The organism is Capnocytophaga sp. ARDL2 (assembly GCF_041530365.1).
Lineage (GTDB): Bacteria > Bacteroidota > Bacteroidia > Flavobacteriales > Flavobacteriaceae > Flavobacterium.
The window spans coordinates 346029-403699 of record NZ_CP168034.1; the positions used below are offsets into that span (position 1 = coordinate 346029).

Here is a 57671-nt window from a genome sequence, read left to right on the forward strand (position 1 = left end):
GTCCATCGGGCGTTGCGAAAAACCTCATCAAATCGCTTAGCAAAAAACTACTATCCGTTGCATAAGGCAAAACCTCTTGATAATAATACAAATACGGATGTTCAACTTTGCCAAACGACATGCCCTTTGACAAATAATCTCGTTCTTTTTTTAGCGATTGATAAAACTCATCCTCTGGTTGATATTGCTTGAGTAACTCTTCCAAATAAGGCAATGTTTGTTTTTTTCGTGTACTCAACAATTGAAATTCATTAAACAATCGATTAGATGTATCTTTAAATTCAACTTTAGAAAATTCACCTGCCTCATTGTGAATAAATATTTCTATCGGCTGATTTTCCGAAATCATTCGCACATTTTTTTTCACCGTTGGAAAATACAATTTCATAGCCCCAATATATCGCTCAGGCACTTTTATTTCCCATTCATTTCCCTTTCTTTCTGCCGAAGTCAAAAACATTTCCTTACTCCCCTCAAAGGAATACACAAAAACCTTTTGTTCTTGCAACTTTGCGGTCGTTTTGATAGTAATATCAAACTGTGAATATCCTTGTTTCACAGCAAATAACACACAAAAAATCAATAGAATATTTTTCATAAAACAAAGTTAATAAAATAATTCTAATTTACAAAAGAATTTCTTGTAAACAACTGACAATCACAATAAAAAACTTTTTTATTCTATAAAAAAAGAGTTGATTTTATTCCTATCTTTGCAAAAAAGTAGTCATGCATTTTATCGATATAATTATTTGTTGTTTGTTGGGATACGCCATGTACAAAGGTTTTAAGAAAGGAGGAATTTCAGCAATTTTGACCTTTATCGCTTTGTTTTTAGGGATTTATGTTTCGGTAAAATTTTCGTTTTTCACTCAGACTTTATTGGAAAATCACACCGAATGGAAAAGAGAATATTTGCCTGTTTTTGCCTTTGCACTCACTTTTATCGGTACTATTTTATTGGTGTTTATCATTGAAAAAATTGCTGTAAAAACCCTGCGAACCCTACACATGGGCTGGCTCAACCGATTGATTGGTGCCACATTCGAAGGCTTGAAAATGGTTTTGCTACTTTCGGTACTTTTAAATTTGTTTGAAAAAATAAACCTCAATCATTTTCTGATTAGCAAAGAGCAGATTAATGCGTCTTTGTTTTATCAGCCCATTCAAGATTTAGCAATGGAAATTTCGCCTATTATCAAAGAATGGTATGAGGAATTTGTGAAAACGCTTTAAAAACAAACAATTTTATATTGTATATTGTATGGTTGTATTCTGTATTAGTTGAGTCATCTTTTTGAATAATGCTATTTTTCTCATTAATACAACCATTTACTTTTTACTAATTTCTAATTACTATATCTATGAAATTCAACTTTAAACAATTCAGCATATCACAAGAAAAAAGTGCTATGAAAGTGGGTACAGACGGTGTTTTATTAGGAGCATGGACACCCATCGACCATGATCCTTATAACATTTTAGACATTGGTGCAGGTACTGGACTGATTGCCTTGATGTTGGCTCAACGAAGTGAAGCCGCACAAATAGACGCTATCGAAGTCGAAGAAGCGGCGTATGAAGAATGTGTAAAAAACTTTGAACAAAGCCCTTGGAACGACCGTTTGTTCTGCTACCACGCCGACTTGGAAGAGTTTACCGACGAGTTTTTTGAAGAAGAAACCTACGATTTGATTGTTTCCAATCCGCCGTTTTTTTCGGAAAACTATTTTTCGGACGATGCTACAAGAAATTTGGCTCGATTTGAAGAAAGTTTACCTCACTACACCCTATTGACTTGTGCAGAAGCCCTGCTTTCAGAATCTGGTGTTTTAGCTTTGATTATCCCCTATAAAGAAGAAGAAAAATGGATTACTTACGCCCAAGAAATCGATTTATTCCCCTTTAAAATTACACGCGTAAAAGGAACGGAACAATCGGAAATCAAGCGAAGTCTATTGGCTTTTTCACGAGAAAATATAGACCCAATCATCGAAGAATTGATCATCGAAGAAAGCCGTCATCAATATACAGAACTCTACAAAAATTTGACAAAGGAATTTTATGTAAAGATGTAACTCATTTTTTTTTATTATCTTTACGCTTTGAATCAAAATTATTATCTTTAATGAAAAAAGTTTACTATTTATCTGCCGCTTTGGCAATGGCTTTAGCAAGCTGTAAAACGACACAGAAAACATCTTGTTGTGCAACTGCTTGCGAATCAAAAACTACTAAATTAGGAATTGCTGACAAAGAATTGCTGACAATGCCGTCGTATTTTGCAAGTAAAAAAACTGCTTTACCAGAAGAGCAATTGCAAAGATGGTCACACTTGGACTTACACAGAGATTCTGTACCAGGTATGTCTGTTGACCGTGCGTATGATGAATTGATCAAAGGTAAAAAAGGTTCAAAAGTTGTTGTTGCGGTAATCGACTCGGGTATCGATATTCACCACGAAGATTTGAACTACACTATCTGGACCAACAAAAAAGAAATTCCTGGAAATGGTATCGATGACGACAACAACGGATACATCGACGATGTACACGGATGGAATCCTTTGGGTGGTACTAACGAAGAAAACATGGAGTTTACTCGTATCTTGAAAAAAGGTGACGACGGAACTGCACAGTACCAACGTGCTGTAAAGAAAATGGAAGAGGAAAAAGCCAATTTGGTACCTTTGAGAATGAGTGCAAACCAATTTAGAAACTCTTACGAATTACTTGTAAAAGCTACAGGTAAAAAAGATTTTGTATTGGCTGACTTGGAAAAAGTAAACGCCTCTACAGACGAATTGAAAGAGGCTAAAACTCTTTTTGAACGTTTATTTAAAAATGGTAGAGACGTTTCTATCGTAGAAGCTATTGAAAAACAAGCTGATATGTATTCAAAATACTATCTAAACTTGGATTTCAACGGTAGAAAATCAAATGATAATGTTGAAGATATTAGAGATAAATATTACGGTGACGGTGATGTGTATGGAGAACCAGAACACGCATTGCACGGTACTCACGTAGCGGGTATTATTGCTCAAAAAAGAGGTAATGACAAAGGTGGTGATGGTGTCATCAATGACAATGTAGAAATCATGTCGTTGCGTGCGGTGCCAGACGGTGACGAATACGACAAAGACATCGCGTTGGCTATCCGCTATGCTGTGGACAACGGAGCAAAAGTAATCAACGGAAGTTTTGGTAAATATTTCGAAACTCATGCAGAATGGGTGTATGACGCTATCGAATATGCTGCAGTAAACGATGTATTGCTTGTAATGGCAGCAGGAAATGACGCTTTGGATTTGAACGGTGAAGAAACGATTGACCGCTTTCCAAACGACCGTAACATTCTAACAAAAATCAACATTGCTCCAAACTTTATATTGGTAGGTGCTTTGAACCCAAAATACGGAGAAGGAATGGTAGCCAACTTCTCAAACTTTGGTAATGTAGATGTGGACGTTTTTGCACCTGGTGTAAAAATCTATGCTACAGCTCCAGAGGGTGAATACAAATATTTGCAAGGTACCTCTATGGCATCGCCAAATGCTACAGGTGTTGCAGCAATGATTCGCTCGTACTATCCAACTTTAAAAGCTTGGGAAGTAAAAGAAATCATGAAAGAATCGGGTATCGCAATCGACGGTAAAGTAATCGTTTCTGGAGACAAAAACGACAAGAGAAACTTCAAAGACATCTCTACTTCTGGTACGATTGTAAACCTTTACAACGCATTGATTTTGGCTGAAAGAAGAGTAAACGCTAAAAAATAATCAACCTAATACAACAAAAGTTGTCTAAAAAGTGATACTTTTACTTTTGGACAACTTTTTTTATTTTTTTAAAATATGAAAAAAATCATCATCTTCTTCTCGTTGATTTCATCAATCACATGGGCTCAACACAACAACCCAAATCCAGGATATTGGCAACAACATGTTGATTATAAAATGGACATACAGATGAATGTAAAAAATTTTCAATATTCAGGTACACAAGAATTGATATATACAAACAATTCGCCTGATACATTGAAAAAAGTATTTTATCACCTGTATTTCAATGCGTTTCAACCTGGAAGCGAAATGGACGTGCGTCTTACCTCCATTGCCGACCCAGACAAACGTATGGTAAAATCGTTTAAAGGTGGCGATGGCGAACAGGTAAAAATCAGTAAAATTTCTCAATTGAAACCCAACGAAATTGGCTATATCAAAGTAAAAGAACTTACACAAGATGGCGAACAGGTAAAAACCAAAGTAGTAGGAACTATTTTGGAAGTTGATTTAGCAAAACCAATTTTGCCAAATTCAAAGACTACATTCAATATGACCTTTGATGGACAAGTACCTGTAATGGTGCGTCGTGCAGGAAGAAATTCTGCCGAAGGTGTTGCATTGTCTATGTCACAATGGTATCCAAAAATGGCGGAATTTGACTTTGAAGGATGGCATGCCGACCCGTATATTGGGCGTGAATTTCACGGAGTTTGGGGAAATTTTGATGTAAAAATTACCTTAGACAAAAACTATACAGTAGGTGCTACAGGATATTTACAAAACAAAAACGAAATCGGTCACGGATACCAAGATGCAGGAGTAAAAGTTTCGATTCCTAAAAAACAAAAAACTTTGACTTGGCATTTTGTCGCACCGAATGTACACGATTTTGCTTGGGGTGCTGACGATAATTTTATCCACGACAAACTTATGGGACCCAACGGAGTAGAATTGCACTTCTTATACAAAAGAGATCGAGAAATCGTAAAAAACTGGAAAGAATTACAGCCAGCAACTGTAAAATTGTTGGAATACTTTAACGAAACCATTGGTGAATACCCTTACAAACAATATTCGGTAATTCAAGGTGGTGACGGAGGAATGGAATATGCTATGTGCACCTTGATTACAGGAAAACGTTCATTGCCAAGTTTGGTAGGAGTAACTGCACACGAGTTGGCTCATAAATGGTTTCAACATCTATTGGCGACCAACGAAAGCAAACACGAATGGATGGACGAAGGTTTTACAACGTTTATTTCAGATTTTGCTGTAAAAACGGTATTGGAAAAAGATTTGCAAGAAGATGAAAACCCTTTTAGAAGCAACTATAACAGTTATTTTTACATGGTGAAAAAAGAACATCAAAATCCATTATCAACCCATGCAGATCGTTACGATGACAATATGAATTACGGCATTTCTGCCTATAGCAAAGGAGCGGTTTTCATCACGCAATTGGCGTATGTAATCGGTTGGGACAATACGATGAAAACGCTAAAACGCTTTTACCACGATTACAAATTTTCACACCCAACACCGAACGATTTCAAGCGTACAGCAGAAAGAGTTTCAGGAGCAATTTTAGATTGGTATTTAGTTGATTGGACACAAACTACAAATACAATAGACTATGCTATCAAAGAACTAAAACAAGAAGAAAACACAGCGAGCTTTACTTTGGAACGAATAGAAAAAATGCCTATGCCTATTGATTTGTACGTAGAATATGAGGACGGAAGCATGGAGTCATTTTACATACCAAATACATTGATGCGATGGGAAAAAGCCAACCCAACACCAGAAATTTCGAGAACCATTTTGAAAGGATGGGATTGGGCACACCCAACTTTTACACACACATTCAATACCAAAGGAAAAAAAATCAAACAATTGATTATCGACCCTTCAGAATTAATGGCAGATATTAATAAAAAAGACAATTCAAAGGCTTTGGAATAAAATAGACAACCAAAAAAACTGTTTAATCAACGATTAAGCAGTTTTTTTTGTTAAAAAAACCAAAGGCTTTTTCTTTTTTTAGAAAAAAATTTGCAGATTAAAATCAATACATTACCTTTGTGGATAACATTATTCAATGTAAAAAATAATAATATATGAAACATTTAAACAAAGTTTTATCTGCGGTATTGTTGATGTCAGGAATGACATCTCAAGCACAAAATGCAGATCAACCATGGTCAGTAACTGTGGGGATGAATGCTTTAGATGGTGCTCGCGTTAGTACTGCTAGCGATATTAGACACCAATTGGGGCAGTATTTTCAAACAGACAATTGGAGCATTTTGCCTTCAGTTTCTACTTTGAATGTATCACGTAGTGTTTACAAAAACTTTTCAGTAGGAGTTACAGGATCTGTAAACAGATTGGAAAGATTTGTAGATTACACAGGCGGAACTAGAACTTTAGTACCTACAAATTTGATGTACTACGGAGTTGACGGACAAATCAAGTACAGCTTTGGTACTTTGAAAGGATGGTTTGACCCATCTGTATTTGTTGGCGGAGGTTACACGTTCTTAGGAAAAGCATCGTCAGGTCACGTAGGTGGAGGATTAGGAGTTACTTTTTGGGTAACTGAAAACATCGGATTATCTGCTTCTTCTACTTACAAACACCAATTAGAAGACACTAGAGTATTGAACCTTGACGTACCTTCTCACTTACAACACATTGTAGGAGTTTCATTCCGTTTTGGAGGTAAAGATACTGACGGAGACGCAATCCTTGACAAATATGATGAGTGTCCAGAAGTAAAAGGATTGAAAGAATTTAACGGATGTCCTGATACTGACGGAGATGGAATTCCAGATCACAAAGACGAATGTCCATACTTCCCAGGTAAAGCTGAGTACAATGGATGTCCTGATACTGACGGAGACGGAGTGCCAGATCACCAAGACGAATGTCCAGAAGTTCCAGGTGTGGCTAAATTTAACGGATGTCCTGACACTGACAGAGACGGAGTGCCAGATCACCAAGACGAGTGTCCTACAGTAGCTGGAGAAGTAAAATTCAAAGGATGCCCTGACACAGACAAGGACGGAGTGCCTGATAGCGAAGACAAATGTCCTACTACTCCAGGTCCAAAAGAAAACCAAGGATGCCCTTGGCCAGATATGGATGGAGACGGAGTGCCAGATAAAGACGACGAATGTCCTTCAGTAGCTGGACCTGCTTCAAACAAAGGATGTCCTGAAGTAAAAGCTGAAACTATCAAAAAATTGAACGACTACGGAAAAGTAATCCTTTTCAACACAGGTAAATTTACTTTCCAACAAAGTTCGTACAAAGTATTGGATAGCATGGCTGAAATCATGAAAGAATTCCCTAACGCTAAATTTGCAATCGAAGGTCACACTGACAGCACTGGTTCTGATAAAATCAACCAACCATTGTCTGCAAACCGTGCAAATGCAGTAAAAGAATACTTGATTTCTAAAGGAATCTCTGCTAACCGTTTGACTTCAGAAGGTTTTGGTTCTTCAAAACCAGTTGACACAAACGCTACTGCAGCAGGACGTGCAAACAACAGACGTACTGAAGTAAGATTAGTAAAATAATCTCACACTATAACACAAAAAAGCAGCCTTATCGGCTGCTTTTTTTGTTTATACACTCTCTTTATCAATGCTTTTGTATATTTTCAAGTGAAAAATAAATTAAAAAATCTCAAATAATTTTTGCAATCAAAAATAATTACTTACATTTGCAATGTCTTATACAAAAGGCATCTTGTCCGAGTGGCTAGGAAGCGGTCTGCAAAACCGTCTACAGCGGTTCGAATCCGCTAGATGCCTCAAAAAAAGCAGTCATAAATGACTGCTTTTTTATTTAAACTCCGCCGGATCTATCGACTCGTTTGGAAATGGCAACGCCTTAATATCTTCTTTGGTTAAAACTTTCGTTTTAAACGTTTTTACTTGATGGATTACCTCAACCATCTCCAAAGGCGGAATCGTGGATTTACGAGCTCGCATATCTATCCAAACTCCTGTTGCTTCGGCTGTCGCACAATGCGTACCGTCTGGTAGATAAAACTTGTGAATAAATCGATAAATTCCTCCGTCATCTGATATCCCATCCAATTCCAAACTTACTATCACCTCCTGCCCCATATACATCTCTTTGAAAAACGAATATCGCTCATGCAAAATCACTGAACCTATCCCCCATTTGCTCAATTCTCGCATTCCAATTCGATGTTTATTCATAAACGCCATTCGCGTCTGTGCACAATAGGCTACGTAAGCCGTATTTGCCAAGTGCATGTTGGCATCTAAATCACTCCAACGCACTTCAAATTTGTGAAAAAATGTGTTCATTATTTATGTTTTTCTATGATTTCAAAAATATGGATATCTTCTAAAAGTGCAATTTATGTAGAAAAAATGTGAAATCAATACAATAGATACAAATTGCGTAGCAATTTGTACGGGCGAATTGCAATTGTTTCACCAGTCGCAAGCTCGTGTTACTCCTACTATTCACTCCAATCAAAACCTCCAATACAAATTGGCAAAATATGTGGTGCCATACGCATAAAAATACCTTGTACCAAATGTGGCTATTCCACTGGCGGTTGATTTGTTCATTTCTCGATAATTGGCGGCTCGGGATTGTTCAAAACCTCCTGTTTTGTACATTTTTCCAAATACATTATTGGCTGAAATGAATACGCCTACAAAATGCTTTTTGATACGCCACGATTTTCCGCCTTGCAAACTCAACGAAAACACCGATGGCAATTTTTCTTGTGCTAAAAAATGCTTGGCTTTGTCCAAATCTATTTCTGGGAAAGACATTCCTCCGCTATTAGGCTGTGCAAAAAACTGTTGTGTACGCAACAACGGAGCTATTTCTATATAGGAGTCGGCAAAATAATGTCCTTGTGCGACTACCCACCAAAAATTAGGGTCTCTGTATTCCACTCCCAACGAAAATGCCTTGTGTGGTGTATTTCCCAATTTGTAATTTTTTATCATTGCCTTGCCATAATCCACCAAAGGCTCTTTGCCTTCCAATACGCGACCGTCTATATGCAATTGTAAATCGGCATCGTCTGAATACCTCGAATCTGCCAATGAAGCTGCTCCATAAATTTTTACAGTACTGCTCAACGGATATTCTACTCCCAATTCTACACCTGCTGCCTCTTTGCTGATGTTTTGCAAACTCTCGGCTACAAAATATTGGTCTATTTCGTCCAAATCGATTCCATCGGCATAGAAAAAATTCAATCGTGTCGCATCTTTTGTATAATTGTAATAAGCGGTAATTCTCGCTTTCAAATTCAATGCTTTTACAATATAACTCACATCTCCTCCGTAAATTTTCTCAGACTGCATTTGTGGCAATACTCCGTGATAATTGCGAATATTGGGATACACATTGCGAATAGCAGGTGCTTTTCCGTAAAAAAATCCATTGGTTTCTACAAATTGATTACCTTTGATTTGATAAGATATTCCTGTTTTGATTCCGCCGTTTTTAAAGTTGATAGCTTCTCCTTTACCATACGAATCATTGGGAAATAATCCATTTTTGTAAAACCCTTCTCTTTGAAATTGATTGAAAACCACTTGAGTTCCCACAAAGGCATTCCATTTTTTCTTTTGAAAAAGAATATTGTTGAAAATTGTTACATCAGAAGCATGAATGGCGTAATGATAGCCATATTTTCCCCCTCGATGAATGGTTCGATTCGGCTGATTCAAATCGGAAATTCCATAATCTCCACTGTAAAATGAGAAAGGTTCAATCATCGGAGCATCGCCCAATAAATCTTCTATTCGTCGATAATTTTCCGAATACAGTTTGCGGTATCTTACCCCTGATTGAAAACTAAAATTTGAAGGCAATTGACCTGAATAATACACCGAAGCAAAGGCTGTTTTATCTTGATTGACATCGGCAGAAAGCACATACAACGCCTGATTGTTGATTTTATTGGCATGGTACAATTTGTTCCAGTTTATCTGTCCGTTTTGTAGGAAAAATATTCGAGCAATTGCCGCTCGTTGATGATTGGGCGTCCACTCGGGAATGTCTGAATAATTGTTGTGCAAATTCAAATAATAACTTGGCAAATTGCGGTAATAAGTTGGGTCAGGATTATTTACACCGCTGTAATCCAATCGTGAGTGAGCAATACTTCCCCATTGATAGCCCAAATGTGCTTCAAATTGTGAAGTTTGAGATATTTTCCATTCATAATTCAACGAAATCATAGGTTCGTCCACCGTACGATAACGAGAATTTCGCTTTTTTCCATTTTGCCAACCCCAAAACGAATTGTATTTTTCGCCCTTCAAATCGATGACTTCCTGTGTATTGACTGAGTTTTTCCCTCGTTTATTCATTGCCCAAGTAGCTGTAAGATAGAGGCTATGTTGGTCATTCCATTGTTTTTCTACAGAGGCAAACAAAGATTTGGCATCATAATCTGTACCTTCAAAATAGGCTTCGTCTGCTCTTCTGTACGACCCCGAAAGTACATAGCCCCAACCGTTTTTGTTGATCCCCGAATTGTGCGTAAACATCACTCGTGTATTGTAATTGGTATTACTCCCCATCACAGAAACACGCGTGCCACGAGCAATATTAGACACTTTGGGATTCAGTACCAAACTCCCCAAAGCTCCACCAAATCCATGAGCAAAGACACGAATACCGCTGTAAAACTCTTGACTACGCAACACATCGTTGAGTCCGCCCCAATTGGCATATTGCGGACGACCGTCTTGCAATTTATTGATTTGCAAACCATTGAAAATCACCACTCCGTGATTGTTTTCCAACATACGAAAGCGAAATCTCGCCTGACCCCAACCAAAAGAAGCCATTTGTTCAAAAATATCACGAGAAGATTGAAGCAACACCATCGACAATTCCGAATTATCACTCTCTTCGAGAAGTTCTTCGTCTGTAATTAAAATCCCTTGTTCAAAGGCGGTTTGCTGAGGTTTTTGAAGTATAATGGTATAAAAATCTTGAAGATTTTCTGGAGAATCGATGGTCAATTCTTCCAAAAAATAGGAATCTTTTTCAAATACAAAAGAAACAGGAAAGTCTATTGGGTCTATCCATTGAAAAAAACCCAAAGAATCGCTAAGCACATATTTATCAAATGCTTTTAGTGTTATTTTTACCTCCGAAAGATGATTTTGGGTATGAGCATCTATTATTTTTCCTTGAAATTCCTGTCCAAAAGTCATCTGTGTAAAAAACATCCATAGATAAACTAATTTTTTCATAACAGAAATTGATTTATAGTTCTTATTCTGCCCTAAAATTAAGAAAATATTTAAAAATAAAAAAAATAGAAACCAAAAGATTTATTTTCAGTTTCTATTTTTCTTTTTGTATATTTTAGATTTTAAATCATCCATAGTAATAAAAATATGTCTGTAACCTTTTTTAGTTAACTCTTTTATCAATTCTTTATCACCACTCAAAATTTTATGCCTATACTGTAAATAAAAAGCAATAATAAGGAGAGTCATCTGGATCAATATCATAAGTTATTTTTTCAGACTGAATTATATTTTCTTTTGAGATGCTTTCAGACAACAAAACGGTAAAGTCTTTCGTTAATTTTCAAATTCTTTTTGAATCTCTTGCTTATTTCTATTTAAATAGCCTTGTATTTCAGACAAATGCTCCTCTATTTCCTCCAAAAGATAATTGGGAACTAAAAACTGAATACTAGTATCCTTTAATAATTTAGCTACATTTCCTTTGGGAGAAATCAAAGCATTATATATAAAATTTGTATCTGTAATAACAATCATAACAGACCATAATTAAGCAATCTTGTTATAAAACCTTTCAGCAGCAGATTTTTTTGTTTTTTTGGACAATTTTTCAACAAATTATTTTTCTTCCAACGATAAATCACTTTCGAAAAAATCATTTTCTACACCTTCTTCCTTTTCATTCTTTACTTCTTTTACTATTACAAAATCAAAGGTTTTTAGATAATTTATCAAATTAGTCGCTATACTACTATTACTATTTATACTTACAACATATCACATAATTATATTATCTTTTTCAAAAATAGATTATTTTTTTAAACACAACTATATGATTCATAGAAATTTCACAATAAATGATGTTTCATTTACAATAAACTAAAAATACAAAAAGCAAATTTTAGGATAAAATAGTACCTTTGTTTATCTGAAAAATAAAATCAATATGTTTAAAAAGAAAAATATACTCTACACCCTTGTATTGTTTTGCCTGTTTGCGTTGTTTTCGGTAAAATGTGGCTTTTCTCAACAGAAAAACTACTTGGTTCACACGGTGGCTTTTTACAATTTGGAAAACCTATTTGATATCATAGACGACCCTAAAAAGTTTGACGATGAGTTTACTCCAAATGGTGCAAAAAGCTGGGACAAACATCGCTACGAGCAAAAACTGAAAAACTTGAGCAAAGTACTTTCGGAAATCGGTTACGACCAAACCAAACAGCCTCCGACAGTCATTGGTGTATGTGAGATTGAAAATCAGCAGGTATTGCAAGACCTTGTAAATCAACCACTACTAAAACCCTACAACTACGGAATTGTTCATTACGATTCACCTGACAACCGAGGAATTGATGTGGCATTGCTGTACAGAAAAGACTATTTTACTCCAACAAATACTCAACGAAGACCGTTATTGCTTTTTGAAAACGATAAAAAATCTCCAAATGGTAAAAAACGAGTGTTTACACGCGATCAGTTGGTGGTAAGTGGAAAATTGGAAAACGAAGACATTCATTTTGTGGTGAGCCACTGGCCGTCGAGAGGTGGAGGCGAAAAAAAAAGCGAGTTTAAACGAAAGGCAGCAGCCAATCTCAACCGCAATATTATAGACTCGCTAAGTAATCGACACAAAGAAGCAAAAGTCATCACTATGGGAGATTTTAACGATACTCCTTCCAACTATTCGGTTGACAAAATACTGAATATCAGCAATGATAAAAACGACGTTTCCGATCATCAATTGTACAACGTCTTAGCTCATTTTTACAAAAAAGGCGAAGGAACCATAGCATATCGTGACACTTGGATGATTTTTGACCATTTGATCATCACTCCTGCCCTACTCAATAACGAGTACAATTCGTATAAATTGTGGAAATCGGGGATTTTTAGACCGAGTTACCTCATCGAAAGCAAAGGAAAATACAAAGGTTATCCCTTGAGAAATAAAAATGATGGTACACCAGGATACAGCGACCACTTTCCTGTATACCTGTATTTGATAAAAGAAAAGAGAAAGTAAAAAAGAGGCTGTCCGATTTGGACAACCTCTTTTTTATAATTATTTACTCAACTCTGTAAAATATTTGTAAAACAATGGAATGGTTTCGATACCTTTAAAGTAATTGAACAATCCATAATGCTCATTTGGTGAGTGAATTGCATCCGAATCCAATCCGAATCCCATCATGATGGTTTTTGATTTTAATTCTTTTTCAAACAAAGCTACAATTGGAATAGAACCTCCCGAACGCACTGGAATTGGAGCTACACCAAACGAGTCGTTGTAGGCTTTTGCAGCTGCTTGGTATCCGATAGAGTCGATAGGAGTAACATATCCTTGTCCTCCGTGATGAGGTTTTACTTCTACCTTTACCGATTTTGGAGCAATGCTTTCAAAGTGTTTTTTAAACAATTCTGTGATTTCTTCCCAATCTTGATTTGGCACCAAACGCATCGAAATTTTTGCGAATGCCTTTGAAGGAATTACTGTTTTTGCTCCTTCGCCTGTATATCCTCCCCAGATTCCGTTTACATCCAATGTTGGACGGATAGAGTTTCTTTCGTTGGTCGTATAACCTGCTTCTCCGTGTACATCGTCGATGTCTAAAGCTCTTTTGTATTCTTCCAAAGAAAAGGGTCTTTTGCCCATTTCCTCTCTTTCTTCTTTTGACAATTCTTCTACTTTGTCATAAAAACCTGGAATGGTAATACGGTTGTTTTCGTCGTGCAAAGAAGAAATCATTTTCGTCAAAATATTAATCGGATTTGCCACTGCACCACCGTACAATCCTGAGTGTAAATCGCGGTTTGGACCTGTAACTTCCACTTCTACATAGCTCAAACCTCTCAATCCTGTAGTAATTGATGGTTGTGTATTTGAAATCATACCTGTATCTGAAATCAAAATCACATCGTTTTTCAATTTTTCATGATTTCTTTCTACAAACCAAGCCAAAGAAGGCGAACCTACTTCTTCCTCACCCTCAATCATAAATTTCACATTACAAGGCAATGTATTGGTTTTCATCATCAATTCCAATGCTTTTACGTGCATAAAAAACTGACCTTTGTCATCACAAGCACCACGAGCAAAAATAGCTCCTTCTGGGTGAATATCTGTTTTTTTGATTACAGGTTCAAACGGAGGCGAATCCCATAATTCGATTGGGTCGGCTGGTTGCACATCATAATGTCCATATACCAAAACCGTTGGCAATTCAAGGTTGATGATTTTTTCACCATACACGATAGGATAGCCTGGTGTTTCGCATAATTCTACTTTATCGCATCCTGCTTCTTCAAGGAAAAATTTCACTTTATCTGCCGTGTTTAATACATCTTGAGAAAAAGCACTGTCTGCACTAACAGAAGGAATTTTCAACAAGTCAATCAATTCATTTACAAAACGATCTTTGTTTTCGTTGATGTAATTTTTTATAATTTCCATATTAATTATGTTTACTAAAAAAAGATATTTTCAACAAATATAAATGAAAATTCTCAAATTTCTCTTGTAGAATAAAAATTTCTTTCTATCTTTGCACTGTCTTAATACCACTCGCGGGTGTGGTGAAATTGGTAGACACGCCAGACTTAGGATCTGGTGCCGCAAGGTGTGTAGGTTCGAGTCCTATCACCCGCACAAGAAAGAATCAGCGAAAGTTGGTTCTTTTTTTGTTTTTATTCTGCAAAATATAATAAAAAAACTTTTAAATTATAAAACAACAATTTGTCAGATCATCATCAACTAAAAAGTGATTTTCAACTTAATTATTTTTCACTTTTTCATTCTTTTTAACATGAAAAAATAATTTATGGCACGCAAATTGAAATAAAGCAAACAAACAATTAAAATTTAATGGGTTATGAGAAATTATGGTATAGCAATTTTAGCAGGATTATTCCTTTTAGGAGGAGATGCACAGGCACAGAGAAAAGGAAGAGGAAGTACAACAACTGTAATAGCTCAGAATTACGATGTGTCAGACAACTTGGATTTACAAGCTGTTGCATCAATTTTTGGTGAATCAAATGATTTGGAAGACTTCGAAAGAAGATTGAACAACCCAGAATATCAGATATCAAATTTAGACTTGAACAAAGATGGCTATGTAGATTATTTGAGAGTAATCGAAGTGCCAGATGATGACAATCGTATCATCGTAGTTCAAGCGGTATTAGGAAAAGACTTATTTCAGGATGTAGCAACCATCGAGTTGGAAAGAAGAGTAAACCAACAAAGAAATACAGTGGTAAACGTTCAGATTGTAGGAAATCCTTACTTGTACGGACACAACTATATTTATGAACCTATTTATTACCACAGACCTGTATTTTTTGACTACTTCTGGATGTCGACGTATAGACCGTATTGCTCTCCTTGGCATTGGGGACACTACCCTTCGTATTACTACTATTGGGCACCTATGCCAGTGTATAGATACGTACACCACATTCGTCCAATCGTAAATGTGAGAAACGAATACCGCTATGTAGAAACAAGAAGAATTTCGAGTGCAAATCGTTCTATTTCAAACGTAAGTGGTAGAGCTTATGAAACGTATAACCCAAACAGATCGTTTACTCAAAGAAATAGTAATGTGAGCAACAGACACACGCTAGACCAAACGAGAAGTATATCTACAGTTTCAAGAGAAACTGCTATCGGAGATGGTCGTAACGTTACTAACGATAGAGATATTGCAAACAGTAATGACAGAGGAATAACTACTATTGAAAGAGGTGTTGCAAACACTACTGGAAGAGGTACTGTAAACAGCACAAGAGAAGTTTCTAACGACAGAGCAACAACTTTTGACAGAAGTTATGGTCATGACAGAAGTATTTCTACCAACAGAGCAGTAAACACAAACTCAAGACAATCTATCTCTGTAAATGATCGTTTTGAAAGAGGTACTGTAAACACTTCGGACAGAGCAGTAACCACAAACAACGCTCGTATCGAAAGAGATAGCAGATTCAATACTTCTACTCGGTCTACAAACGAAAGTTCATCGAGAAATACTACGATTATTCCTAGAAATAACACTACTATTTCGAGAAGTGTAAACAACTCAGTAAACAGCAATTATAACACCAACAGAGGTTATAATACCAGCTCATCAAGAGGTAGTTACAACACTTCAAACAGTAGCATGAGCAGAGGAATGTCTTCCGGAATGTCGAGAAGTAGCGGTATGTCATCTGGAATGTCAAGAAGCGGAGGAAGCATATCTTCAGGAGGACGCTCAGTATCATCAGGAGGAAGATAATTTAAACTATAAAACTACTCGATTTAAAACCACCTTTTTTAGGGTGGTTTTTTCATATTATACATTTTTTTAACATAATATTTGTTGTATATAAATTAGGGATTACGAATTTGTTTTCCTATTTTTGCAATATGCAAAAGTGGATTACACATTTCTTAATCGTTTTATTCGTAGGGTTTCTTTCAACTCCTACCGCTTTTGCTATGACAGATAAAGAAATAGAAAACTACATTCTTGCCGAAGAAGAAGAGGAAAGCCACAACTCCAAAAACGGTGAAATCAACGAAAACGAAGTTTTTGCCGATTTTTCCAAAAGTGTAAAGCCTCTCTTTTCTGCCGAACAAATCTTTCATTTACACACCACTACTCACACACTTTCTGATGATTTGGTAGTGCGTATTCCGTCTCCACCTCCGGAGTTTTCTTAGTTTATTTTTTTCATTTCTATTTGGAAAGAACACTTGTTTACATACATTATTAAAGTAGTGTAGGATATTTATATTAGTAAATTTACAGAAAATATGTATGTATAAACATTAATTGAAATTACACTTTATTTCAACAAAATTATTGTACTTTTTATTGAAGGTTGAACTTGTAATTTAAAGTTTTTCTTTTTGATATATTCTAATATTTTGTTGAATAATCAATTTATAATCAGCTAAATATTATGCTTATGAAAAATCTAATCAAATTATTGACATTTGTAGGAGGTGCATCTATTTTTATGGCTTGTTCGAGTAGCGGTGGAAGCGATTCGGATGACTCAAGTGCTTTCTATATCCGCTATAAAATAGACGGTGAACAAAAAGAATTTAGAAACAGTTCGGTAGCAGCAAATTATAAGTATATACGCTCTTTAGAACGCCACATTTTACTTGATGTTGGCGGAAAACTTACTCCTACTTTGGACACAAAAGAAAGCATCACCATCGACTTGTATGTACCAGAAACATCCAATACCAACTTAGTAGCTGGCACCTATTCTACAGGAAATTCGAGCAGTTATTACTTTGATGTAAAGTATTTTAAAGAAACTGGATACATCTACGAAGATGAATTTACAGTAACCTTTACACAAATTGATAAAAAAGTTGCTAAAGGTACATTTTCAGGTACTTTAGAAAATGGACAGGTAATTACAGACGGGGAGTTTTATACAAAAGTACATTATAGCAAAGTCGAATAATCATAAAAAATTTCAACTAAAATTAATCATAAACATTAAAAATGAATTTTTCAAACTTTACAAAAGAAATCAAGCCTAATTTTGCATCAGGGCTTGTGGTATTCTTAATTGCGTTGCCTTTGTGTTTAGGTATCGCCGTTGCATCAGGTGCACCGCCATTGGCAGGTCTTATATCAGGTATCGTAGGTGGTATCGTAGTAGGAGCATTGAGTAATTCTCATATTTCTGTTTCAGGACCTGCGGCAGGATTGACAGCTATAGTATTGGCAGCAATCAATGATTTAGGAACTTTTGAATTATTCCTTTGTGCAGGAATTATTGCAGGAATTATACAAATAGCCTTGGGAATTTTCCGTGCTGGTAGTATTTCCAACTATTTTCCGACGAGTGTCATCGAAGGAATGTTGGCGGGTATTGGGATTATCATTGTATTGAAACAAATTCCCAATGCCATCGGTTTTGATGCAGATTTTCACAACAACGAAAGTTTATTTGACAACGGATACAGCTGGGATGCCATCTCGAGTTATCTAAACAATATGGCAAATTCTATCCATTACGGTGCTATTATTGTAACTTTGGTTTCTTTGGCTATCTTGTTGCTATGGGAAAACATTCCTTCCTTGAAAAAACTGAAAATGCTACCAGGTGCATTGGTTGCTGTTACAGTAGGTATCTTGTTGAACCAACTCGTTTTTGCAGGAACTTCTCTACATATCACAAGCGAACACTTGGTAAAATTGGAAATTCCTAAAACATTAGACGAATTCAAATTTCCAGAATTATCAGGATTTTTAAATCCTAAAGTTTGGGTTGTAGGAGCTACCATTGCCGTAGTTGCATCGATTGAAACTTTGTTGTGTATCGAGGCAGCAGACCGTTTGGATACGCGTCGTAGAATTACAGATACCAATTTGGAATTGAGAGCTCAAGGAGTAGGAAATTTGATTAGTTCGTTTATCGGTGGATTGCCTATGACTTCGGTAGTAGTGCGTTCGTCTGCCAATGCCAATGCAGGTGCTACCTCAAAAATGTCGGCTATCATCCACGGAATATTGTTACTCATCTGTGTATTGGTGATTCCGATGGTATTAACAATGATTCCGATGGCTACTTTGGCAGCAGTATTATTATTGGTAGGATATAAATTGGCAAAACCGGCTACGATTATGCACTTTTGGCATAAGGGAAAATACCAATTCATCCCATTCATTGCTACTGTCATTGCCGTAGTTGCAACAGACTTGTTGAAAGGTGTGGGAATCGGTTTGGTGATTTCTATTTATTTCATTTTGCAAGGAAATATGAAGAGAGCCTACTATTTCAGCAAGGAAGAATTGGAAAATGCAGATGAAATTTCATTGAAATTGGCAGAAGAAGTATCGTTTTTAAACAAAGCAGCTATCAAAAAGACACTGAAAAACATCAAAGAAAATTCAAAAGTAACGATAGATGCAAGAAGCACTTCGTATATCGCAACCGATGTATTGGAATTGATACAAGATTTTGCAAACATCCGAGCAAGAGAAGCCAATATCGAAGTAGAATTGTTAGGGTTTAAAACCTCATATAGAGACTACGAATCCGACCAACATTCGCATATCATTATCGAGCATAGAAGGTCGATTTAATGCCCCTAGCCCCCGAAGGGGAAACTATATGGAGGCAAATTTCTATAAAAATAATTTATTAACTATCCTTTTCATCTCCTCCCCCTTGGGTGAGGTTGGGAGGGGCTAAAATTACAATATCATGTCACATTCGTACAAACAAATTTTTGAAAACAACAAACAGTGGATTGAAAAGAAATTAGGGGAAGATTCTAATTTTTTTGACAAATTAGCAGAGGGACAATCTCCAGAATATTTATACATCGGTTGTTCGGATTCTCGTGCTACGGCAGAAGAATTGATGGGTTTAAAACCAGGTGAAGTATTCGTACACAGAAACATTGCCAATGTAGTAAATACTTTGGATATGAGTTCTACGGCGGTAATCGAGTATGCAGTAAGCCACTTGAAAGTAAAACACATCATTGTATGCGGACATTATGGTTGTGGTGGTGTAAAAGCAGCTATGACACCGCAAGATTTAGGATTGTTGAACCCATGGTTGCGAAACATTCGCGATGTGTATAGATTGCACAAAGAAGAATTGGATGCTATCCAAGACGAAAAAGCAAGATACAACCGTTTGATTGAATTAAATGTACAAGAGCAATGTATCAATGTAGTGAAAATGGCATGTGTACAGGAGCGTTACATTCAGGAACACTACCCTATCGTTCACGGATGGGTATTTGACCTAAAAACAGGAAAGTTGATCGACTTGGAAATCGATTTCGAGAAAATCCTAAATGACATCCAAAAAATCTACGATCTAACCAACACAAAATGGGGTATGGGAAAAAGTCAAAATAAAAATTTGAAATAATTTTTTATAAAAAAGGTAATTCAACACGAATTGCCTTTTTTGTTTATGAAGTCATCTTGACTTTTTTCTCACGCTTTCCCTTCTAAAATGAGGGGTAGTCGCATCCCAATAATGTATAGGGACAAGGTGTTTCTCAAGCAGATAATCACGGATTTTTTGAAATGATTTAAAAATACTGCACTTAAAAAACGATTAAACCTACGGTTTAAAGCAGATTACCACAGATTTTGTTTTTTTGATAAATCAAAAAAAATCAGCGAAAATCAAATCAACAGAAAAAATTATAAAAATCTATCTTCATCAGCGTGAAATAAAACTAAAATTTAAAAGTCGAGATAACTTCTAAAAAAAAAAACAAAATTATGAAATAGGGTTAAGAATGATTAACCCCTGCAAAAACATTTATCCAAAAATAAATAATAAGAATAAAAATATTTAACCCCTACATTTTTTTATATTTTTGCAAAAAATAGACAGAAAATGCTTCAATCAAAATTTAAATTTATCACAATAGCAGTTGTAACGATTGCGATAGTACTTACGCTTTTGAGAGAACTCGTGGGATTAGACATTTCAGAAACTACGATGTTTGCTACGCGATGGGCGATCGCAGCTGTATTAATTATTCACGCTTTTCTAAAGAAAAACCTTACCACTTGGATATTGGTTTGTATGCTTTTAGGTGTTTTTGTTGGAATTGATTATCCCAACGCAGCGATGGCATTGCAACCTTTGAGTAAAGGATTTATCAAATTGGTAAAAACCATTGTGGCACCGATTATCTTCGGAACATTGGTTTACGGTATCGCAGGACATAGCGACCTAAAACAAGTGGGACGCATGGCATGGAAATCTATGTCTTACTTCATCACCGCTACTACGATAGCCATTTTTATCGGATTGGCTGTCATCAATGTTACCAAAGCAGGTGAAGGTATCGATATTCAAAACATGCCGCAGGAAGAATTGCCAACTACAAAAAAAACATCTTCTGCCTTAGAACACCTGCCTGAACATGTACACGGATTGTACAAAGCTGCAAATTTTCTTTACGATTTATTTCCAGAAAACATCGTAAAATCTATGTACGAAAACCAAGTGCTACAAGTGGTGGTATTTTCGGTTTTGTTTGGTGTAGGTTTGGCGATGGTAGAAGAGAAAAAACGCAAACCGATGGTAGAGTTTACCGAGAGTTTGTCTGAGGTAATGTTTAAATTTACCAATCTCATCATGTACTTTGCACCGATTGGCGTAGGAGCTGCCATGGCATACACCGTAGGACATTTGGGAGTAGATATTTTAAAGAATTTATTCATGCTATTGGGGTCGCTTTACATAGCGTTGATTGTCTTTATGTTGGTGGTTTTTGTACCCGTAATGGTATTTTTAAAAATCCCTATCAAACAATTCCTAAAAGCCATCAAAGAGCCAGTTTCTATCGCCTTTGCAACGACGAGTTCGGATGCCGCTTTGCCAAAAGCGATGAGCAATATGGAAAAATTTGGCGTACCGAGAAAAATCGTTTCGTTTGTGATTCCAACGGGCTATAGCTTCAACCTTGATGGGACTTCGCTTTATCTTTCATTGGCGTCGATTTTCGTAGCACAAGCCGCCGGAATGAACCTTTCGATAGGCGAACAAATGGCAATTGCTTTTACACTAATGGTTACATCAAAAGGAGTAGCCGCTGTACCGAGAGCCTCGCTGATTGTATTGATTGCCACAGCAGAACAGTTTGGATTGCCCGTATTTATAATCGCAGCCATTTTGGGAATCGACGAATTGATGGACATGGCAAGAACCTCAGTAAATGTGATTGGAAACTGTTTAGCAACCGTAGTAGTAGCCAAATGGGAAAACGAATTTGACGACAAAGCTCCTTATAGTTTTGATCAAGCAATAGAAGAATAATTTACTTATATTCACTATGAAACAACCTGTTATCTTTTTACCACATAGACACAATAGTTGTTCACAACGAAGAAATTGATAATATTTTTAGAAATCAGAGACACTTCGCTTTCAAAGAAAACATAACCTGTAGTGTGTAAATTTGACAGCGTAGAATATGTAATTTCACATAAATTTTATACACTGAATAAAAAATGAAAAAAGACATAGAAATTCCAAAAAGTGAACATGTATATTTAGCCGCTATACAAGAGTGGAACGACGATTTTCAAGAAAACAATTGGTATGTATATCTCATCAACGGCAACAACCAACCCTTAGAAATGGTCATTGCAGTATCGAGAGCCTACGGGACAATTGATGGAGAGCAACGCAAAACAGGAACTTTCCGTCATGCGTTTACAGAAGTAAAACCCAACGAAGCTATCAAGATAGAATTGTTGGACAAGCAGATTTTGATCTTGAACAACGAGTTTAAAGTAACTTACTTTCTCAATGATAAAATGCATGAGAAAAACTTTGTATTCAAAACCAATTCTATCAACGAAAAAGCACAGTCAGATCTTCCTGTTATAGACAAAAGAGGTGTATTGTTGAAGTAATAACCCACACAAAATGAACAAAAAAGTAGTACTACAAGATTTAGGGCGAAAAGACTATAAGGAAACTTGGGATTTTCAAGAAAAATTGTTTCAAGAAATCGTAACTATCAAGTCAAACAACCGAAAAGAGGGAGCAGAACAGCAGATTACGCCCAACCACTTTTTGTTTGTAGAGCATCCACATGTTTACACTTTGGGAAAAAGCGGTGATATTTCCAATCTATTGCTTTCGGAAGATCAATTACAAGCCAAAGGAGCAACTTTTTACAAAATCAATCGTGGTGGGGACATTACGTATCACGGGCAAGGACAGATTGTGGGTTATCCGATTTTGGATTTAGAAAATTTCTTTACAGACATACACAAATACTTGCGCTTGTTGGAAGAAACCATCATCCGCACCATAGCCGAATACGGACTAAAAGGTGAACGCAGCGAGGGAGAAACAGGCGTTTGGCTGGATGTAGGGACACCATTTGCCAGAAAAATATGTGCTATGGGAGTGAGAGCTTCGCGTTGGGTAACGATGCACGGATTTGCCTTGAATGTAAACAGCGATTTGGGGTATTTTGACAATATCATCCCTTGTGGTATTCGCGGAAAAGCAGTTGCCTCGCTCAATGTAGAATTGGGTGTGGAAAAAGTAGATGAAAACGAAGTAAAAGATAAAATTATTCGCCATTTTTCAGAATTATTTGAAACGGAAATAAAAATCATAGACTCGCTTTATTGAGCGAGTCTATGATTCATTTCTTTTTTTTAAAAAATTTATAAATTAAAAAAATAAAAAGTAATAATAGAAGGACTTGTGTTATCTGCCATAAAATAAGTGTTACATTCATAATTTATTCTTTTTAAATTAACAATTTCATCTTTTGTAACAGAAGAAGATCTGCTTAATAATTCATTTGAAACCTCTTGACTTGTTTCTACATCTGTTCTATCACAACTTAAAACTGCAAGTAATGATAGTGAAAAAAATAATTTTTTTCATACTTTCTACTTCTTTTTAAAATGATTAAACTACGAGACAAAATTTTTAAAAAAAACTTTTATTAAAAAAAACATAAATTTAACAATTTTCTAAATTAAAATAAAACCCGTTGTGCATTATGAAATAAACAAAAAAAGTTGTTTATTTAACTGAAAATCAGTATATTTAGTTCGCTAAAACAAATCAAAAATGAACAACTTAGGACAAATCGAAGATTCAATAAAGTTAAATATACGAAAGAATTTTAGAGGTTTTAAAAAAGTTTTTACCTTATCAAAGGAGAAAGCCAAAAATGAGTGATTTAGAACTTGTGAATTTGAATTTAACTGCTGAATATTTAAGTATTGATAGTGAAATGTAACTGTTTAGAAAACTGCCTAATTCATTGAAAACCAAAATAGAAAGGAGTGTTTACAACAAAAGAAAACGAAATCTTTTTTATCATATAAATCAGATTAGGGAAAAACTTTACTTATTTAAGAAAAAGAGGAAAAAAATCGAAACATTATTTTGACTTCGTCAAATCTTCAATTTCGCAGTTATGTGATCAATTTATGATTAAAAGGAATTATGCAAAATCATTCAACGGTTTTAAAACACGAATTATCAGTAAAATAACTGCTTTAACCTTAATTCAATACATTAACAAATTTGTATTAAAAAAGGAAATAAATAAAAGCAAGTATAATTTAAAATGCACAACGGGCATTAATAATTAAATTTGTAAACAATGAATTTAAACAAATTAAATATTACTGAGTTGAATGTTCAGGAGGTATTAGAGGTAGAAGGTGGTAGAAAATTTTTAAAAGAAATTGCTATCTTTGTTCTTGAAAAATGTCTTGAAAACGTTCACTTATTTGCTAGTCCAAACAACGAAAGATTTGTATTAGGACATGCCGGAGGCGGAAGACCATAAATTTTTTTAAATGGCTGTTTAGATAACTAAATAGCCGTTTTTTACTATTATGAAGAAAATATTTGATTTACTGGATGTATATTTACCTAAAAACAACATTCTAAGATTTACTGCTATATTTATTTTCATCACTTTAGTTTCAATAGGAACAAGTTATTTTTTGGATGCTATTTTTACGGGAAGTGTTGTAGAAATAAGAAACATCAACGAAGAAAAAAATATATTCGTATTGTTTTTAGGATTGATAGTATTTGCTCCTTTTTTTGAAACTCTAATATTTCATTGGATACCAGTTTTTCTGTATTCTTACTATAAAATAAATTCAAAATACGATTTATTGTTCATTTTTGTTTGTTCTATAATTTTTGGTATTTTACACGGAGTTAATATTGTAAATATTTTATCTGCGGTAATTGTAGGCTTTTTATATCTATTATTTACAATGTATTATGAGTATAAAGGTAAAAATTACTTTTTTGTTATTGCATTTTTGCATCTTTTCAATAATTTATTAGCTTTTCTATACTATATTTTGTAAATGTGAATCTATGAAACTAAAAATCTACCCACTCCTCCTCTTCTTTTTGTTCATAGCCATTGGAGTTTTATTCATCGTAGAAGTACCTGTTTCCGTTTCTTCTCGTGGGGTGATAAGGTCTCAATCCGAGAATACGCCAATCGTTTCGGCGGTGAGTGGTAGGGTGGTTTTCAACAAGTTGCAGAAAAACAACCAAGCCATACAGAAAGGAGATACTTTGCTCATCGTTACTACCGAGCAATTGGACACTCAAAAAAGCCTTACCCATAGCCAAAGTGTAGATTTTCAAGCTCAATTATCAGACCTTTCTAAATTGGTCAATGGTAATTACTCGGGTTTGCAAACGGGACTTTATCAACGAGAGGTTTCTGCGATGCAGGAGAGAATCGCACAGGTGCAGTCGCAGTTGGCATAGTTGTTTCATTCTCTACCAGTTTTTCACAAACTCACATAGTTAAAATTTAGTTAAATACATTTTTTTTTTTTTTACATAAAAAAAATTTAATATAGATTTGCACCCAAGAAGAACAAAAGTGCACAAAATATTTTTCTTATGAGTACAAAAAATAAAAATTAATAATTAAATTTGTAAACAATGAATTTAAACAAATTGAATGTTACTGAGTTGAATGCTCAGGAAATGAAAACAACCGACGGAGGAATCTTGCCTGTCATAGCTGTTGCTGTTGCAGTAGTTTATGTAGCAAGTACTGTTCATGGATTAGCCAATGGGAAGAAATTCAATGGACAGCCATAATACTCTACTAAACGGTTAGTTTAAAAAAAACACTTCTTTTTTCGAAGTGTTTTCTTTATTTTTTGAAATATGTACAAAAAAGATTTTATAAAAAGAAATATCGATGCTTTTTTAGAAGCGTTAACTATAAGAATTACGGGAGTGGAAATAGAGGATAAAGAAACTGTTTTATCTGATATGGCAAAGAAATATTTTGGAAAAGAATTGTGTTTTTTTACCGAGACATCGGCTGATCTTTTAATAAACGAATACAGTTGTGAAGATTTAGAATTAATAGTAGCACTATTAGAAAATTCTTCAAATCAAAATACTCAAAAATGTATTGATCTATTGGAGTATATCAATAAAAATCACACCGTTTATTCTTTTGAAAGAGAAATGAAATTGTCTAAATTGAAAAATTACATTTAAATATGAATAACAAAAATATAGCTATTTTATTAATAGCATCTAAAACGTTAGACTTAATCTCAACATACTTAGTTGACAAAACTCTTTCAACAGAAACGAGCATTTGGGTAAGTCGTTTTAATTTTGGTTGGAGTGGTTTTATATTAGTGAATATTATTTTTGTATTGTTTTTAGTTTTTTTTCTACAAAAAGTAAACAAAAATACTAAAGTTGTTGAAGAACTAGAAAAAAATAAAACCTTTAATAGTTTTAAAGAATATTTTAATTATATTCTGTTGGAAAGTAATACCAATAAAAGCTTTATTTATAAATTGTTATTTCAAAAAATTAGACTGTCTATTTTTACATATTTTTTTATTTATGCTCTTTCATATTCCATAATAACAATGAGTTTTATTGTGTCCTTAAGTAATTTTATGATTTATTTTGATATTTACGATTTATCTCATCTTGAAGATGACTTCTTAGGTCTTTTGTTGTTTATAATGAATATTTTTTGTCTTATTTATTTTTTTACAAAGCATATTTACAGACGGTATTTAAGATTTAATTAATGATTTTGATTTGAAAAACACAGTATATAAAATCCTCCTCTTCTTTTTGTTCATAGCCATTGGAGTTTTATTCATCGTAGAGGTTCCTGTTTCCGTTTCTTCTCGTGGGGTGATAAGGTCTCAATCCGAGAATACGCCAATCGTTTCGGCGGTGAGTGGTAGGGTGGTTTTCAACAAGTTGCAGAAAAACAACCAAGCCATACAGAAAGGAGATACTTTGCTCATCGTTACTACCGAGCAATTGGACACTCAAAAAAGCCTTACCCATAGCCAAAGTGCAGATTTTCAAGCTCAATTATCAGACCTTTCAAAATTGGTCAATGGCAATTACTCGGGTTTGCAAACGGGACTTCATCAACGAGAGGTTTCTGCGATGCGGGAGAGAATCGCACAGGTGCAGTCGCAGTTGGCATAGTTGTTTCATTCTCTACCAGTTTTTCACAAACTCACATAGTTAAAATTTAGTTAAATACATTTTTTTTTTTACATAAAAAAAAATTAATATAGATTTGCACCCAAGAAAAACAAAAGTGCACAAAATATTTTTCTTATGAGTAGAAAAAATAAAAATTAATAATTAAATTTGTAAACAATGAATTTAAACAAATTGAATGTTACTGAGTTGAATGCTCAGGAAATGAAAAACGTTGAAGGTGGTGCTATTCCTCTAATTGTTTGGGTAGCTGCTGCGTTTTTTGCTGGAACTTTTACAGCACGATAAAAAACAAAAGTTCTTGGTTTAAAAACCAAGAACTTTTTACATATTATCATACACTAATGAAGATATTATCAACTTTACTAACCGTAAGATTTCGCAAACTCTTGAATAAAAACGATAAAACAGCCGTAGTTTTATTGTTACTATTCTATTTTGCAATAGCATTTGGGGTTTTTCATCAATTTGAAGAATTAGGGAGTTGGTTTTATTTATTGTTTGTAGATGTTTTGGTGTATCATTTTAAAAGACAGGATGATAGATTATTGAAAATTCATAAAAATTATAAGAAAATTATTTTTATTGAATATCTTATTTACTCTTTTCCTTTTTTGTTGATTTTGCTTATAAAACAACATTTTTTGGCATTAGGAATATTGATGATTGCATTTTGGATTTTGCCTTATTTACCTAAAATTCAAATGAAAACAATCAAATTGCCATTTGAAAGATTTGACCCTTTTTGGCATATTATTTTTAGAAAATATCATCTATTTTTTATTTACATCGCACTTTTGATTTTGAGCGGTATTGCTATTCATCTTTCAAATCAAAATTTACTGGTTGTTTTGTTTGGTAGTGTTGTGATTATTTGTTGTTTACCAGGGTTTGAAAGAGAAAATATTTTGGAAATAAAAATATCTCATTATTCAAGTTTTGAATTTCTAAACAAAAAAATGAAAACCACATTTGTAAATAGTTTGTATTTACAATTTCCATTTCTTTTGTTATTGACAATCAATGATTTTTATTGGCTGAATCTGTTTTTATTTCTTCTTTTCATGAGTATTCCTTTATTGAATATCTTGTTGAAATACAGTAATTTTCAACATCCTATTAAACAACAATTGCTTTTTATATTTGGTATTTTCGGATTTGGGATTATTTATCTAATGATTCCATATTTATATAAATCATCAATTCGTCAAATTAATACAATCAAAAATGCTTGAGGTTCAAATCACAGAAAAAAAATACGGCAACCAATTGGTTTTAGAAAATTTAAACCTAACCATTACAACGAACGGAATTTATGGTATTGTAGGAAAAAATGGGGAGGGAAAAACTACCTTGTTTCATTCGATATTGGGGATTGAAAAACACAAAGGAAAAAGCACTTTAAAGCAACAGAATATCAATTTGCAAAAGGCTGCGTATTGTCCTGCTGAACCTTTTATTTATGAAGAACTTACAGCATCTGAATTTTATGATTTTTACGCAGAATTGTTAAATATCAGTTATTTAAATTCAAAAAATATATTGTTTGATATTCCGAAAAATCAGCAAATAAAATATTTTTCAACAGGAATGAAAAAAAAAGCTTATTTGAATGCTATTTTTCAAAAAGAATATTCGTTGTATGTTTTAGACGAACCTTTCAATGGATTAGACATTGAATCCAACTATCAGTTAATGAATTATTTAAAAGAAATTTCAAAACAAACAATTATTCTCATTTCATCACATATTATTGATGTATTGTACAAGCATTGCGAAAAAATATACTTGCTTCAAAACAAAACATTACAGGAATTTTCTTCTGAAAATTATGAGTTAATTGAAGCAAAATTAGTTAATAATGAAAAACACAGTATATAAAATCCTCCTCTTCTTTTTGTTCATAGCCATTGGAGTTTTATTCATCGTAGAGGTTCCTGTTTCCGTTTCTTCTCGTGGGGTGATAAGGTCTCAATCTGAGAATACACCAATCGTTTCGGCGGTGAGTGGTAGGGTGGTTTTCAACAAGTTGCAAAAAAACAACCAAGCCATACAGAAAGGAGATACTTTGCTCATCGTTACTACCGAGCAATTGGACACTCAAAAAAGCCTTACCCATAGCCAAAGTGCAGATTTTCAAGCTCAATTATCAGACCTTTCTAAATTGGTCAATGGCAATTACTCGGGTTTACAAACGGATCTTTATCAACGAGAGGTTTCTGCGATGCGGGAGAGAATCGCACAGGTGCAGTCGCAGTTGGCATAGTTGTTTCATTCTCTACCAGTTTTTCACAAACTCACATAGTTAAAATTTAGTTAAATACATTTTTTTTTTTTTTACATAAAAAAAATTTAATATAGATTTGCACCCAAGAAAAACAAAAGTGCACAAAATATTTTTCTTATGAGTACAAAAAATAAAAATTAATAATTAAATTTGTAAACAATGAATTTAAACAAATTGAATGTTACTGAGTTGAATGCTCAGGAGGTATTAGAGGTAGAAGGTGGTAATAAATACAAGAAAGCTTGGAAATTAATAGAAAAAGGCCTTACCCTTATAGGTGTTGCAGATGCTGTTGAAAGATTTGTAGACGGCTGGAACTCGGAAAGTTGTGGTTGTAATAAATAATGTAAAGTTTTGAATAAAAAAAAGTATATACTATTATACATAATTTCGATAATCACTGTATTTTTTTTTGAATTTATTGAAAGGTGTTATAATATAGAATATCCAAAAAATGAAATAGTAGAATATAAGGAATCTATCTTATTGTTAATATTAACTGGGGTAATTTTAGCTCCAATAGTAGAAGAAATAATGTTTAGGCATCCTTTTGTTAAGAGTAAATTTTCATACATTTCATTAATTATAGGTTCGCTTTTAATTCTATTAATGAGTTCGCATTGGATGTTTTGGATATTGTATCTATTAACTAATATCACTACTTTTTATTTGTATTATTATAAAAAGTATAGTAAAATACCGTATTTTATACTTTTAATTTATTCAATTTTATTTATTTTTTTACATACAGAAAATTATAAAATGGATGAAATATTAAAAATGCCTTTCTATAATATATTGTTACTATTTTCTTCACAAATAACATTGACAATTATTTTAGGATACATTAGAATAAAATCCAAAAGACTTTATCCTACAATATTATTTCACTCAATTTATAATTTAACTATCGTATTATTATCAATATTAGATTTGTAAATTATCATGAAACAAAAAATAAATTTAAAGGAATTAAACTTAGAAGAATTAAAACTAATCGAAGGAGGTGATTGGATTTATGATTTAGGTGCTGCTACAAAAAGAGCTATTTGTAAAATTGGTGTAGCGATTGTTAAATCTACATATAATAAAGATTTAACTTTAGGGCATGTAGGAGGTGGAAGACCATAAAAATAAAATGAGGTTGTCAAATGGCAACCTCATAATTTTATCATTAAACAATGAAACTAAAAATTTACCAACTTCTTCTCTTATTTTTGTTCATAGCCATTGGAGTTTTATTCATCGTAGAGGTTCCTGTTTCCGTTTCTTCTCGTGGGGTGATAAGGTCTCAATCCGAGAATACGCCAATCGTTTCGGCGGTGAGTGGTAGGGTGGTTTTCAACAAGTTGGAGAAAAACAACCAAGCCATACAGAAAGGAGATACTTTGCTCATCGTTACTACCGAGCAATTGGACACTCAAAAAAGCCTTACCCATAGCCAAAGTGCAGATTTTCAAGCTCAATTATCAGACCTTTCTAAATTGGTCAATGGTAATTACTCGGGTTTGCAAACGGGTCTTTATCAACGAGAGGTTTCTGCGATGCAGGAGAGAATCGCACAGGTGCAGTCGCAGTTGGCATTGGCAACCAAAGATTTGGAAAGAGCTACTACGCTTTACCATCAAGGGGTGATTGCTAAGGCAGAATACGATAAATATTTCCACGACCACCAAGGGCTGAGCCGGCAAGTGGCAAGCATCCGCGAACAACAAGTAGCTCAGTGGCAAACGCAAAAAAGAGAAACAGAAAGACAACTCAGAGCTTTAGGCTCGGAAATTCAAAAAATCAATCAAGAACAAAAAAATTATGTGGTTACTGCTCATTCGTCTGGTCATTTGGTTGGCTTCACAGGTATAAAAGAGGGTAGTTTTGTAGCTCAAGGTCAAGCTGTTGGAGAGATTTCTCCCAAAGAAAATCTATTGGCAGAATGTTTGGTTTTGCCCAAAGATATTGGTTTTGTAAAGTTAGGTCAAGAGGTTAAATTTCAGATAGATACCTACAACTATAATCAATGGGGATTGCTGGACGGTAAAGTCTCTGAAATAGACCAAAATATTACCAGCAATCAGCAAACTGGTGAAGCGTATTTTCGGGTACTTTGCAAAATGAACAGCGATTTCCTCCAACTCAAAAATGGTTATAAAGGTCAGATTGGCAAAGGGATGACGCTCACCGCAAGATTTCACCTTACAGACCGTACACTTTGGCAACTTCTTTTTGATAAAATCGATGATTGGATGAACCCTAATTTAATGAGTAATGAGCAATGAGTAATTTCTAATTAATCAAGCTTGTTTTTCGTGGTTTTGGTAATTGATACCAAGAGTTTTATCAGTTCAATACAATCTGCGGATAAGGAATTGTACTCAGAGGTTTTTAGAAAATCGGTTTCGTGAAGAATTTCCAACCAATATTGTGTTTCATTGGTTTCTTTTAGAGCAATATACATTTTATTTAGAAAGTCTTTTTTGCTTTGTGCAAATTCACTTTCACGAACCAAAGCACCAATAGCTGTACCGCTACGCACCAATTGTTTTGATAAGATGAATTCTTTTTTATCAGAAGTTAAAAACTTGTAAGCATTCACAATTCTAATTGCAAACGATTTAGATTTCGTATGTACTACATCGTTTTTCATAATTAGAAATTAGTAGCTAGTAATTAGTAATTGATTTATACAAAAATAATGAATCTTCATTAAAAAACACTTCTAATTACTCATTTCTAATTCCTCATTAAATAAAGTTTCTAATTCCTAATTTTTCATTTCTAATTAAATAAAAATGTTAGTAAAACAGCACGACATCAAAGACTGCGGAGCGGCGTGTTTGGCTTCCGTAGGGGCGTACTATGGACTGAAAATGCCGATTGCCAAAATCCGACAAATCTGCCATACCGACACTCGTGGGACGAATGTCTTGGGGATGATACAAGGTTTGGAAGCTATGGGGTTCAATGCCAAAGGCGTAAAAGGTGGATTAGATGCCTTACCAGATATTCCACTTCCTGCTATTGCTCATATTGTAGTCAATGGGCAATTACACCATTTTGTAGTCATTTATAAAGTGGGGAAAGGCAAAATCCAAGTGATGGATCCCGCTTATGGCAAAATGGAAGACTATACTCTTGAAAAATTTGCCGAAGTATGGACAGGTGTTTTGATTCTCTTAGAACCCAACGAATATTTTGAGCAAAAAGACGACAAAACTTCCATTTATTCTCGTTTTTGGAATTTGGTTCAACCGCACAAAAGCATATTGTTTCAGGCACTTTTGGGGGCGGTGATTTATACCGTTTTGGGACTTTCCACCTCTATTTACATCGAAAAAATTACCGATTATGTCCTCATAGACGGCAACCGAAGATTGCTCAACTTGCTGAGTATCGGAATGATAGTAATTTTGCTATTCCAAGTTTTTATCGGAGTGGTAAAATCTGTTTTGATGCTTCAAACAGGGCAGAAAATGGACAAACACTTGATTTTAGGCTATTACAAACATCTTTTGAAATTACCGCAACGATTTTTTGACACAATGAAAGTGGGAGAAATTATTTCTCGTGTCAATGATGCGGTAAAAATCCGTGCGTTTATCAATGATGTGGCGATTCAGATATTTGTGAATGTGTTCATTGTGTTGTTTTCCTTTGCCTTGATGTTTACCTATTATTGGAAACTCGCCCTCATTGTGGCATTGGTGATTCCGTTTTACTTTTTGGTGTATTGGCTTACGAACAAGCTCAACAAAAAGGTAGAAAGACAACTGATGGAAGAAAGTGCAGAGTTAGAATCTCATTTGGTAGAATCGCTCAATTCGGTACGAACGATAAAGCAATTTGGCGTAGAAACTTTTGCCAATAACAAGACGGATAATCAATTTACCCAACTTCTCAAAACCATTTACAAATCGGTTCTGAACTCACTTTTTTCGGGCAACTCATCCGAATTTTTATCGAGGATTTTTACTATCGTCTTACTTTGGGCAGGTGCTGGTTATGTGATAGATAGAGAAATTACCGCAGGAGAGTTATTGTCTTTTTACGCTTTGATTGGCTATTTCACAGGTCCCGTTTCGGAATTGATAGGAATGAACAAAACCGTTCAAAATGCCCTTATTGCCGCCGATAGGTTGTTTGAAATTATGGATTTGGAAAGAGAGGAAACCACTGATAAAATGGAACTTACCCCTGAAACCATAGGGAACATAGAGTTCAAAGATGTAGATTTTAGTTACGGTTCCAGAGTAGATGTTTTTCAAGGGTTTAATTGCTTGATAGAGAAAGGAAAAACCACCGCCATAGTAGGCGAAAGTGGTAGCGGAAAGACCACTTTGGCATCATTGATTCAGAATTTATATCCATTGAAAAAGGGTAAAATCACGATTGGAGATTACGACATCAATTATATTTCCAATTATTCGCTTCGCACGATGGTTTCCGTAGTGCCACAGCAGATAGATTTGTTTTCTGGCAATGTGATAGAAAACATCGCTTTGGGCGAAGATGTTCCTGATATGCAACGCATTATAACTATTGTCAAAAACTTAGGAATTTTGGAATTTATAGAAAAATTACCCAATGGTTTTCAGACCTATTTAGGTGAAAATGGTTCGCAACTTTCGGGTGGACAAAAACAACGCATTGCCATTGCCCGTGCTTTGTACAAAAATCCCGAAATCTTGATTTTAGATGAGGCAACTTCTTCCTTAGACACCGAATCTGAACAGGTGATTCAAGCAACTTTAAACGAATTTAAAGCCCAAGGCAAAACGATGATTGTCATTGCCCACAGGCTCAGCACCATTGCCCACGCCGATACCATTTTGGTAATGAAAAACGGCGAAGTGATAGAACGAGGCTCTCACTCCGAGTTGCTTTCTTTTGACTCTTCCTATAAAAAAATGTGGGAGAAGCAGAGTGGTTCGTTATCTTAAACTAACTAATGATGAGAAAAATTACATTCATTACTATTCTATTGACTAGTTTTTTATTAAATGCTCAAAAAAAGTGGACATTAGAAGAAGCGGTCGAATATGCTATGAAAAACAATTTGCAGATAGTTTATAATCAACAGTTATATGAATATGAATATAAAAACGTGCAGATTGCTAAAAACGATTATTTGCCTGTGGTTTCTTCAAACTTTAACAATGTGTTGAGGCTTGGACAGACGCAAGGTTTTCAAGGGGGAATCGGAAGAAACGATAATTACAGTAACGAATTGAGTGTGTCGGCAAATTTGCTTATTTACAACGGTGGAAGACTGAAAAAGAATGTTGAAAAAAAACAATTGGATGTAGAAATTACTAAACAAACGATTGAAATTGTAAAAAATGATATACACCTACAAATTCTACAACAATTTCTTTCTATTAACCTCAATAAAGAATTGTTGAAAATCCGTCAAAGTGCGTTGGAAAATGCAGAAAAAATCTTGGAAAGAGCCAAAATTACCACAACTGTAGGGACAACATCACGAACGGTTTTAGCCGAAGCCGAAGCTACTGTTTCTTCCGAAAAACAAAAACTGAAACAAGCAGAAATTGACATAAAAAGAAGTCTTTTTAAATTAGCACAAATACTTCAATTGAAAGATTATCAGTATTTTGATATTGAAGAAGAAGTGTTAGAAGAAAAAATAATTCCTTATTCATTAAATCAAACCATAGAAATAGCTCTTGCCAATCATCCCACAATAAAGTCAGCGGAATTTAAGATAAAATCAGCGGGAAAACAAACCGAAATTGTAGAAACCGCCTATCTTCCAATGATAAATTTCAATGCAGGTGTAGGATCGTTTTATTACAATTCATTGGTAACAAATATCACTGGGATTGATGCGATGGGAAATTACATCAAAGAAGCTACAATGTTTACTCAATTCAAAAATAACTTTTTTCAACAAATGGGCGTATCAGTTAGCATTCCCATTTTCAACAAAGGAAACACAAAAGTTCAAGTGGCACAATCCAAAATAAACGAAGACATTGTCAAACAAAATTTAGCCATAAAAAAACAAGAATTGATAGAAAATATTCAAAAGGTATATTTTGATATGGAGAGCCACTTTCAAACAATGATGAGTGCAATAGAAACAGAAAAAAGCACAGCATTAGCTTTGGACTTTGCAGAAAAAAGTTATGAAGCAGGAAAAAGCAGTATTTACGATTTGAATATCGCAAGAAACAATTTTATAACAGCGAAAAGTTCTGTGGTTCAAGCCCAACACAACTATATTTTCAATTTGAAAATTTTAGAGGTCTATATGAGAGGGGAAGATTTATAAAGTAATCTTTCCTTGTTTTTTTAGTAAAAATCACTACTAATCAAAACAGCAACCAGAATAAAACATTTCAACTGGAAGATATTTTTTTGAGTTTTTATAAAATATCACTAAAAATTCCACTAAAAAAATGTATTTTCGCAGGGCAATAAAACAAATACACAATGAGCAAGAAATTTACTGAATATAAAGGTCTTGACCTTACGGCTGTAGCCAGTGATATGCTACAGTTTTGGAAAGACAACGAAGTATTTGAAAAATCTGTACAAACTCGTGAAGGAAACACACCTTTTGTGTTTTTCGAAGGGACCCTCCTTCTGCCAACGGACAGCCTGGTATTCACCATGTTATGGCAAGAGCTATCAAAGATATTTTTTGTAGATACAAAACCCAAAAAGGTTTTCAGGTAAAGCGTAAAGCAGGTTGGGACACCCACGGTTTGCCTGTAGAATTGGGTACAGAAAAAGAATTGGGCATCACCAAAGAAGACATCGGAAATAAAATCTCTGTAGCAGAATACAACGAGGCGTGTAAACGCACCGTAATGAGATATACCGACCTTTGGAACGACCTTACCGAAAAAATGGGTTACTGGGTAGATATGGAAGATCCGTACATCACTTACAAACCCAAATATATGGAAACCGTTTGGTGGCTTTTGAAACAAATCTACGACAAAGGTTTGTTGTACAAAGGATATACGATTCAACCGTATTCACCAAAAGCAGGTACAGGATTGTCTTCGCATGAGGTAAATCAACCGGGGTCGTATCGTGATGTTACAGACACTACGATTGTGGCTCAGTTCAAATGCCTCCTCCCAACCTCCTCCCAAGGAGGAGGAGCAAATCCTCGTTACGATTACAAAGGAAAAGAACCTAAATTTTTCGAGTTATACAACTCCCTCTCCTTTGGAGAGGGGTGGGGTGAGGATATTCACATCATGGCTTGGACTACAACTCCTTGGACATTGCCAAGTAACACAGCCTTGACTGTTGGTCCAAAAATCGATTATGCATTGGTAAAAACCTACAATCAATATACACATTTACCTATCAATGTAATCATTGGTAAGCCATTGGTAGGGAAACAATTTGCAGGAAAATTCTTTGAAGTTTCAACAGAGGAAGAATTGGCAAATTACACTCCTGGAGACAAAAAAATCCCTTACCAAATCGTTGCAGAATGCAAAGGAAGCGACTTGGTTGGAATCCGTTACGAGCAGTTGTTGCCTTACGCCTTGCCATTTGAAAACGCTGAAAATGCCTTCCAAGTAATCCCTGGTGATTTCGTTACTACCGAAGATGGTACAGGTATCGTACACACTGCCCCTACTTTTGGTGCAGATGATGCTAAAGTAGCCAAAGACGCTGGTGTACCGCCAATGTTGGTATTGGACGATGCAGGAAATGCCGTTCCATTGGTAGATTTACAAGGAAGATTTGTAAAACAAATGGGCGACTTGGCTGGAAAATATGTAAAAAATGAATATTACAACGACGGTGAAGCTCCTGAAAAATCGGTAGATGTGGAAATTGCCATCAAATTGAAAGAAGCCAATCAAGCCTTTAAAGTTGAAAAATATGCTCACAGTTACCCACATTGTTGGCGTACAGACAAACCAATTTTGTACTATCCATTAGACTCTTGGTTTGTAAAAGTTACGGAAGTAAAAGACCAAATGTTTGACCTAAACGAAGAAATCAACTGGAAGCCAAAAGCTACAGGAGAAGGTCGTTTTGGAAACTGGTTGAAAAACGCCAACGATTGGAATTTATCTCGTTCTCGTTATTGGGGTATTCCATTGCCAATTTGGAGAACAGAAGACAAAACCGAAGAAATCATCATCGGTTCGGTAGAGCAATTGATTGAAGAAATCAACAAAACCGTAGCCGCTGGTATTCAGGCCGACAATCCTTTTGCAGGATTTGAAATCGGCAATATGAGCGAGGAAAACTACAACAAAATAGACCTACACAAAAATGTGGTGGACAATATCGTATTGGTTTCTCCTTCTGGAAAACCTATGAAGAGAGAAAGCGATTTGATTGATGTGTGGTTTGACTCTGGGGCAATGCCGTATGCACAATGGCACTATCCGTTTGAAAATAAAGAATATATTGACAATCACACTTCGTATCCTGCGGATTTCATTGCCGAGGGAGTAGATCAAACGCGTGGTTGGTTCTATACTTTACACGCTATCGCTACATTGGTATTTGGTCAAAAAGCCTATAAAAATGTGGTTTCAAATGGTTTGGTATTGGACAAAAACGGACAAAAAATGTCTAAGCGTTTAGGAAATGCTATCGACCCATTCAAAACTTTGGAGGAACATGGACCTGATGCAACGCGTTGGTACATGATTTCCAATGCCAATCCTTGGGACAACCTCAAGTTTGATTTGGACGGAATTACCGAAGTACGCCGTAAGTTTTTCGGAACTTTGTACAACACCTATTCGTTCTTTGCATTGTATGCCAATATAGACAATTTCACCTACAGCGAAAACGAAATTCCTGTAGAAAAACGCCCAGAAATCGACCGTTGGATTCTTTCTGAATTGAATACCTTGATTCAAAAAGTTGATGAGGCATATTCAGATTACGAACCAACCAAAGCAGCTCGTGAAATTTCGGATTTTGTACAAGAAAACTTGTCAAACTGGTATGTGCGTTTGTGCCGTCGTCGTTTCTGGAAAGGCGAATATGCAGAAGACAAAATCGCTGCGTATCAAACGCTTTATACTTGTTTGGAAACCGTAGCCAAATTGTCAGCACCAATCGCTCCGTTCTACATGGATAGGCTGTACAAAGATTTGACACAAGCTACTGAAAAAGAATCATTTGAATCTGTACATTTGGCAAATTTCCCTACGAGCAATGCTGCGTTAATCGACAAAGAATTGGAATCTCGTATGCAAAAAGCACAGACGATATCTTCATTGGTGCTTTCGTTGCGTAAAAAAGAAATGATCAAGGTGCGTCAGCCATTGTCTAAAGTGATGATTCCTGTATTGGACGAGAAACAAAAAGCAGAAATCGAAGCTGTTTCAGATTTGATTAAAGCCGAAGTAAATGTAAAAGAAATTCAATTGTTGGACGATGCATCTGGAATTTTGGTAAAACAAATCAAACCAAATTTCAAAGCCTTAGGTCCACGATTTGGAAAAGATATGGGAGTGGTTTCAAAAGAAATTCAACAATTTACTCAAGAGCAAATCAATACTTTGGAGAAAAATGAAACTATTTCTTTAAACCTTGCCGACAAAACTGTAGATTTGACCATCAACGATGTAGAAATCACCTCACAAGACATCGAAGGTTGGTTGGTAGCCAATTCAAACGGAATCACTGTAGCCTTGGATATCACCTTGACAGAGGAATTAATCAACGAGGGAATTGCCAGAGAATTGGTAAATCGCATCCAAAACATTCGTAAAGATTCAGGGTTTGAAGTAACAGATAAAATTTCTGTACAATTGTTGAAAAACGAGGTAATAGAGAAAGCCGTAACAGCCAACAAAGCGTATATTTCGACAGAAACTTTAGCTGAAAACATTGAATTTGTTGAAAATTTACAAAACGGTACAGAAGTTGAAATAAATGAAATTCAAACCTCAATCGAAATAAAGAAATAGTTATGGAACAAAAAGACATACAACTGCGTTACTCTGATGCAGACTTGGCAGAATTCAAAGAATTGATTTTAGCCAAAATCGAAAAAGCACAAAACGATTTAGAATTAATCAAAAGTGCGTATATGAATGATTTAAACAACGGAACAGATGATACAGCTCCAATGTTTAAAGCCTTTGAAGAAGGAAGTGCTACATTGTCAAAAGAAGCAAATTCACAATTGGCAATCAGACAAGAACGATTCATTCGCGATTTGAAAAATGCTTTGATTCGTATCGAAAACAAAACTTACGGAGTTTGTAGAGTAACAGGAAAACTCATCGACAAAGAGCGTTTAAAAGCTCGTACCACATGCAACGATGAGTATGGAAGCAAAACTGAAACAATAATTTAGTAATTAGTAAAAAATCAGTCGGAAATACGACTGATTTTTTGAATTTACCACACTTAAAAGCAAACAATATGAACAAGTACCTCATTGTAGGTTTGGGAAACATTGGAGCAGAATATGTCAACACTCGTCATAATATTGGATTTAAAGCTGTTGATTATTTAGCCAACGAAGCCAATCAAAGTTTTCAAACAGCAAAATTGGGTGATATTGCAGAAATTAGAGTTAAAAACAAAATCCTTTTGTTGCTAAAACCCAATACATACATGAATCTTTCAGGAAAAGCGGTAAAATATTGGATGGAAAAAGAAAATATCACTCCAGATAGAATATTAGTCATCACTGACGATCTAAACCTCCCATTTGGCACAATTCGTATGAAAGGTAAAGGATCAGACGGCGGACACAATGGATTGAAAAATATTCAAGCTCTTTTGGAAACCACTCAATATCCACGATTGAGATTTGGTATTTCCGACGATTTTGCCAAAGGAAAACAAGTAGATTACGTATTAGGCGATTGGTCTTCAGAAGAAATCAATCAATTAAAAGAACGCTTGCAACTAACAGCTGAGGCTGTAAAAGAATTTGCTTTAGCAGGATTAAACAACGCAATGAACAAATACAACGGAAAATAAAAATGAAAACAATTTTTGGTATTTTATTAACAGCTACAACTTTGATGAGCTGCTCTATATTAAAAAAAGAAACTATCAAAGGTGACGTTTCTACAAATTGGGTAGGACAAACAGTTACCGTACAATCGCAATGTCCTGAAGAAGGCGTTTGCACTGCAGAAAGAAAAGACGCTTCAAAGCTCACTGTACACACAGTGCCGAGTATTTATACAATTATTGAAGACAGTGAAGACACTTTGGTGATTTTATACGAATACAGTCGTAAAACGACCGCTGAAGAGCAAATAAGAGACAATTTTTACAGAGAAGAAATCCAATTTGAAATCCCTAAAAAAGATTTTAAGAAAACTTATAAAGACGAACAATTGTCAGAAGTAAAATTGGTTTACGGAAAGCATTGTTACTGCAAAGGTGAAGCAGGAATGTACCTCATCAACAAAGGTACATTAGAAGTAAAAAACAACGGCAACAAAACCGAAGTAAAGCTCCAATTTACAGCACCTGTTTCAAGTAGTAAAATAGAAAATATTCGATTTGTAGTTGAAGGGTAAACTTCAAATTATAAATAACACCATTAAAAAACCTCGAGGTTCGATAATAATATGAACCTCGAGGTTTTTAATTAAAGTTTAATCGTTTTAGTATTAATAGCGTCCTTTCAACTCATCCCTCTTTCTTTCAACAATCTATGATATTCTTCCAGAATAGCATTCCAAACGACTTCTTGTTCAAATCGGTTTACAATCGGTTTACGACAATTGGCTTTTAATCGATTGTAAAGCTCAGTGTTTTGAGCCAAATGACACATGCTTTCTTCTAATTTTTTTATATCTTTGGGTGGAATAATCAAACCGTTGAAATTGTGTGTGATGATTTCATTACAACCTATAACATCAGATACAACCGAAGGCAATTCCATTGCTCCTGCTTGGATAACCGCATTGGGCATTCCTTCTCTATAACTTGGCAAAACCAACGCATTGGCAATCGCAAAAAACGGACGCACATCCTCCTGAAATCCTACTTCTTTTATATGCGGATTTTCGTTAATCAACTTTATCGTATTTGGATGTAATGGGTCTAAATCTGATTCTTTTCCGCCGACAATCAGTAATTTGAGATTGTTGGTTGGTGTTCCGATAGCTACTATCGGAAGGTGATTGGTGAGATTTGTAAACGCTTGAACCAACTCGTTAATTCCTTTGTCCCCAACGACTCTCCCTACAAAAATAAAAATAAAATCACTTTCGGAAATTTCCCATTGACTTCTCAATTCATTTTTTTGTTTTTCGGTTATTTGAGTAGGGCAGAAATAACTCGTGTTTATTCCGTTTACATTGCCATTTGCCAATACTTTTAGCGGTTTTGAAGTAATATTGTGAGTGATCATTTCTCTTTTGATTCCTTCGCCTTCGGGATAGACATTGGTAGCCGCCCAGCACAAGACTTTGTCCATCGTGATGATGATTTTTCTCTTCAAAGGTTTTTTGGCGTGAAACATCAATCCTGCAAAAGTATGCATACGAATAGGTACACCTGCCATTTTACCTGCCAACATAGAAAGTAAACCTGCTTTGGCAGTCATCGAATGTACGATGGTAGGTTTTTCTTTTCTGAAAACACAATACATTTTCCACAGTGAAATCAAATCCTTAAACGGACGAATATGTCGTTCCATATCCACAGCAATCGTGCGGATTCCCTCGGCATTTGCCACATCGATCAGGTCTTGATGATTGGAAGCAACACCAACCACTTCAAAGCCTTTTTCTCTCATAAAACGATGCTGACCTCTAAGCAATATTTTCAATGCTTGAGGGATAGTAGTCGTGCGAATGAGTTTGATGGGTTTCATGATATTTTTTTGATTTGCAAAGGTATGATTTTTTGCAATTAGCACCTATCGACTTTGGAATTAAACACAAAACCAAAGTAAATTATTTATTAAGAATCATTGAGGAATTAAAATTTCCCTGTCAAATCGACAGATATTTTTGCATGGAATATATTTTGATTATCTTTGGCAAAGTAAAACTAAAAAAATAAAAGAGTATGGGATTTTTATTGATGGGTATTATGATGCTTGCCAGCTGGTATGTGGGTCATATGCTAAAAAAGAAATTTGAAAAGTATTCAAAAACATATTTGAGCAACGGAATGAGTGGGGCAGAGGTAGCTACCAAAATGCTTCACGACCACGGAATCTATGATGTAAAAGTAATTTCTACACCAGGTAGATTGACCGACCACTACAACCCGATGGACAAAACGGTAAACCTGAGCGAAGCTGTTTACAACGAAAGAAATGCGGCGGCGGCGGCGGTTGCAGCTCATGAGGTAGGACACGCAGTACAACATGCAACTGCCTACAAATGGTTGACGATGCGTTCAAAATTAGTACCTGTGGTAAGTATTGCATCCAATTTGGTTTCTTGGGTGTTGCTTGCAGGAATTTTTATGTTGCAAACTTTTCCTCAATTATTGTTGATTGGTATTGGATTGTTTGCAATGACTACTTTGTTTTCAATCATCACTTTGCCAGTAGAATACGATGCGAGTAACCGAGCATTGAAATGGTTACAAGCTAAAAACATAGTAAATCAGCAGGAATATGCTGGTGCAAAAGACGCCTTGACATGGGCTGCAAGAACTTATTTGGTTGCTGCTCTATCTTCAATAGCCACTTTGCTTTATTATGTAATGATTTATATGGGTAGAAGAGATTAATTTATAAACCTAAACCGCTTTTAACGAGCGGTTTTTTTATTGATAAAATATGATACGATTTGCAAAACCAGAAGATGCTGAAGAAGTAGCTCCGTTGATGTTTCAAGCAATGGAAGACATTGTTTATAAAATCATTGGAAAAAACAATAAAAATGAGGGAATCTTGTTTTTGAAACAATTGTTTGAAAGCGAAAACAATCAATACTCCTATCAAAATGCTATAGTGTATGTTGAAAACGAAAAAATATTGGGTTCGATTGTATTTTATGACGGAGGAAAATTAATTTCATTGCGAAAACCTGTTTTAGATTTGGCTGAACAAAGATTTGGGAATAAAGTACAAATGGAAGACGAAACTCAAACAGGCGAAACCTATATCGATACGCTAAGTGTTGCTCCTCAGACGCAAGGAAAAGGTATTGGCACAAAACTTTTGCATTACCTCATCAATTATGTACAACAACATCAGTTACCTAAGCTGACATTACTCGTTGATACCACCAATCCCAATGCTAAGAAATTGTATTCCCGTTTGGGTTTTGTTGAAGTAGGAGAGCAAACCTTAGCAGGTGGAACATACTTGCAAATGGTTTATAGGAAATAATCAAAGGTTGTTTATTGGCAATTGCTTGATAAAGAAAATCAATAAGTTTCCAAACCTTTTAGTTGTTCGTTTTTATCCAGATGAATGATGGATTTTTGTTGCGTAGAATTAATAGAATCTTCTAGTTTTTGCAACACACCATTCATTTCTTTTAAAACAGAAAAATCCGTATCTCAGCTAAAAATAACTCGTTTAACATGAAATAAATACTTTTTGCCTTAATGATGGTGCAACCTTTTTTGTCTGTTGCTCAATCTGAAAAATATCATACAGATATATTAAAAGCATTTACAATTGACAAATTGGAAAACTTTACACAATCTGTAAATATGATTTTTCCAATGTGTTTTTAGAAACTCGCAAAGACAAAACTTATAGAATTATTGGAGATGATTACCAACGATTGTTTATAGAATTTACCGAAGTAAAAAAAGATGCTAAAGCAGCAAATGCATATCTTGTAACAGGAAAAACGACGGTAAAAAAGGTTGTGTGTGATTTTTCAGAAAAAATTACCATCAAAAAAGTGCAAACCATCGTAGGAAATAATTTCGGAATTGACGATGAGTGGAAAGACGAAGGTATCAAATCGCAAGGAATTATCGAGGCTGATTATGAGTTTTTTGAAGATAAAAACCAATTGCATTCAGGTGTTTTGACAGGGCAAATGCAGGCGATTTTTCTAATCAACGAATACAACAAAGCAGAGGTAAACGACATCAATTATTTTGCTGATTCGTTTTTTAATAATGCGTATGTAGGAAAGTGGAAAAATATGATGCTACAGAAGAAAAAATCTGCAATTGGGGAAATTACCGAGTTCTAAGTGTTGAATGTACTTTTGATAGAGGAACTGCAGAGCTAAATGTGGCTCCTCAATATAAAGCTTTTGGTTGGTAGTTGAAAAACAACTACGACTGTAAATGATTTACAGTCGTAGTTGTTTTTATTAAACTTTCAAATCCTTATAAATGTCTTTTACAGCCAATACGGCATTGTCAAAAGCTGTTTTTTCATCCTCTGTTAGAGGAATATCAACTATAGATTCAATACCGTTTTTTCCTATGATTACTGGCACACCTACACATACATTAAAGGTGTTGTATTCACCCTCAAGTAGTGTAGAGCATGGATAGATTTTCTTGAGGTCGCAAGCAATTGCGTGAACGATACTCGCAACTGCGGCTCCAGGTGCATACCATGCCGAAGTACCTAATAGCTTTGTCAGAGTGGCTCCACCTACTTTTGTTTCTTTAATCACATATTCTTGCTGCTCGTTGGTCAAAAAATGAGAAACAGGTACACCATTTCTTGTTGCTTTTGAAATCAAAGGTACCATCCCTGTATCAGAATGAGCACCAATTACCATTCCGTCGATATCAGAAATTGGAGCTTTTAGAGACTCTGCAAGGCGATACTTAAAACGAGCCGAATCCAATGCTCCTCCCATTCCTATAATGCGATTGTTTGGCAATCCAGACACTTTGTGAGCTAAAAAAGTCATAGTGTCCAAAGGATTTGATACAACTATCAATATAGGATTTTTTGAATATTGCAAGGCACTAGAGATTACATCTTTTACAATAGTTGCATTGATTCCTACCAGCTCTTCTCTTGTCATTCCAGGTTTTCTTGGTACTCCAGACGCAATAATAATTACATCAGAATCTTTTGTCGGCTCGTAGCTGTTTGTACAACCTGAAATAATTGTATCAAAGTGATTGAGTGAAGCTGTTTGCATCAAATCCATTGCTTTTCCCTCAGCCAATCCTTCTTGGATATCTACTAAAACAATCTCAGAACAAAAATTTTTCATTGCAATGTACTCGGCACAACTCGCACCAACAGCACCTGCTCCAATTACAGTAACTTTCATTTATATAAATGTTTATTTTTCCTATCAAATTTACGAAAATTTCTTAGATAAAATCGTTTAAAATTGGAAAAAAATGTACTCATTTTCCGTTACTTTCAAAAAAAGAAATATCTTTGCACTAAAATTTTACTTTATAGAAACAAAATAATAGATTATATTATGAAAAACGGAAAAGATACAAGCGGTAATGCGTTTAAATTCAGTTTGATTCCTTTGTCTTTAGGGGTTTTGTTTATTTTCTTTTTGTATAAAGGATGTGGAAGCGACATTGTTCATACAAACCAACCAAAACCTTTGTCTTCGGAATATACTTTGACAGCTGAAGAAAAAGCTGCTGCTGAAAAAGCAGAGGCAGAAGCAAAAGTTGAAGAACAAGCAACTGCTGTTGAGGAAGCTCCTGTTACTGAAGAAGTAACAGCATCTACTGAAGAAACTCCTTCTGCTGAGTAAAAATAGTATTTTATTTAAAAAGCCACTCAAAAAGAGTGGCTTTTTCTTTTGTGCTTTTCTTTATTTTTCACGTATCTTTGTTAGTTCAAATAACTTAGTTTCATGCAAAAAATCGTCATTATTCCTACTTATAACGAAAGAGAAAATATTCAAGACATTATTCGAACAGTTTTTCAAATCGAACAAGGTTTTCATATTTTGGTGGTTGATGACAATTCGCCCGATGGTACTGCCGATTTGGTAAAACAACTTCAAACCGAATTTCCTAACGAATTATTTCTTTTGCAAAGAGAGAAAAAAAATGGTTTAGGCAGGGCGTATATTGCTGGTTTTGAATGGTCTTTACAACATCAATACGACTATATTTTTGAAATGGATGCCGATTTTTCGCACAATCCCAACGATTTGCAAAAATTATACGAAGCCTGTGTGCAAGGAGCCGATTTATCGGTAGGTTCGCGTTATATCACAGGGGTAAATGTGGTCAATTGGCCGTTGAGCAGGGTGTTGCTTTCATACATAGCCTCGATGTATGTGCGTTGGATTACGGGTATGGAAGTGATGGATACTACGGCAGGTTTTGTATGTTACAAACGCTCGACTTTGGAAAAAATCAATTTGAAAAAAGTGCAATTTATTGGATATGCTTTTCAGATAGAAATGAAATACCGAACTTATGCCAAAGATTTGACAATAAAAGAAATACCGATTATTTTTACCGACCGTACCAAAGGACAATCCAAAATGTCGGCAGGAATTATCAAAGAAGCTATTTTTGGCGTACTGAAATTACGAATTAAAAAATTATTTAACAGATTATAAACGATGTGTAGAATTTTAATAAAAAACGGAACCATTTTCAATGAAAATAAAAGATTTATCTCAGATATTTTGATTGAAAATGACAAAATAGTTGAAATAAACGAATCTATTGAAAATCAATCAATAAACAAAGTAATCGATGCTACAGGAATGTGGATTTTGCCAGGTGTAATCGACGATCAAGTGCATTTTAGAGAACCCGGACTTACGCACAAAGCAACAATTGCTTCTGAGTCAAAAGCTGCTATTGCAGGTGGAGTAACTTCTTTTATTGAGCAGCCCAATACTGTTCCCAATGCGGTGACACAAGAATTGTTGGAGCAAAAATACCAAATTGCCAGCGAAACTTCTTTTGCCAACTATTCGTTTATGATGGGCGGAACCAATGACAATTTGGACGAATTGTTAAAAACCAATCCACGAAATGTAGCAGGAATCAAATTGTTTTTGGGTTCATCTACAGGAAATATGTTGGTTGATAATGAGGAAGTTTTGGAGAAAATATTTTCGTCAACTCCCCTATTGATTGCGGTACACTGCGAAGACGAAACAACCATCAAAGCCAATCTTGAAAAAGCAAAAAAGCAATACGGAGAAGATATTCCAGTAGAAATGCATCCTATTATTCGCTCGGAAGAGGCATGCTATCTTTCATCGTCAAAAGCGGTAGAATTAGCAAAAAAAACTGGAGCAAGATTGCATATTTTCCACATTAGTACGGGGAAAGAAACGGCATTGTTTAGCAACGATATTCCGTTGAAAGACAAAAAAATTACTGCCGAAGTATGTGTGCATCATTTGTATTTTTCGGACGAAGATTACGCAACCAAAGGAAATTTCATCAAGTGGAATCCAGCGGTAAAAACAACTTCGGATAGAAAAAAAATATGGGAAGCTCTACTTGAGGATCGCATCGATGTGATTGCAACAGACCACGCACCACATACGATTGAAGAAAAATCTCAGAAATATTTGTCTGCTCCGTCGGGACGAACCATTAGTACAGCATTCGTTGATTACGATGTTGGAATTTGCTTTGGAAGGAAAAATTTCGGTAGAAAAAGTGGTAGAAAAAATGTGTCATAATCCAGCGATTGTGTTCCAAATCGAAAACAGAGGATTTATCAAAGAAGGCTATTTTGCCGACCTTGCCATTGTAAATCCAAAAGCAGAGCAAACTGTAAGCAAAAACAATGTGTTGTATCAATGCAAATGGTCGCCTTTGGAAGGAAAAGTTTTTCACACAGAGGTGGTAACAACTATCGTAAACGGACACATCGCAATGGAAAACAAAGTGATTTCTGATAAAAGAGCAGGACAGAGATTGTTGTTTGAGAGGTAAAGGATACGATTTTACATTTTTATTTTATAAAATTAAATATTAATCCCTAAAATATGAAACTCTATATTTATAGAATACTAAGCCTTTTGGTGTTGAGTTGTTCAAAAATTACTCAACCCAGCAACCTTTTGCCAAAAGATAAAATGGCAGAATTGTTGGCAGAATTGGCAATTTACAACAGTATTACAAACTATTATTTTAGTACGGATACTATTTATGTAATTGGAAATCAAAAGGATATTTTTGCAAAATACGGCATTGATAGTTTGTCATTTCAAGAGCAACATCACTACTACAAAACTCGAATGGAAGAATATTCAGAGATAATAGACGAAACAAAGAAAATCATTTCCTCTCAATTGGAATTGGCTGAAAAAGAGGTTGAAAACACAAAAATGTTTGATATAGATGAGTTTTTAGAAATAAAAACAGATCCTCTTCTAGAAGAAGAAATTGACGCTCTCAGCAATTCAATTACGAAAAAAAGAGAGTTGACCAAATTGTTTAATTCAGTCAAAGAAATAAAGGAAAATCCTAATCCATGATACAACCAGCTTTTTTAAAAAAAGGCGATAAAGTCGCTATTGTATGCACTGCTCGTAGTTTTTCTGTAGAAGAAGCTCAGGCGGGAATCGAACTGTTTCAATCATGGGGATTGGAAGTGGTATTGGGTAAAACCGTTGGACAAAACAACTATCAATTGGCAGGAACCGATAAAGAGAGAGCCGATGATTTTCAAGCCATGCTCAACGATCCGTCTATCAAGGCGATTTGGATGGCAAGAGGTGGTTATGGGAGTGTGCGTATTGTAGATCAGATAGATTTTTCAGTATTTGCACAATCACCCAAATGGATTATAGGATTTAGCGACATTACCGTTTGGCACAGTCATTTGCATACTTTGGGATTTCAGACTTTACACGCTATTATGCCATATTCTGTCCCTAATGCTACCCCAGAAGCAAAAGAAACGCTTAGAAAAGCTCTTTTTGGCGAAAAAATGCAGATAGAAGCACCGTGTCATCCTTTGAATATTCAAGGAAAAGTAAAAGGTACACTCATCGGAGGAAATTTGTCGATTATTTACAGTTTATTGGCAACGCCATCGGAAATAAATTATCACGATAAAATATTGTTTGTAGAAGATTTGTGCGAAGCCCTTTACCATGTAGATCGTATGTTTTATAGTTTGAAAAGAAGTGGTAAATTGCAACAAATCAAAGGTTTGATTGTAGGAGGAATGACCGATATGAGTTATAATGAAATTCCTTTTAACAATACCGTTGAGGAAATCATTTACCACCATACCAAAGATATAGGGATTCCGCTTTGTTTTGATTTTCCAGCAGGACATATTCCCGACAATCGAGCGTTGGTATTTGGTAAAGAAGTAAAGCTATACGTTGATAAGCAGAATACACTATTGCTACAATAGTAATTAAAATCAAATAATTATGGCACGACACAATGAATTAGGAAGAGAAGGGGAAAAATTAGCTGTTGACTATCTCACTGAAAACGGCTATGAAATATTAGAGCAAAATTATCGTGTCAATAAATCAGAAATAGATATTATTGTAAAAAAAGACGATATTGTCGCATTTGTTGAGGTAAAAACCCGTACGACAAATGCTTTTGGAACCCCCGAAGAATTTGTTGATGATAAAAAGAAAAATCACATCATTAAAGTGGCAAATTTTTATGTTATAGCAAATGATATTGAAAGTAAAATACGCTTTGATATCATTGCAATTGTAATGGGTAAAACACCCAAAATTCAACATTTTGAAGATGCGTATTATTATTTTTAGTTAAAATATAACCATTTTACATCATTTTTAAATATTATTGAAATTCAATTCAATAACATCAAATAAATTATCCCTTTTAGTATGGTTCACTTTACATATACGTTTAAGCAACTTTACTTGATACGGTATTGTAACCTCCCCACCGCAAACAAACTACAAAACAACGCACAAAACACAATGCCGTCGTAACGAATCAAAAAATCATCGGTAAGGTTGGAAATAAAAAACAACAGCCCAAAACTCGTGGCTAAAATATTCTTTGAAATCCATCCAACAGCTATTGGATATACGCTAATAAACAGGAAAACAACGGCTCCTAATACCCCAAATTTCAATAAATAATTGAGAAATTGATTGTGAACGGGAAATTCCCATTGAGCTAAAAACTTTTGATTGGTTTCTTTGTAATAGTCGTTCAAAGCTGGTTGTGCATCGGCTGCTCCGGTTCCGAATGGCAATTCTCTTACTGCCAATTCATAGGTCGATTTGTAGATAGACAACCTCGTTACAAACGAATTAAAAACCTGAATTTCAGGATTGGGTATTTCGTCCAATCGACCGATTTTGTCGATATGGTGAAAGGTTACTGTAGAATATTTCTCCTTCATATACGGATTGATTTGCACAAAAGCATAAATCATCAACGAAGAAACCAATAAAACGCCTCCACTATACAAAACCACTTTTGGGGTTGAAAATCTTTTATTCAAGTGAGAAATTGCAACAACCAAATACAACAATATCACACAAAATAGAGCGATTCGCGTATTGACAATCAACACGAAAACAAACCCCGAAAATGCAATAAAACTACTACTTATCAATCGATTGTATTTTTTTTCAAAAAGGTATTTTAGCATAAAATAAAACCCAATCACAGACACAAAAACGATGTGCTTGTTGAGTGCTGGTGCATGCGTATTCATAGATTTTGCAAATTCATAACCTACTTCTATCAAGTCGATACCATTGATGTATTTTTCGATTTTTTCGGGAAAAGCTATGATAAACCGAAAGAGAAATATCCACAATATTCCAACCAACAACAAACTATGTTGCCAAGCGATTTTATAAAAATCATAGGACTTTTTATTGGATAAAATAAACAAGGGAAGTAAGAAAAAAGCGATATTTTTCTCCAATTGTTGCAAACTTGCAGAAAGTAAATCATCGTTCCACAAAAACAATACATGAATCAAAAAAGGAGATGCAATCCATAGAAAATGTTTTTTTTCAATGGATTTAAAATCAAGATATTTGAAATGAAAGGCATTCCATAGAAAAAACAACACCAAAATAGGCGTGGAAATTTCTCTAAAAACCATCAATGCGGCAATGATTACCACAAAAAAATGATTGACTATATTAAACTTTTCTCTTGAAATCATCATAATAAAGCAAATAATACAACAATGGAAACACTCCAATTTTATGTCGCACAGCCGAACCCAAATCTGGTTCAAACGCCGCTTGAATAACCAAATACGAAATCAATATCAAAAACAACCACAATTCCAATCGGTAATTTTTTCTATCTTTCAGAACCCAAGAAAATCGCACAAGCAAAATCCAAATCAAAACGATTTGCCATACGATAAACATTAAAATCTGTGGCGAAAGAAAATGTTTTACCTCTGTAATGGGAAAATTTACCGGAAAAAACGCATAAAAATTATCAAGAATTTCCCCCCACCAACTACCATTTTCAAAGGGTGGGACAATCATCGAATTGGCATCTTCATCTGCAGTTCGTTGGGAATTTACTAATATCCTTGCTTGTTCTGAAAAAAATTCTCCTTTTAGCAAATAATGTGTTATTGAAAATAAACTTATCATTAACAAACCATTGAAAATCAATCCCAAAATACGATTGGGATATTTTATTTTTGAAATGAAATACAAAATAGTCGTTAGCACTGGTACCAACGCAAAATACGGGCGAAAAAACACTCCAAATACCACAAATCCAGCCATTACATACAACCAACTCAACTGAAAATTGATTTGTCTATGCCTAAAAACATAGAGCAAATGAGCGATAAAAATATAGGTCAAAAACTCTTTTGAGGGCATCGCAATAAAAATAGCAATCATCAAAAAAGCGAGATATACGACGCTATTTTTTAAGGTAGGTTTTTCAAAATCTTTGGGAACACCGATTTGATAAAGAATAAAGAAATACACAAGAAGTTGTAAAATTCCCACTACATTCAAAGGCAATTTGCCCAACATCGTCAGTTTGTAAAACAACATAATCAAGGGATAACTTCCAATCCACCCCTCTTCGCCATGTGGATCTGTTACAATCAATTTTGCATCGTAAAAAAATCGTTCGGGCAAGACATACAGAGCCACTGATGTTATGAGCAACGAGGCTAAAAACAACAGAAAGAAAACGATTTTATTTTGATAAACAACTCTTTTCATCAATGCACAAAGATTTTGATTTTATCTTTTTTGTAAGTATAAACAGCTGCCACTACATACCAAAAGAAATTGGCTAAGACAAAAGAAATTGCTGCTCCCATCATTCCAAAGTTGGGAATCAAAAGCACACTTGCTACCAAATTGATTATCAACGAACAAAACATTATTGTACGAAAAACCGCTGTTCGATTGGTCATGTTGAGATATACCGATACACATCCAAAAAGCGAACATATCAAATGTCCTGCAATCAAGATATAAAAAGTGTGTATTCCTTGTACATATTCACTACCAAATATACTCAAAATCCAATCCGCCAAGGCAATGACTACACAACCGCAAAACCAATTGATTACAGCAATAATTCGTGCGTTTTTTTTCAGCAATTGTTGCATTTCTTCATTTTTATTGGAATAGAGTTCGGATATTTTAGGTGAAACATTGACATTGATACTCAAAGTAATCATATTGATAAACAAAATCAACTTTACAGGCAAGGAATACAACCCAACCATATCGCTTCCCCACCATTTTCTCAGTAAAACAACATCTATTGTCGCCAAAAGGTAAAATATGAGATTGCTAATGGCAATAGGAGTAGATATTTTCAATATTTCCGAGGTTGAATAAACATTCGCCGTTGGTTGCATATTTTTGATATAATTCCAAATATATAGTGAAGTTACAATCCCCAACACCACAAAACCAATGATGTAGTAATCCAATACCACTTGCTGACTTTCAGCATTTGACAATAATAAAACTCCAAAAAATATTGGAAAAAACTTGAACACATTGCGAAACAATTCTGACCACACAATATGATGCATTGCTCGAATCATTTCGGTGTTGAAAATCGTCAATACATTAAAAGGCAAAAACAACAAACATTTGAAAATAATTTCGGGGGTGTGACTACCTCCAAATACATCGATGATCCATTGATTGGGAATGAAAAAATACAACAACAAAGGAAGTATTGAAACCGATAAAATCAAAGATAAAATCCTAAAATAAAGAGGTTTTATCGACTCCGATTGATTGGTTTTGGACAGCTGTCCTGCAAAATACAAAATAGAAACCTCTGTACCCATCAAACACAAACCGCCAACCACGAGCAAAAACAAGCGTACAAACTCGTAATCGCCTACAATATGTGTAGGATAGTAATTGGTAAAATACATCGTAAAACCCAATAAAGTAAACGCTCCTAAGATGCGTAATAGGAGCGTAAACAAGGTATCTTTATATTCTTTTATCTTTTGTAACAACTTATACTTCTTTTGCCAATTGAGCGTATTTTTTATAAAATTTTCGTGTTCTATATCCCAAATAGAGTATCATCAAACTCACAAATGGAAACAAAAACGAATATCTAAGTAATATAAATGGTTCGTGCGGTATTCCTACAGTTTTTGATACAGGAAATATCGTTTGTTCTCCTTCTATGATTTGCGTATCCAATCGCGTGATTTCGGCACCATATTTTTCCTTCAATTCGATGACTTCGTGCAATTGAGCATAAGTATTTACATTCAAATCCGAAGTCTTTGTAGTTTCTTCATTACCCAATTTTTTCAACAAATTATTGATATACTCAATAGAAACCGCCAATTGTTGACGCTTTTCTTTCAAATTGTTCAATCCGGCAATGCGTTTTTGTTCCAAATATGGGTCGTTGTTCAAAAAAGCAATAAATTCATTGTACAACACATTGGCATCTACCTCATCCTTTGCAACAATTTTGATTTTGTGGTATCTAAAATCTTTTTCAAATTTACCGTCTTTCAACACATTGTTCAACTGATATCCGTTGTTTGTCAATGCCTTAAATGCTTCGATATCTTTATTTAGCAAATCGTAATAATTTTCAATTTGCTCGATTTTCATACTTTTTATAGCAGAAAACGAAGGGTATTTATCTGTAAAAACATATTTATTGCCTTTCAACACTTCGATTCTTTCATACAAATAATCATTGCTTTGAAAATTTGGAGAAACAATCATTTCAGTTATTTGCAATTTTGGAGATTGTTTTTCTACAAAATATCCTATGGCAAAAGTACCCACTACAACTGCTGTAAGCCAAATCCAATTTTTACAAATCACTTGCATCAGTCTAAAAATAGACAGGTTGATTCTTGTGAAAAACTCTTTTATCTTTTGTACTAAATATAGTAAATCGATTTCTTGATTATTTCTTTCCATAGTTATTATTTTATAATAAAACGTACGTTTATCTGAGTAGAATTGCCCAAAAATGTAGGATTTTTTTTGTATTTTACAATTCCATCTGATGAAATAGACTGAATCGAAACCTCGTTTTTATTGAACCACGTAATTTGATATTCAATATCCTCTGGAGTTACATCTACTGTTTGATATGAAGATTCACTACTAATTACCGATTCCCCAAAGTATATTTTATAATAATTGAACAGGTTAAAACTCGAAACCTCTTCTGGATTTTCGTTCAAACTCAGTTGAATTTGTGGTACCATCAAAAAGTTTTGTTTTTTGAGGCGTTCTCTGCGTTTCAATTCATCATTTGAGGCGTTTAGTTTTTCTTCCAACCAATTTTTATAGGTTCCTTTATATCCTTTTTTTACCTCCTCATTATACACTTTTTCACCATCTGTACCTATTACAGATTCTACCCATTCGGTAAAACTTCCGTAAAAACCGTGTTTCAATGCATGCTCATAAGGTGCTTCTCCGTCGGAGGTTTTTATTTTATTTATCCACTCAAGTACATATTTTGCTTCTTTTTGTTTAGCGGTTGTAAACTCATCAAAACCACTACCCCATAGAGACTGCAAAAATTCTTCTTCCGTTCCATCAAAACCTTCTTTTTGAGCTTGTTGAAAAGGAGATATTCCATTTTTAGCTGTTTCGCTTTCAAACCACTCTGTCACTGTTCCATCAAAACCTTTAGAAACTGCCAATTCGTAAGCATTTGGTTTGTCTTGGTTGGTTTCTATTTTTTTTGTTTCTTCTGTTGATACTTCGGCTTGTATTATTTCTTTGAGAGTTGTTGTTTGTTTGTTATCATTTTTGTTTTCTTGCTGCGGTTGATAAGGTACAATCGTTTTGATTTCCACTTCTTCTACTTTTATTACATCAAGTAAATTGGAATCTGAAGGAACGTCTAAGTTGCTTATTTTTTGAAAAGTTTCTTGTTTTTCTACTACCTCTTCTTGTGTTTTTCTAAATTCTTCGAACGATATTTTGTATTCTTCAAGTGCCTGTATAGGATAGCTAAAGACTGCTCCATTTAGATCCCTAATTTTTAAATCAGGTTTTTTAGAGAAATCTATTACAAAAGTCAATTTGTTGTTGTTTGTTTTAAATACGGAAGAGGCATTTAGTATATAATACCATTGGTTTTCTATCCAGATATAATAGCCTTTTTCCATTTCGTATTTTTGGATAGGCATATATCCAAAATCGTGTCCTACGGATATTATATTTTGTTTGAAATCACTTATTTCTATCAAAGGAGCTTGATAATGTTGTGTCTGAGAAAAATTGTATTGAATACAAAATAAGATTAGTAAAATGAATGTACTTTTCATCATTAATTGTGTTAGTATTTTTATATTATCCCTTCTATATAACTACTGTTTTCAATTTAAATCTGTTTAAACTTTTAAAAGAGTAAAAGTTCCAAGAATTTTTAGCATTTTTGCTGTTGGATAACAACATGAAAATCAAGGAACTTTGAGCAAAGATACGATAAAAAAATGGATTATTTCCCATTTGAGTATCGGAAAAAGAGGTTTTAAAACAAAATTTGATTCATTATTGATTTTTCTTTTGATAATCAAACGATTAAAAACAGGTTGTCAATGGAGAGAACTTCCAATAGAAGTGTATTTTAAAGACCAAAAAATAAGCTATCAAACGGTTTATTATTATTTCAACAAATGGAGTAAAAATTTTGATTTCCAAAGAGTTTGGCTTAATTTATTGTTTCATAACAAAAGAAAATTAGATATGTCTTGCGTACAATTAGACGGAAGTCATACACGATGCAGATTGAGTGGTCAATTCGTTGGTTATCAATCAAGAAAGAAGTCAAAAACGACCAATTCTATTTTTTTGTGTGATAATTTGAGACAAATTTTAGCAATGGGCAGTCCAAAATCGGGTAATCATCACGATTTAAACGATATAGAATCGGTTTTAAAAGAAATTTTGAGACTTTTGAAAAAAGTAAAAATAGAACATAAAGATCTGTTTCTCAATGCAGATTCAGGTTTTGATAGCCGAGATTTGAGGCAATTTTTAGAGAAAAAAGAAATTATAGCGAATATCAAACAGAATCCAAGAAATGGGAAGTATGAAGATGTTTATTTTGACCAAGAATTATATAAAAATCGTTTTAAAATAGAGCGGACTTTTGCGTGGTTAGATGGTTTTAAAGAATAGGTAATGAGGTACGAAACCCTAAATACAACTTGGATTTCAATGTTGTATTTAGGGTTTATAATGAGGTTTATTGGAATAGTTTAAACAAGACCTTTCGTTTTGCTACACCTTGATAAAAACATTTTTCAAAGTGTTATTTTATAGTTATTTAGTAGTTTTATTGATAAATATTTGTATCAAAAAGTATCAATATTTTTGATACCGATTTGCTACCGAGTAAAAGCACGATTTTATAAATTACTTTTGTCCAAGCAAAAAATAAAAATAATGGACAAAGTAAAATTTTCAGTTGTTTTTAACCGCAAAAAACAACTAAACGCACACGGCAAAGCCCTTGTACAAATTGAATGTTATTTGAATGGCAAACGCAAATATTTTTCTACTGGGATATACATAAAGCCCACCGAATGGAACGACAAAACACGCACCATTAAAAACAACGCCCCTAACTACATAGGTTTGAACAAACAGATAAAGGACAAAATAACCGCCTTTGAGAGTTACGAACTCCAAAAGATAAACGCAGGAAAGCCCTTTGCGTTGGATATGCTCCACGAAGTAGAAAACCCACAAATAAAATCATTTTACGAGTTTATGAGGTTGGAAATAGACACCAACCCACGCACCACCAAAGGCACAAAAGCCGACCAACGCCAAACCCTTAACCTATTGCAGAAGTACTGCAAAGAATTACATTTTGACGAAATTACTTTTGAGTTTTTACACGACTTTGAAAAATGGATACGAAAACAAACATTTTCAAACGGCAAAAAATATTCTCAAAACTCTATATTTAAGCACTTTAAGAACTTGCGAACCTTTGTAAATTTAGCAATAAACAAAGAACATATACCATTAGA

56 protein-coding genes, 2 tRNA genes and 4 pseudogenes (2 of these 62 cut by a window edge) are annotated in these 57671 nt (G+C 34.6%); 49 read left to right on the top strand and 13 right to left on the bottom strand.

Translation table 11 applies throughout. The annotated features are described in order from the left end of the window. A protein-coding gene (locus AB4865_RS01685; RefSeq protein ID WP_372474004.1) for a TlpA family protein disulfide reductase crosses the window boundary here: on the bottom strand, nucleotides 1-598 show its 5' end (the start). The gene continues 668 nt to the left of window position 1, outside the view; only the first 598 of its 1266 coding nucleotides appear in the window; its start codon is at nucleotides 596-598; its stop codon lies off the left edge, out of view. A gap of 131 nt (nucleotides 599-729) precedes the next feature. Between AB4865_RS01685 and AB4865_RS01690 the strand changes: the two genes are divergently transcribed. From AB4865_RS01690 to AB4865_RS01715, 6 genes are all read left to right on the top strand, one after another. Then, nucleotides 730-1236, top strand: a complete 507-nt coding sequence (locus AB4865_RS01690) for a CvpA family protein (RefSeq protein WP_372474005.1) — start codon at nucleotides 730-732, stop codon at nucleotides 1234-1236. Between the two features lie 128 nt (nucleotides 1237-1364). Beyond that, nucleotides 1365-2078 carry a tRNA1(Val) (adenine(37)-N6)-methyltransferase gene (locus AB4865_RS01695; RefSeq protein WP_372474006.1) on the top strand — a complete coding sequence of 238 codons (714 nt, stop codon included), beginning with the start codon at nucleotides 1365-1367 and terminating at the stop codon, nucleotides 2076-2078. A gap of 50 nt (nucleotides 2079-2128) precedes the next feature. After that, nucleotides 2129-3781 (top strand): S8 family serine peptidase, encoded by a 1653-nt coding sequence (locus tag AB4865_RS01700; RefSeq protein ID WP_372474007.1) that lies wholly within the window; start codon nucleotides 2129-2131, stop codon nucleotides 3779-3781. A gap of 75 nt (nucleotides 3782-3856) precedes the next feature. Next, on the top strand, nucleotides 3857-5749 hold the full coding sequence (locus AB4865_RS01705) for a M1 family metallopeptidase (protein ID WP_372474008.1): 1893 nt from the start codon (nucleotides 3857-3859) through the stop codon (nucleotides 5747-5749). Between the two features lie 155 nt (nucleotides 5750-5904). Next, on the top strand, nucleotides 5905-7371 hold the full coding sequence (locus AB4865_RS01710; RefSeq protein ID WP_372474009.1) for a thrombospondin type 3 repeat-containing protein: 1467 nt from the start codon (nucleotides 5905-5907) through the stop codon (nucleotides 7369-7371). Nucleotides 7372-7537: 166 nt separating this feature from the next. Next, nucleotides 7538-7608, top strand: a tRNA-Cys gene (locus AB4865_RS01715). A 30-nt stretch (nucleotides 7609-7638) separates the two neighbouring features. On the opposite strand, the gene AB4865_RS01720 is transcribed toward AB4865_RS01715, so the two are convergent. From AB4865_RS01720 to AB4865_RS01730, 3 genes are all read right to left on the bottom strand, one after another. After that, nucleotides 7639-8133 carry an acyl-CoA thioesterase gene (locus AB4865_RS01720; RefSeq protein WP_372474010.1) on the bottom strand — a complete coding sequence of 165 codons (495 nt, stop codon included), beginning with the start codon at nucleotides 8131-8133 and terminating at the stop codon, nucleotides 7639-7641. Between the two features lie 171 nt (nucleotides 8134-8304). Continuing rightward, the gene (locus AB4865_RS01725) at nucleotides 8305-11064 is read right to left on the bottom strand and encodes a TonB-dependent receptor (RefSeq protein WP_372474011.1); all 2760 of its coding nucleotides are present in this window, start codon (nucleotides 11062-11064) and stop codon (nucleotides 8305-8307) included. 336 nt (nucleotides 11065-11400) lie between these two features. Then, nucleotides 11401-11601, bottom strand: a complete 201-nt coding sequence (locus AB4865_RS01730; protein WP_372474012.1) for a hypothetical protein — start codon at nucleotides 11599-11601, stop codon at nucleotides 11401-11403. Between the two features lie 409 nt (nucleotides 11602-12010). Here AB4865_RS01730 and AB4865_RS01735 point away from each other — a divergent pair, with 409 nt between their 5' ends. Continuing rightward, complete coding sequence (locus AB4865_RS01735; RefSeq protein WP_372474013.1) at nucleotides 12011-13090, top strand: endonuclease/exonuclease/phosphatase family protein; 1080 nt, start codon at nucleotides 12011-12013, stop codon at nucleotides 13088-13090. A 39-nt stretch (nucleotides 13091-13129) separates the two neighbouring features. Here AB4865_RS01735 and AB4865_RS01740 read toward each other — a convergent pair whose 3' ends face one another. Further along, on the bottom strand, nucleotides 13130-14518 hold the full coding sequence (locus AB4865_RS01740) for a dipeptidase (RefSeq protein WP_372474014.1): 1389 nt from the start codon (nucleotides 14516-14518) through the stop codon (nucleotides 13130-13132). A gap of 113 nt (nucleotides 14519-14631) precedes the next feature. Between AB4865_RS01740 and AB4865_RS01745 the strand changes: the two genes are divergently transcribed. The 25 genes and pseudogenes from AB4865_RS01745 (at nucleotide 14632) to AB4865_RS01865 (ending at nucleotide 31644) form a co-directional block, all read left to right on the top strand. Then, nucleotides 14632-14713 (top strand) — tRNA-Leu (locus AB4865_RS01745). 223 nt (nucleotides 14714-14936) lie between these two features. Beyond that, nucleotides 14937-16343: a hypothetical protein gene (locus tag AB4865_RS01750; protein ID WP_372474015.1), complete on the top strand. Its 1407-nt coding sequence runs from the start codon at nucleotides 14937-14939 to the stop codon at nucleotides 16341-16343. A 131-nt stretch (nucleotides 16344-16474) separates the two neighbouring features. Further along, complete coding sequence (locus AB4865_RS01755; RefSeq protein ID WP_372474016.1) at nucleotides 16475-16771, top strand: hypothetical protein; 297 nt, start codon at nucleotides 16475-16477, stop codon at nucleotides 16769-16771. A gap of 248 nt (nucleotides 16772-17019) precedes the next feature. Next, on the top strand, nucleotides 17020-17532 hold the full coding sequence (locus tag AB4865_RS01760) for a hypothetical protein (RefSeq protein ID WP_372474017.1): 513 nt from the start codon (nucleotides 17020-17022) through the stop codon (nucleotides 17530-17532). 41 nt (nucleotides 17533-17573) lie between these two features. Beyond that, nucleotides 17574-19163, top strand: a complete 1590-nt coding sequence (locus AB4865_RS01765; RefSeq protein WP_372474018.1) for a SulP family inorganic anion transporter — start codon at nucleotides 17574-17576, stop codon at nucleotides 19161-19163. Between the two features lie 121 nt (nucleotides 19164-19284). Beyond that, complete coding sequence (locus tag AB4865_RS01770; protein WP_372474020.1) at nucleotides 19285-19965, top strand: carbonic anhydrase; 681 nt, start codon at nucleotides 19285-19287, stop codon at nucleotides 19963-19965. A 480-nt stretch (nucleotides 19966-20445) separates the two neighbouring features. Continuing rightward, nucleotides 20446-21876: a dicarboxylate/amino acid:cation symporter gene (locus AB4865_RS01775; RefSeq protein WP_372474022.1), complete on the top strand. Its 1431-nt coding sequence runs from the start codon at nucleotides 20446-20448 to the stop codon at nucleotides 21874-21876. 194 nt (nucleotides 21877-22070) lie between these two features. Beyond that, nucleotides 22071-22478, top strand: a complete 408-nt coding sequence (locus AB4865_RS01780) for a hypothetical protein (RefSeq protein WP_372474023.1) — start codon at nucleotides 22071-22073, stop codon at nucleotides 22476-22478. Nucleotides 22479-22491: 13 nt separating this feature from the next. Then, entirely contained in the window at nucleotides 22492-23211 is a 720-nt protein-coding gene (gene lipB / locus AB4865_RS01785; protein ID WP_372474024.1) for a lipoyl(octanoyl) transferase LipB, read from the top strand. A gap of 706 nt (nucleotides 23212-23917) precedes the next feature. Next, a pseudogene (locus tag AB4865_RS01790) lies at nucleotides 23918-24191 on the top strand (hypothetical protein); the annotation flags it as partial. 11 nt (nucleotides 24192-24202) lie between these two features. Then, on the top strand, nucleotides 24203-24391 hold the full coding sequence (locus AB4865_RS01795; protein WP_372474025.1) for a hypothetical protein: 189 nt from the start codon (nucleotides 24203-24205) through the stop codon (nucleotides 24389-24391). Nucleotides 24392-24440: 49 nt separating this feature from the next. Next, a complete protein-coding gene (locus AB4865_RS01800; RefSeq protein ID WP_372474026.1) occupies nucleotides 24441-24929 on the top strand; it encodes a type II CAAX prenyl endopeptidase Rce1 family protein in 489 nt (162 codons plus the stop codon). A gap of 10 nt (nucleotides 24930-24939) precedes the next feature. Then, nucleotides 24940-25344 (top strand): hypothetical protein, encoded by a 405-nt coding sequence (locus AB4865_RS01805; protein ID WP_372474027.1) that lies wholly within the window; start codon nucleotides 24940-24942, stop codon nucleotides 25342-25344. Between the two features lie 180 nt (nucleotides 25345-25524). Further along, nucleotides 25525-25686 (top strand): class IIb bacteriocin, lactobin A/cerein 7B family, encoded by a 162-nt coding sequence (locus AB4865_RS01810; protein WP_372474028.1) that lies wholly within the window; start codon nucleotides 25525-25527, stop codon nucleotides 25684-25686. A gap of 69 nt (nucleotides 25687-25755) precedes the next feature. Further along, nucleotides 25756-26097: a hypothetical protein gene (locus AB4865_RS01815; RefSeq protein ID WP_372474029.1), complete on the top strand. Its 342-nt coding sequence runs from the start codon at nucleotides 25756-25758 to the stop codon at nucleotides 26095-26097. Nucleotides 26098-26099: 2 nt separating this feature from the next. Beyond that, nucleotides 26100-26651 carry a hypothetical protein gene (locus tag AB4865_RS01820; RefSeq protein ID WP_372474030.1) on the top strand — a complete coding sequence of 184 codons (552 nt, stop codon included), beginning with the start codon at nucleotides 26100-26102 and terminating at the stop codon, nucleotides 26649-26651. Between the two features lie 10 nt (nucleotides 26652-26661). Then, nucleotides 26662-27066 (top strand): hypothetical protein, encoded by a 405-nt coding sequence (locus AB4865_RS01825; RefSeq protein ID WP_372474031.1) that lies wholly within the window; start codon nucleotides 26662-26664, stop codon nucleotides 27064-27066. Between the two features lie 177 nt (nucleotides 27067-27243). Continuing rightward, nucleotides 27244-27372 (top strand): class IIb bacteriocin, lactobin A/cerein 7B family, encoded by a 129-nt coding sequence (locus AB4865_RS01830; protein ID WP_372474032.1) that lies wholly within the window; start codon nucleotides 27244-27246, stop codon nucleotides 27370-27372. A gap of 56 nt (nucleotides 27373-27428) precedes the next feature. Continuing rightward, nucleotides 27429-28319 (top strand): hypothetical protein, encoded by an 891-nt coding sequence (locus AB4865_RS01835; protein WP_372474033.1) that lies wholly within the window; start codon nucleotides 27429-27431, stop codon nucleotides 28317-28319. Next, complete coding sequence (locus AB4865_RS01840) at nucleotides 28312-28965, top strand: ATP-binding cassette domain-containing protein (RefSeq protein WP_372474034.1); 654 nt, start codon at nucleotides 28312-28314, stop codon at nucleotides 28963-28965. The genes AB4865_RS01835 and AB4865_RS01840 overlap by 8 nt, the downstream gene beginning before the upstream one ends. Then, the gene (locus tag AB4865_RS01845) at nucleotides 28946-29350 is read left to right on the top strand and encodes a hypothetical protein (protein WP_372474035.1); all 405 of its coding nucleotides are present in this window, start codon (nucleotides 28946-28948) and stop codon (nucleotides 29348-29350) included. The genes AB4865_RS01840 and AB4865_RS01845 overlap by 20 nt, the downstream gene beginning before the upstream one ends. A gap of 180 nt (nucleotides 29351-29530) precedes the next feature. Continuing rightward, complete coding sequence (locus AB4865_RS01850; protein WP_372474036.1) at nucleotides 29531-29716, top strand: hypothetical protein; 186 nt, start codon at nucleotides 29531-29533, stop codon at nucleotides 29714-29716. Nucleotides 29717-29995: 279 nt separating this feature from the next. Beyond that, nucleotides 29996-30310, top strand: a complete 315-nt coding sequence (locus AB4865_RS01855) for a type II CAAX prenyl endopeptidase Rce1 family protein (RefSeq protein WP_372474870.1) — start codon at nucleotides 29996-29998, stop codon at nucleotides 30308-30310. Nucleotides 30311-30316: 6 nt separating this feature from the next. Further along, nucleotides 30317-30502, top strand: coding sequence for a hypothetical protein (locus AB4865_RS01860; protein WP_372474037.1), 186 nt, complete (start codon nucleotides 30317-30319; stop codon nucleotides 30500-30502). A 50-nt stretch (nucleotides 30503-30552) separates the two neighbouring features. Next, nucleotides 30553-31644, top strand: coding sequence for an HlyD family secretion protein (locus tag AB4865_RS01865; protein WP_372474038.1), 1092 nt, complete (start codon nucleotides 30553-30555; stop codon nucleotides 31642-31644). 11 nt (nucleotides 31645-31655) lie between these two features. Here the strand turns inward: AB4865_RS01865 and AB4865_RS01870 are convergent, their stop codons facing one another. After that, complete coding sequence (locus AB4865_RS01870; RefSeq protein WP_372474039.1) at nucleotides 31656-32012, bottom strand: four helix bundle protein; 357 nt, start codon at nucleotides 32010-32012, stop codon at nucleotides 31656-31658. Between the two features lie 145 nt (nucleotides 32013-32157). On the opposite strand from AB4865_RS01870, the gene AB4865_RS01875 reads away from it, so the two are divergent. The 6 genes and pseudogenes from AB4865_RS01875 (at nucleotide 32158) to AB4865_RS01900 (ending at nucleotide 40872) form a co-directional block, all read left to right on the top strand. Then, the gene (locus AB4865_RS01875; RefSeq protein WP_372474040.1) at nucleotides 32158-34305 is read left to right on the top strand and encodes a peptidase domain-containing ABC transporter; all 2148 of its coding nucleotides are present in this window, start codon (nucleotides 32158-32160) and stop codon (nucleotides 34303-34305) included. A gap of 11 nt (nucleotides 34306-34316) precedes the next feature. Next, nucleotides 34317-35657 (top strand): TolC family protein, encoded by a 1341-nt coding sequence (locus tag AB4865_RS01880; protein WP_372474042.1) that lies wholly within the window; start codon nucleotides 34317-34319, stop codon nucleotides 35655-35657. A 161-nt stretch (nucleotides 35658-35818) separates the two neighbouring features. Next, nucleotides 35819-39294: pseudogene (gene ileS, locus AB4865_RS01885) on the top strand (isoleucine--tRNA ligase). A gap of 2 nt (nucleotides 39295-39296) precedes the next feature. Next, a pseudogene (locus AB4865_RS01890) lies at nucleotides 39297-39681 on the top strand (TraR/DksA family transcriptional regulator). Between the two features lie 73 nt (nucleotides 39682-39754). Next, nucleotides 39755-40321, top strand: a complete 567-nt coding sequence (pth, locus tag AB4865_RS01895) for an aminoacyl-tRNA hydrolase (RefSeq protein ID WP_372474043.1) — start codon at nucleotides 39755-39757, stop codon at nucleotides 40319-40321. Between the two features lie 2 nt (nucleotides 40322-40323). Beyond that, nucleotides 40324-40872, top strand: coding sequence for a hypothetical protein (locus tag AB4865_RS01900; RefSeq protein WP_372474044.1), 549 nt, complete (start codon nucleotides 40324-40326; stop codon nucleotides 40870-40872). Nucleotides 40873-40979: 107 nt separating this feature from the next. Here AB4865_RS01900 and AB4865_RS01905 read toward each other — a convergent pair whose 3' ends face one another. Further along, nucleotides 40980-42176, bottom strand: a complete 1197-nt coding sequence (locus AB4865_RS01905) for a glycosyltransferase family 4 protein (protein ID WP_372474045.1) — start codon at nucleotides 42174-42176, stop codon at nucleotides 40980-40982. A gap of 197 nt (nucleotides 42177-42373) precedes the next feature. Here AB4865_RS01905 and AB4865_RS01910 point away from each other — a divergent pair, with 197 nt between their 5' ends. The 3 genes from AB4865_RS01910 to AB4865_RS01920 all read left to right on the top strand — a co-directional run bounded on the left by AB4865_RS01910 (nucleotide 42374) and on the right by AB4865_RS01920 (nucleotide 44478). Beyond that, nucleotides 42374-43048, top strand: a complete 675-nt coding sequence (locus AB4865_RS01910) for a zinc metallopeptidase (protein WP_372474046.1) — start codon at nucleotides 42374-42376, stop codon at nucleotides 43046-43048. Between the two features lie 49 nt (nucleotides 43049-43097). Further along, nucleotides 43098-43652, top strand: a complete 555-nt coding sequence (locus AB4865_RS01915) for a GNAT family N-acetyltransferase (RefSeq protein WP_372474047.1) — start codon at nucleotides 43098-43100, stop codon at nucleotides 43650-43652. Between the two features lie 343 nt (nucleotides 43653-43995). Next, the gene (locus tag AB4865_RS01920; protein WP_372474048.1) at nucleotides 43996-44478 is read left to right on the top strand and encodes a hypothetical protein; all 483 of its coding nucleotides are present in this window, start codon (nucleotides 43996-43998) and stop codon (nucleotides 44476-44478) included. 123 nt (nucleotides 44479-44601) lie between these two features. On the opposite strand, the gene AB4865_RS01925 is transcribed toward AB4865_RS01920, so the two are convergent. Beyond that, nucleotides 44602-45528 (bottom strand): malate dehydrogenase, encoded by a 927-nt coding sequence (locus AB4865_RS01925; RefSeq protein ID WP_372474049.1) that lies wholly within the window; start codon nucleotides 45526-45528, stop codon nucleotides 44602-44604. Between the two features lie 159 nt (nucleotides 45529-45687). Here AB4865_RS01925 and AB4865_RS01930 point away from each other — a divergent pair, with 159 nt between their 5' ends. The 6 genes and pseudogenes from AB4865_RS01930 (at nucleotide 45688) to AB4865_RS01955 (ending at nucleotide 49953) form a co-directional block, all read left to right on the top strand. After that, the gene (locus tag AB4865_RS01930; protein ID WP_372474050.1) at nucleotides 45688-45978 is read left to right on the top strand and encodes a hypothetical protein; all 291 of its coding nucleotides are present in this window, start codon (nucleotides 45688-45690) and stop codon (nucleotides 45976-45978) included. Between the two features lie 102 nt (nucleotides 45979-46080). After that, on the top strand, nucleotides 46081-46800 hold the full coding sequence (locus AB4865_RS01935) for a polyprenol monophosphomannose synthase (RefSeq protein WP_372474051.1): 720 nt from the start codon (nucleotides 46081-46083) through the stop codon (nucleotides 46798-46800). 3 nt (nucleotides 46801-46803) lie between these two features. Continuing rightward, a pseudogene (locus tag AB4865_RS01940) lies at nucleotides 46804-48142 on the top strand (dihydroorotase). A 53-nt stretch (nucleotides 48143-48195) separates the two neighbouring features. Continuing rightward, nucleotides 48196-48687 (top strand): DUF4296 domain-containing protein, encoded by a 492-nt coding sequence (locus AB4865_RS01945; protein ID WP_372474052.1) that lies wholly within the window; start codon nucleotides 48196-48198, stop codon nucleotides 48685-48687. Beyond that, a complete protein-coding gene (locus AB4865_RS01950; protein WP_372474054.1) occupies nucleotides 48684-49577 on the top strand; it encodes an LD-carboxypeptidase in 894 nt (297 codons plus the stop codon). The genes AB4865_RS01945 and AB4865_RS01950 overlap by 4 nt, the downstream gene beginning before the upstream one ends. Nucleotides 49578-49596: 19 nt before the next feature. Next, a complete protein-coding gene (locus AB4865_RS01955; protein WP_372474055.1) occupies nucleotides 49597-49953 on the top strand; it encodes a YraN family protein in 357 nt (118 codons plus the stop codon). Between the two features lie 113 nt (nucleotides 49954-50066). Here AB4865_RS01955 and AB4865_RS01960 read toward each other — a convergent pair whose 3' ends face one another. Genes AB4865_RS01960 through AB4865_RS01980 form a run of 5 tightly spaced genes read right to left on the bottom strand, consistent with a single transcriptional unit; the run spans nucleotide 50067 to nucleotide 55955 of the window. After that, the gene (locus AB4865_RS01960; RefSeq protein ID WP_372474056.1) at nucleotides 50067-51344 is read right to left on the bottom strand and encodes an O-antigen ligase family protein; all 1278 of its coding nucleotides are present in this window, start codon (nucleotides 51342-51344) and stop codon (nucleotides 50067-50069) included. Beyond that, the gene (locus tag AB4865_RS01965; protein WP_372474057.1) at nucleotides 51319-52380 is read right to left on the bottom strand and encodes a hypothetical protein; all 1062 of its coding nucleotides are present in this window, start codon (nucleotides 52378-52380) and stop codon (nucleotides 51319-51321) included. The genes AB4865_RS01960 and AB4865_RS01965 overlap by 26 nt, the downstream gene beginning before the upstream one ends. Beyond that, nucleotides 52380-53651, bottom strand: a complete 1272-nt coding sequence (locus AB4865_RS01970; protein WP_372474058.1) for a lipopolysaccharide biosynthesis protein — start codon at nucleotides 53649-53651, stop codon at nucleotides 52380-52382. Before AB4865_RS01970 ends, AB4865_RS01965 begins: the two co-directional genes overlap by 1 nt. Nucleotide 53652: 1 nt before the next feature. After that, nucleotides 53653-54588 carry a hypothetical protein gene (locus AB4865_RS01975; protein WP_372474060.1) on the bottom strand — a complete coding sequence of 312 codons (936 nt, stop codon included), beginning with the start codon at nucleotides 54586-54588 and terminating at the stop codon, nucleotides 53653-53655. 5 nt (nucleotides 54589-54593) lie between these two features. Continuing rightward, on the bottom strand, nucleotides 54594-55955 hold the full coding sequence (locus tag AB4865_RS01980; protein WP_372474061.1) for a hypothetical protein: 1362 nt from the start codon (nucleotides 55953-55955) through the stop codon (nucleotides 54594-54596). 145 nt (nucleotides 55956-56100) lie between these two features. Between AB4865_RS01980 and AB4865_RS01985 the strand changes: the two genes are divergently transcribed. After that, entirely contained in the window at nucleotides 56101-56811 is a 711-nt protein-coding gene (locus tag AB4865_RS01985) for a transposase (protein WP_372474062.1), read from the top strand. Nucleotides 56812-57078: 267 nt separating this feature from the next. After that, on the top strand, nucleotides 57079-57671 hold the 5' portion of the coding sequence (locus AB4865_RS01990) for a tyrosine-type recombinase/integrase (protein WP_372474063.1). It continues 583 nt past the right edge of the window; the window shows 593 of its 1176 coding nt (coding positions 1-593); the start codon lies at nucleotides 57079-57081; its stop codon lies off the right edge, out of view.

Bases quoted from the DNA above. Each gene is read 5' to 3' on its own strand.
- AB4865_RS01855 (WP_372474870.1), top strand. From the start codon at position 29,996: ATGTTTTGGATATTGTATCTATTAACTAATATCACTACTTTTTATTTG.
- AB4865_RS01795 (WP_372474025.1), top strand. From the start codon at position 24,203: ATGAATTTAAACAAATTAAATATTACTGAGTTGAATGTTCAGGAGGTA.
- AB4865_RS01955 (WP_372474055.1), top strand. From the start codon at position 49,597: ATGGCACGACACAATGAATTAGGAAGAGAAGGGGAAAAATTAGCTGTT.
- AB4865_RS01850 (WP_372474036.1), top strand. From the start codon at position 29,531: ATGAATTTAAACAAATTGAATGTTACTGAGTTGAATGCTCAGGAGGTA.
- AB4865_RS01760 (WP_372474017.1), top strand. From the start codon at position 17,020: ATGAAAAATCTAATCAAATTATTGACATTTGTAGGAGGTGCATCTATT.
- AB4865_RS01765 (WP_372474018.1), top strand. From the start codon at position 17,574: ATGAATTTTTCAAACTTTACAAAAGAAATCAAGCCTAATTTTGCATCA.
- AB4865_RS01810 (WP_372474028.1), top strand. From the start codon at position 25,525: ATGAATTTAAACAAATTGAATGTTACTGAGTTGAATGCTCAGGAAATG.
- AB4865_RS01935 (WP_372474051.1), top strand. From the start codon at position 46,081: ATGCAAAAAATCGTCATTATTCCTACTTATAACGAAAGAGAAAATATT.
- AB4865_RS01750 (WP_372474015.1), top strand. From the start codon at position 14,937: ATGAGAAATTATGGTATAGCAATTTTAGCAGGATTATTCCTTTTAGGA.
- AB4865_RS01860 (WP_372474037.1), top strand. From the start codon at position 30,317: ATGAAACAAAAAATAAATTTAAAGGAATTAAACTTAGAAGAATTAAAA.
- AB4865_RS01830 (WP_372474032.1), top strand. From the start codon at position 27,244: ATGAATTTAAACAAATTGAATGTTACTGAGTTGAATGCTCAGGAAATG.
- AB4865_RS01930 (WP_372474050.1), top strand. From the start codon at position 45,688: ATGAAAAACGGAAAAGATACAAGCGGTAATGCGTTTAAATTCAGTTTG.
- AB4865_RS01820 (WP_372474030.1), top strand. From the start codon at position 26,100: ATGAATAACAAAAATATAGCTATTTTATTAATAGCATCTAAAACGTTA.
- AB4865_RS01770 (WP_372474020.1), top strand. From the start codon at position 19,285: ATGTCACATTCGTACAAACAAATTTTTGAAAACAACAAACAGTGGATT.
- AB4865_RS01840 (WP_372474034.1), top strand. From the start codon at position 28,312: ATGCTTGAGGTTCAAATCACAGAAAAAAAATACGGCAACCAATTGGTT.
- AB4865_RS01925 (WP_372474049.1), bottom strand. From the start codon at position 45,528: ATGAAAGTTACTGTAATTGGAGCAGGTGCTGTTGGTGCGAGTTGTGCC.
- AB4865_RS01720 (WP_372474010.1), bottom strand. From the start codon at position 8,133: ATGAACACATTTTTTCACAAATTTGAAGTGCGTTGGAGTGATTTAGAT.
- AB4865_RS01835 (WP_372474033.1), top strand. From the start codon at position 27,429: ATGAAGATATTATCAACTTTACTAACCGTAAGATTTCGCAAACTCTTG.
- AB4865_RS01725 (WP_372474011.1), bottom strand. From the start codon at position 11,064: ATGAAAAAATTAGTTTATCTATGGATGTTTTTTACACAGATGACTTTT.
- AB4865_RS01690 (WP_372474005.1), top strand. From the start codon at position 730: ATGCATTTTATCGATATAATTATTTGTTGTTTGTTGGGATACGCCATG.
- AB4865_RS01965 (WP_372474057.1), bottom strand. From the start codon at position 52,380: ATGAAAAGAGTTGTTTATCAAAATAAAATCGTTTTCTTTCTGTTGTTT.
- AB4865_RS01730 (WP_372474012.1), bottom strand. From the start codon at position 11,601: ATGATTGTTATTACAGATACAAATTTTATATATAATGCTTTGATTTCT.
- AB4865_RS01865 (WP_372474038.1), top strand. From the start codon at position 30,553: ATGAAACTAAAAATTTACCAACTTCTTCTCTTATTTTTGTTCATAGCC.
- AB4865_RS01710 (WP_372474009.1), top strand. From the start codon at position 5,905: ATGAAACATTTAAACAAAGTTTTATCTGCGGTATTGTTGATGTCAGGA.
- AB4865_RS01870 (WP_372474039.1), bottom strand. From the start codon at position 32,012: ATGAAAAACGATGTAGTACATACGAAATCTAAATCGTTTGCAATTAGA.
- AB4865_RS01755 (WP_372474016.1), top strand. From the start codon at position 16,475: ATGCAAAAGTGGATTACACATTTCTTAATCGTTTTATTCGTAGGGTTT.
- AB4865_RS01960 (WP_372474056.1), bottom strand. From the start codon at position 51,344: ATGATGATTTCAAGAGAAAAGTTTAATATAGTCAATCATTTTTTTGTG.
- AB4865_RS01805 (WP_372474027.1), top strand. From the start codon at position 24,940: ATGAAACTAAAAATCTACCCACTCCTCCTCTTCTTTTTGTTCATAGCC.
- AB4865_RS01975 (WP_372474060.1), bottom strand. From the start codon at position 54,588: ATGGAAAGAAATAATCAAGAAATCGATTTACTATATTTAGTACAAAAG.
- AB4865_RS01700 (WP_372474007.1), top strand. From the start codon at position 2,129: ATGAAAAAAGTTTACTATTTATCTGCCGCTTTGGCAATGGCTTTAGCA.
- AB4865_RS01900 (WP_372474044.1), top strand. From the start codon at position 40,324: ATGAAAACAATTTTTGGTATTTTATTAACAGCTACAACTTTGATGAGC.
- AB4865_RS01695 (WP_372474006.1), top strand. From the start codon at position 1,365: ATGAAATTCAACTTTAAACAATTCAGCATATCACAAGAAAAAAGTGCT.
- AB4865_RS01775 (WP_372474022.1), top strand. From the start codon at position 20,446: ATGCTTCAATCAAAATTTAAATTTATCACAATAGCAGTTGTAACGATT.
- AB4865_RS01980 (WP_372474061.1), bottom strand. From the start codon at position 55,955: ATGAAAAGTACATTCATTTTACTAATCTTATTTTGTATTCAATACAAT.
- pth (WP_372474043.1), top strand. From the start codon at position 39,755: ATGAACAAGTACCTCATTGTAGGTTTGGGAAACATTGGAGCAGAATAT.
- lipB (WP_372474024.1), top strand. From the start codon at position 22,492: ATGAACAAAAAAGTAGTACTACAAGATTTAGGGCGAAAAGACTATAAG.
- AB4865_RS01945 (WP_372474052.1), top strand. From the start codon at position 48,196: ATGAAACTCTATATTTATAGAATACTAAGCCTTTTGGTGTTGAGTTGT.
- AB4865_RS01815 (WP_372474029.1), top strand. From the start codon at position 25,756: ATGTACAAAAAAGATTTTATAAAAAGAAATATCGATGCTTTTTTAGAA.
- AB4865_RS01845 (WP_372474035.1), top strand. From the start codon at position 28,946: ATGAAAAACACAGTATATAAAATCCTCCTCTTCTTTTTGTTCATAGCC.
- AB4865_RS01780 (WP_372474023.1), top strand. From the start codon at position 22,071: ATGAAAAAAGACATAGAAATTCCAAAAAGTGAACATGTATATTTAGCC.
- AB4865_RS01705 (WP_372474008.1), top strand. From the start codon at position 3,857: ATGAAAAAAATCATCATCTTCTTCTCGTTGATTTCATCAATCACATGG.
- AB4865_RS01735 (WP_372474013.1), top strand. From the start codon at position 12,011: ATGTTTAAAAAGAAAAATATACTCTACACCCTTGTATTGTTTTGCCTG.
- AB4865_RS01880 (WP_372474042.1), top strand. From the start codon at position 34,317: ATGAGAAAAATTACATTCATTACTATTCTATTGACTAGTTTTTTATTA.
- AB4865_RS01875 (WP_372474040.1), top strand. From the start codon at position 32,158: ATGTTAGTAAAACAGCACGACATCAAAGACTGCGGAGCGGCGTGTTTG.
- AB4865_RS01740 (WP_372474014.1), bottom strand. From the start codon at position 14,518: ATGGAAATTATAAAAAATTACATCAACGAAAACAAAGATCGTTTTGTA.
- AB4865_RS01800 (WP_372474026.1), top strand. From the start codon at position 24,441: ATGAAGAAAATATTTGATTTACTGGATGTATATTTACCTAAAAACAAC.
- AB4865_RS01910 (WP_372474046.1), top strand. From the start codon at position 42,374: ATGGGATTTTTATTGATGGGTATTATGATGCTTGCCAGCTGGTATGTG.
- AB4865_RS01905 (WP_372474045.1), bottom strand. From the start codon at position 42,176: ATGAAACCCATCAAACTCATTCGCACGACTACTATCCCTCAAGCATTG.
- AB4865_RS01915 (WP_372474047.1), top strand. From the start codon at position 43,098: ATGATACGATTTGCAAAACCAGAAGATGCTGAAGAAGTAGCTCCGTTG.
- AB4865_RS01950 (WP_372474054.1), top strand. From the start codon at position 48,684: ATGATACAACCAGCTTTTTTAAAAAAAGGCGATAAAGTCGCTATTGTA.